Raw genomic sequence first — 57671 nt, 5'->3', positions numbered from 1 at the left:
GTTTTATATTACATATATTTATTCAAATATATGTAATATAAAACTAATTGTGTATTTTGCATTGCACAAGCAATAGTGTATAATAATGTTATATTTAAGAGAAATGGCGAGGTGGTATCCCGTGGGTTATACAGCACTATATAGAGAGTGGAGACCAAAGAATTTTGAAGACGTTGTTGGACAGGAACATATAACTACAACGTTAAAAAATGAAATTTTAAACGATAGAATTGCACATGCTTATCTTTTTTGTGGAACTAGAGGAACAGGAAAAACATCAACTGCAAAAGTAATGGCAAAGGCATTAAATTGTCTAGATTTACAAAATGGAGAACCATGTAACGAGTGTGAGATGTGTAGAAAAATAAATGAGGGATTAGCAATTGATGTAACAGAACTTGATGCCGCTTCTAATAATGGTATAGATAAAATTAGGGACATTATAGATGATACAAAATATCCGCCCCAGGAAGCTAGGTATAAAATATATATAATGGATGAGGTTCATATGCTTTCAGTAGGAGCAGTTAATGCGTTCTTAAAAACTTTAGAAGAGCCTCCTAAGAGAGTAATATTTATATTAGCCACAACAGATCCGCAAAAGCTACCTATAACTATTCTATCTAGATGTCAAAGATTTGATTTTAAGAGAATAAGCCAAAAAGAAATATCTAGCAGACTTAAAAAGATAACAGATTCTCAGGGAATAACTTATGAGCAAAAAAGTTTGGATTTAATTTCAAGAGTCTGCGATGGTGCAATGAGAGATGCATTAAGTATATTAGATCAAGCGATTGCTATGGGTGAAGATAAAATTAACTACGAAGATTTAGTTAGTATATTGGGACTTGTGACAAATGAATATTTGTTTGACATAACTTATGCCATTATAGATAGAAGTATTGAAAAATCCATGATTATAATTGATAAGCTTGTTTATTCTGGTAAGGATATGCAATTGTTCATTAAAGATTTAATAGCACATTTTAGAAATTTACTTATGGTAAAGGTTACAAATAATCCAGAAGAAGTTTTAGACATGTCTCTTGAAAATATTCATTTAATTAAAGAACAGGGAAGAAAGATTAGAGTAGAAGAAATAATGAGAGCTATTAGAATACTTCAGGATGCGGAAACAAATTCAAAAGCTAGCAAGCAAAGTAGATTATATTTAGAGCTTGCTATTATAAAGATGTGTAAAATTGAGTATGATACTTCAAATGAGGTTATTTTATCAAGAATAAACAAGTTGGAGGAATCATTAAAAACTGGCAAGATCCGAATGGTTCAATCAGAAAATATTAATGAAGAATTAAAATCTGCACATAATAATATAGGAACTAATTCAAATAATAATCAAAGTAGAAATGCTATTAATAAGGGTAACATAAATAGTAACAGTGTTAATTTAGAAGCTAATCCAAATTCATCGTTAACAGTAGATGATGTTGGGAGAGTATGGACAGAAATATTAGAAAAGTTCAAGGCAAAGAGGGCAATGATTGTTTATGCTTCAATCGTTACAGCAAAGCCATATAGCTTAAAAAATGGTATAGTTACACTTGAATATGATTCAATGTATGCATTTAATAAAGATAGGTTACAGAAGGCAGAATACAGAGAAATTGTGAATACCGTATTTTCAGAAGTTCTAAAGGAAAAAGTAATTGTAGATTATGTAGTAAAAAATGATAATGAAGTAAAAGATCAAGAAGAGTTATTAAAAGAAACAATAGAAGGAATACCATTTGAAATATATGATGAATAAGAAGTTACTTATTCATTAAACTTGAGTATTAATAAAAGATGTTTTATAATTAATGAATGAGATTCAAGAAAGAGGAGGATTTTTTATGGCAAAAGGTGGATTTCCAGGAGGCTTTGGTGGCGGAAATATGAATAACCTTATGAAGCAAGCACAAAAGCTTCAAAAGCAAATGGAAGATATGCAAAAGGAACTTGAGACAAAGGAATTTGAAGCATCAGTAGGTGGTGGTGCTGTAGTTGTAAAAGTAACTGGTAAAAAAGAAGTATCATCAATTAACATAAAACCAGAAGTTGTAGATGCAGATGACGTTGAAATGCTTGAAGACCTAGTAATGAGTGCTGTTAATGAAGCACTAAGAAAAGCAGAAGAGGAAACTTCAAGTAAAATGGGTAAACTAACAGGTGGAATGCCAGGCGGGTTATTCTAAGAATTTCAATAGTCATTAATAAGTTAGCATACAGGAGTGTAGAAGAAACTTCAGCCTGTATGCTTTTTATAATAGGCTAAAAATATAGATAAAGGAGAATTATAAATTATGATGGAGTTTTATCCAGTAGCCATAGAAAAGTTGATAGAAGAATTTGCCAAGCTACCAAGTATTGGACAAAAGACGGCTCAAAGATTAACATTACATATATTAAATCTTCCGGATGATGAAGTTAAGGAATTTGCGGATGCATTAGTTAAGGCAAAAGGAACGGTTAAGTATTGCTCGGTATGTGGAAACTTTACAGATAAAGATCCTTGTGCATTATGTGGGAATCCTAATAGAGATAAGGGTACAATATGTGTTGTAGAGCAGCCAAAGGATATTATGACAATGGAAAAGGTTAAAGAATACAATGGAGTATATCATGTATTACATGGAAATATATCTCCAATGCAAGGAAGAGGTCCTCAAGATATAAGAATTAGAGAGCTTGTTTCTAGAATGAACGAAGATGTAAAGGAAGTAATATTAGCAACGAATCCTAATATAGAAGGAGAGGCAACTGCAATGTACATATCTAAGATACTTAAACCTCTTGATGTTAAAGTTACTAGGATTGCTTCAGGTATACCTGTTGGTGGTGATTTAGATTATGCAGATGAAGTTACATTATCTAAGGCACTAGAGGGAAGAAAAGAACTATAAAATACAATTAAATAATAGTTTACGCAAAAAACATATGTCATGGCAAAAAGATTTTCTTAGAGAAATTAGAGTTATGTTATTTAATTTGGGCTAAAAGTCAGAAATACTGATAAGAGAAGAATAAAAGGGAGAAAGGAAGGGTTTAATGACCAGTCTTTTTTCCCTTATTTTTATGACACAACCTTCATTCTACAATAGGAAATTATTTATTTTTTATATACCAATTTAGGAATAAAGTAAAGATTATCATTAGAAAAAATAAAATTTAGATTGTTTATTGTTTATAGAAAATCGATAAATAATAACAGACAAGCAATTTCCAAGTTTACAGATAACTTTCCTCTTGTTGCATAAAAATAAAATTGTGTTGTAGAGTTGTGGTGAGTGGTAATGCAATGCTAATATTTAATCATGATTTTTGAGAAAATCTATTTGGTATTGTATCCAATCGATAATTTCATTCTTATCTTTATTCATAGGAGCAATCTGTGTCAAAATTTCATTAAAATATACTTCAAATGCTTTAACAAGTATAGGTTCTTCAATTGATAATCGAACTTCTGGTGTAGTTTTTAAGTATTTATATGTTTCTACCATTACAGCACTTCTTTCTTTAAGCATGCAATACAATATAGGATCCTGTGTCGTATTATTAAAATCTTGAGAGATGAATGCAATATTATAGTTTTCATATTTATTAAGCAAAGTTACTATGTTTTTTAAAAGTTTAATAACATCTTCGACCTTCAAATTGATTTCCTCAACCTTATTGTACAAATAAAGAGAAATTTTTCTATATTTAATTAGAGTGTTAATGCAATCTATATGATAAATGTCTGTGTATTTATAGTTAGATATATTTGATAAAAATGCTTTAGATCGTTTCTTGTAAAATTCCAAAGATGTATTTATCTCATCACTTTTAAGTTTTTCGCTCTGCAAAAGTTTGTTGTATAAATTTTCTGGAAGCATCAAAATACTAAAATCTCTTTTGTATAGAATTCGATTACCGATGACATCTTCGTTTTTAGTTAGATAATTAGAATAATCAATGGCGTTATCAGATTTATAATACTTAACAAGAGGAGTGGTATCTTTAGTAATCATTGTGTTAAATTTATTCTTGAATATATTAACAGCGACTTTATTCCTAAAATAAAAGGCTGTATCAATTTCTGAATGTGGATTATTCGACAAGCCCAATAATGTTCCTATTTCTGGAACAACAATAAATTCTTCATATGTAGAAAAAAGATCATATTTTTTAAAATAATACGGGTGAAATTTGCCAGTACCTATAAGTGGCTGTGCAAAATCAATAAAATCAATTATATCATTGATGTTGTTATTTAATTTTAATAAAAATAATATACTCCAACCATTATTTATAGCCTTTAGTATGGCCGATCTAAAACAAATCAAGTCATAGAAATGGCTGGATAAACGTGTATTACTATTAAATGAAAGATAAATTACATCATTATTACACTCATGCCTTGAACTATCTTCTAATAAGGAAATACTTGCAGCTAATATATTTTTATATCCTGCAATTATTTTATCTTCACTTGATAAATTTATTGAAGAATTAGTGTTGTGCGAGTTCAATGAAGTAGTATTAATCTTACTTTCCTTTAGTATCTTCTGGCCACACTCTATAGAATAGCCTTGTGATTGCAATAAAATTTTCTTGATTTTTTCTTTTTGATTAATTTCAATTTTATTATCCCCACATACCTTCAAGAAAAGTCCATCTAAATGCTGTATCTGAAAAGAATTTAAAATACAACTTGAAAGGTATTCAGAGATTTTTTCAATATAATCTGTATTATATGAAGGAGTCCTTTTTTCATTAACCCATCGGTTGGTAAGAGATGCATCAATATTTATGGCTTTTGATAGTTTGACATTACTTATATCTAGAATTGAAAGTAGATAGCGAAGACATTCTCCAAATTTCATGTTTGTTGTCATAGTGTTTATTCCCCCAAAGTTAATATAATAATTATAATAGTTTATTTAATCTACAATATATGCGCACATAAAATGTCATAGCCACAGCTATGACATTTTATACAAAAAAATTCAGAAAATAAATTTTGTAATATAATAACTATATATTATTATATAATAATTATTTAATTTAATACATATGATAACTATTGTTCGCAAAAGAATAAAAATACAACTAAGAATAGGAGTGAAGCAGGTGAAAAAAGATCCATATAAAATATGTAAAAATATGGATGAAATTGAAAGATTAAGAGTGGATTTGTACAAGCATTGGAATTCAATAATCAAACATAATATTACCGAAGAAATTTTATTGATGAGTGAGGAGCTGGATAGAGCTATCGTTAATTATTATCAAAAGGACATAAGTGATACAGAAATTGGATAACTGTAAATATTTATTACATATTTTATATGAAAGTTTGCTATTAAACAAGGAGGATGTATATGCAATTTAAGAGTATCAAAATTAAATTAGCTGTAATTTTTGGGATATTGATATTATTTATCTGTTCTGGACTTGGGGTTATTGGTTATTTGGCTTCAGAAAATGCCTTAAAGGACAGTGTAAATGAATCACTTCCGAATTTGGCTAAAGAAACTTCAAAGGTTGTACAAGAAAGAGTTAATAGCCAGCTAAATGCACTCGAGGTGTTAGCTGAAAGTGATTTTATTAAAAGTGATAAACTCAGTATAAATGAAAAGCTAGAAATATTGAAAAGTGAAGCACAAAGAGCTGATCATATAAATATGGGTATTGTTGATATAGATGGAAATGCAATTACAACAGATGGTGAGACATCCAATATTGCAGATTTAGACTATTTTAAAACAGCAAAATCAGGGAATAGAGCAATTTCAGATCCATTCAAAAGTAAGATTATTAATAAACTTGTAGTTGCTTATGCAGTTCCAATTAAAGATGGCGATAGAGTAAAGGGTGTTATGGTTTCAGTACGGGATGGAGATAAATTAAATGCACTTATAAGTGATATCGAATTTGGAAGCAATGGTGAAGCCGCTATGATTAACAGGAGTGGTACCATTATTGCACATAAAGATAAAAGCCTTGTTATAAATAGATACAATGCTTTCGAGGAAGTAAAAAAAGACTCTGGACTTATGCAGCTAGTTGAATTGCAAAGGCAAATGATTGAAGGAAAAGAAGGAGTGGGTGAATATACTTTCAATGGTATAACTAAATATATGGGTTATGCCCCTGTAGAAGGGACTAATTGGTCATTGAGTATAACCGCTCCGAAGTCAGAAGTAATGGCAAAAATAGATAACCTTTTTAAAACAGTTCTAATTGTATCAACCATTATTTTAGGAGTTGGTATAGTAATTACTTACTTTATAGCATCAAGTATATCTAAGCCAATAAAAACAGCTTCAGAATATCTTAAAGTTGTAGCCGCAGGGGATTTTACAAGGGAGGTACCTGCAAAGCTTCTTAAAGCAAAGGACGAAACAGGAACACTTGTAAATGCAATTGATACTATGCAAACATCAATAAGAAATATTATAAAAGAAGTGGTTGATGAATCGTCAATTGTAAGTGAGATGCTTAATAATGTCAATAACAATATGGAGCAACTTAACAAAGGAATAGAGGAAATTTCAGCTACAACAGAAGAAATGTCAGCAGGAACAGAGCAAACAGCATCTTCAGCTGAAGAAATGAGCGCAACATCTACAGAGATTGAAAAAGCGGTAGAATCTATCGCAACTAAAGCACAAGAGGGTGCTGTAGTTGTGAATAATGTAAGTAATATGGCCAGAGAAATGAAGCAAAATGCAATAAAGTCAAAAGATAATGCTATTGAGATTTATGGAAGTACAAAAAACAGCTTGCAGGCAGCTATAGAGCAATCAAAAACAGTAAACCAAATCAATGAATTAGCAGAGGGAATACTTACGATAACTGCACAAACTAATCTGCTTGCTTTAAATGCAGCTATTGAAGCAGCTAGAGCAGGTGAAGCGGGTAAAGGGTTTGCAGTTGTTGCTGATGAAATTAGAAAGTTAGCAGAGGATTCTAAAAATATGGTCATAAGAATACAGGAAGTCACCAATATAATAATGGAGGCTGTGAATAACCTTTCACGCAGTTCAGGTGAAATATTAGAGTTTATTGATAAAAAAGTATTGAGTGACTATGACATACTTGTGGAATCAAGTGAGAAATATAGTGAAAGCTCATTTAGCATAGACATCATGGTTGCAGACTTTAGTGCAACTTCAGAAGAACTTTTGGCTTCAGTACAAAATATGGTCAGAGCAATAGAAGAGATAGCAAGTTCTGCTAATGAAGAAGCTCAAGGTGCTGTCAGCATAGCACAGGAATCAGAAGCAATAATGAATGGGTCAAATGAGGTTATTAATTTATCTGAATTAGCAAAAGAAAAATCTAAGATGCTCATAAAAATAGTTTCACAGTTTAAGGTTTAAAGATAAGTAGAAGGCTTGGTTTGGATTTAGTTACATACATATATTTAAATTTCGAAGAAGGTGGGGAGAATTGTCAGCTATGAATAAGGGGCTTATGATACAAGAAGAATTAAAGAACAATATAAAGAAGTTAAAGAAGCAAAAAGATGCATTAAAAAAGAGCGAAGAAAGATATAGACTTATTAGTGAAGGTTCGAGTGATGGTTTATGGGATTGGGATTTAAGTAATGATACTGTATACATATCAAAAGAATGGAGTGAGATGCTGGGCTTTGAGGAGCAGGAAATTCCTAAATATCATAAAAAATGGATAGAACGTATTCACCCGATAGATATTAAAAAAGTTACTTCAAACTTGCATAGATGCTTCAAAGAAAAAAGTCAGTTTTATATATGTGAGTATAGAATAAAATTAAAAGAGGGCAAGTATATATGGGTATCTAGTAAAGGTAAATTATTGTTTAATGATAAGGGAGAACCGGTCAGGGTAGCAGGTTCTCATACTGATATTACAGAGAAAAAAAGGATGAAAGAAAAACTAGAACGCCTTGTACATTATGATCAGTTAACTGGAACAATTCTTCGTACAGCATTCATGGACAGGCTGAAAGTTTCTATAGAAGAAGCCAAAAAAGAGGGATTAAAGCTTTCGGTGATGTTTCTTGATATTGATAATTTTAAGATTGTTAATGATATGTATGGACATCATATAGGCGACTTATTTTTAAAAAAGATTGCAGCAAGGCTTAAAGCTTGTATCAGAAATGCAGATACATTATGTAGGGTTGGCGGAGACGAATTTGCAATTTTGCTACCCAATTTAAATAGTATAGATGAGGCAGACGAGATTGCACGAGGAATCATAGATTCGTTTAACTGCACTTTAATTGTTAATAAATACAAACTTTCCAGTTCAATAAGTATTGGCATTGCTGTTTATCCAGATAATGGAAAAAGCGGAAAAATGCTTCTAGAAAAAGCGGACATAGCTATGTATAAAGCAAAAGAAGAAGGTAAAAATAATTCGCGGCATTTTAATAATTGCATGATAGGAGAAATAAACCTTCGTAACAATATAAGAAGCGATTTGAAAGATGCAATAGGTAATGGAGAACTATTTTTGTGTTATCAGCCTCTTATAGATGCGAGAACTAAAAGAGTAGTAAGATTGGAAGCATTAATAAGATGGAAACACTTAAAAAGAGGAATAATAAGTCCTGCTGATTTTATTCCAGTCGCGGAAGGAACAAAACTTATTATACCCATTGGGGAATGGGTACTAAATAATGCTTTTAAACAGCTTAAGGAGTGGTATGAATTAGGATTTAAAGGTTTTAGATTATCAGTAAATGCTTCTGTAGTTCAATTGCAAAAACCAGAATTTGCTGAAGTTGTAAGCAAAATACTTGCAGAAAAAGGTATTTTTGCTAAATGTATTGAATTAGAAATCACTGAAAGTGTACTCATGGATTCGGTTTATAATTTATCAAATAACTTAAATCTTTTAAGAGAGCAGGGGGTGAAAATATCTATTGATGATTTTGGTACGGGGTATAATTCATTGAAGTATATACAGAAATTTGGAGTGGATTGCATAAAAATAGATAGAACATTTGTTAGTAATGTAAATGATGATATAAATAAAAAAATAATTAACCATATAATTTCTTTAGGACATAGTATTAATGCCGAAATAATTGCAGAAGGTGTAGAAACAAAAGAACAGTATGAATATCTAAAAGAACAAGGTTGCGATATAATTCAAGGATATTATTTCAGCAAGCCTCTTTTACCAGAAGAAGTAACTAAATTTTTAAGAGCAAATGCATAAAGCGGTTAGAGTATAATTTTAGTAGGCAAATGTAATAAAAAAGAGAGGCTAAAGCATCTCTGCAATTTTTTGATATAGTATTTTGGGAAAAATAAAAAATGTATTTAAAAAATGAACTTTTGATTGTTTACAGAAAATTAACAGATAAAGACAAATGATTAGTTTTAAGGTTTTAGACAGCATTTATAGCATAATTTTTTTGATAAAATTTTTTTGATTAGCATAAAAATAAGGAACCTAAAGAAATTTAGGTTCCTAAAAAGTGTTACATAGATGGGAGTTAGAAGTTTCTATCTGCATGAGTGAAAAGCTTCTTAAGTATAATATATATAAATTTGAAAAAGTGTTACAGTATTAAAATAAATTATGAAATCAAATTATGTATATTTTTACCATTGAATGGATAAAATGGTAGTAAGAAGTTTTTTGGAGGGATTTACATGAATAAAAAAAATATTGTAGAGTACCTGATGAACAAGACTAATGACTCAACTATGTATGCTAAGTTATTACATGATATGGAAATTGCAAAAATGGAAATAAATGTGGCTCGTAGCATGTTTAATAATGTTAACGATGACAAATTAATAGAAGTAGCTATTTATTCAGAAAATGTTGCAAGAAAAAGATATGATTACTTATTATCAATAGCAAGAGAAAAGGGGATAAGAGTAGAACATAATTATGTAGTAGAAAATAATGTACGAATTGTTGAATAAATAAAGTGGGGGAGCTAAATATGGAGGGACAATATTTAATATATGGATTAGCAGGGATAATATTATTATTTTTAATGATAAGATTATTAAAATGGCCGATAAAAATACTTATAAATGGTATCATAGGCGTTGTAATATTATATTTAGCTAATTTTATAATTGCAAATCTCGGATTAATAGGCATAAATTTTAATTTTTCGCTGGCGATTAATCCAATTACCGCTTTGATAGCAGGTTTTTTTGGAGTTCCTGGTGTTATTGTTTTGATTATAATAAGGTTATTTCTTTAATTGAGTTTTAGAATTTTCATTTAGAGAATTTTGACATTGCAAAATTTAATAATTGTTTAAAGATTGTCTGTATTTAGAAATATAAAAAGTTTATTATGTTTCTAAATACAGATTTTGTTATTTTTAATTATAATTATGTTTGTTAATTAAGTGATTTTGAGTTAATATTTAATGTATAAGGATTAAAATTCCTAGAGTATTATTTATTTTCCAAGGGGGGACTCTTTTAACTTATTGAGATTAGTTTTATATTGAAATTAATGTAGTAATTTTTTATGTATAAACAATAAAAGAGTATATTATGAGTTACGTATAAGAAATAATTTATGAAGGGGAAAAGAAAGTGAACAAAGAATTTCTTAAAAAGATTATAATAACGGGAATGACAACTCTAATGGTAACAAACATGTGTTATATCTCAGCATCAGCTAAATGGATTAATGATAAGAACAATGGTTGGAGTTGGTTAGATGGAGATATTAAAACTACTGGTTGGAAAGAAATTGATGAAAAGTGGTATTATTTTAATACAGATGGAATAATGAAAACAGGATGGCTTAGTGATAATGGAAAATGGTACAACCTATCTAATAGTGGAGAGATGACTATAGGTTGGAAAAAGGTTGGTGAAAAGTGGTATCACTTTAATAATGATGGGGTAATGAGCATAGGATGGGTAAATGACAATGGCACTTGGTATTATACTAATTTTAGTGGAGAAATGGAAACTGGAACATTAGGCATAAGTGGCAAAGTTTATACTTTCTCTGATAGCGGAGAAATGCTAAATGGTAATACTGAGCAAATAGAAAGTGGATCAGAGAATGTAAATGGTGTAAAGGATGACACAAATTCTCGTATTGCATATGTTGCGACAAATAATGATTCATTAAACGTTCGATCAGATGCATCAACTTCGTCAGATATAATTGATAATATATACAGAGGTGCACAGGTTAAAATTGTTGATGATGAAAAAAATGGATTCTATCCCATAATAATAAATGGAAAAAGGGGATGGGTAAGCTCTAAATGGGTCACGTTTAATAAACCGGAAGATGATACAACAAAGAGTCCAAGCTCTTCTAATATACCTAATTCTAGTGTAGGTACTCCATCAGTAGATAATAAAAATTCTAATGCGATCAGTAGTTCGCTTAGTGATATAAGGAATACACAGCCAAGTACAGATAATAAGTATTACTATTCTGATGATAATCTTTTTTATAAAGTTAAACTTTCGCCACCATTTTATAGTGGAGGAAAACCGATTAAAGGAAATTGTACATGGTATGCTTGGGGACGCGCTTGGGAAATTACAGGAGTAAAGCCAAGTGATGCAGGATTTATAGGAAATGCCTATGAATGGTGGGACGCAAATCAAAAAAGCGGTAAATACCAGTATGGTTCTCAACCTAGAGTAGGAGCTATTGCAGTTTGGAAATCTAACATGCCTAATTCTGGAGGCGATGGACATGTAGCAATAGTTGAAAAAATAGATGGTGGTAAAATTTATATATCAGAATCAACTTGGAATGGTGTAACTTTTAGGTATAGAGAAATATATGATACCAATTATTTATATGGATATATTTATCTGGACAAGGCAAATCACTAAGAATTTCATAAGCTAAAGGGGCTAGGGAGTAGATTTTATTAGTGAAACATAATAAATATTATTGCACATGTAATATAAACAGAGGTTAATATTAAGTTATAAAAGCTAATTATAAAAAGCTATCCTGAAAGAGAGGTGTAGTAATGAAAAAAATTAAAAAGTTAAGTATAGTAGCAAGTATAGTAGCATTTATGCTGGTTGTATCTAATGGATCACATAATGTTGCAATGGCAGAGGAATCATCAGTAACAAACAATAGTCAAGGAGTAAGATTAAATGATGATTTTTATGATGCAGTAAATAGTGATTGGATTAAAAATGCTAAAATTGAAGATGGAAAATCTACTGCGTCTACTTTTGATGATGTTGAGAATAAAGTAACAGAACAAATCAAAGATATAATTAACAATTTGTTGATTAATAAGGATGCGTATAAAGAAAATAGTGATGAGAAGAAAATAATAAATATTTACAATAATACTTTAAATATAGAAGCAAGAAATAGAGAAGGGATAAAACCAGTAAAGGAAAATTTAGATGAAATTAAATCAATTGGAACAATAGATGATATTACTAAGCTCTGGAAGGATAAGAGGATATTAAACTCAACAATAAAGTTTTCTGTAGAAAAAGATATAAAAGATGTGAAAACAAATATACTTTATATAAGTCCTACTGCGCTTAGTTTAGGGGATTCAGATGAATATACTAATCCAACAGAGAATAGCAAAAAAGAGCGTAAGTTAACGGAAGATTATTATAATAAAATATTGATGTTAAGTGGATATACTCAACAAGAATCTCAGAAAAAAGTTGATGATATGTTTAAATTTGAAGAAATGGTAGCTCCGTATATTAAAGGAAAAAAGGAAAAGGCTACAACTAAGAATTTGATTGATGAACAATATAATGTATATACAGTAGCAGAATTAAATAATTTAGCTCCTAATTTAAATCTACCAGAAATTATGAATTATATGGGAATAGACAAAGCTAATAAGATTATTTTAGAAGACCCAGAATGGTTGAAAGCATTTAATAAATTATATAATAAAGAAAATTTACCTCTCATTAAAAATTATATTGAAATAGTTAATTTACTATATGCATCAAATTATTTAAGTGAGGATTTTGAAAATGCCAATAAAGAATACGCAAGTAATATGCTAGGCATAACTGGTAATGTATCAAAAGAGGAAGAGGCCGTTGATAATGTAAATTCTATGATGGGAATGGCTATTGGAAGACTTTATTCTGAAAAATATGTTCCTGAAAAGACTAAAAAAGATGTAGAATCCATAACAAAGGATATTATAGCAGTTTACAAAAAGAGAATTGATAATCTTGATTGGATGAGTAGTCAAACTAAAAAAAATGCTATTGATAAGCTAGATAAGTTAAAGATAAAGATAGCGTATCCTGACAGTTGGAATGATTATTCAAAGTTAGATATTAAATCATACGAAGAAGGTGGATCACTTTTCCAAAATGCAATGACACTTAGAATATTTGAGCGTGATAAGATGTTTAATAAAATAAACAAACTAGTGGATAAAGATGAAGATCAGTTTAAACCTCAAACAGTCAATGCTTTTTATAGTGCAACAGAAAATTCGATTATTATACCAGGCGGAATAATTCAAGGCCATTTTTATGATGTAAATGCACCTAAGGAAGTTAATTTAGGTGGAATTGGAGTTATTATTGGTCATGAAATTAGCCACGCCTTTGATAATACTGGGGCCCAATATGATTCTGATGGTAACCTTAATAATTGGTGGACCGAAGAGGATTATAAAGAATTTATGCAAAAGACTCAAAAGGTTGCAAATTTTTATAGTCAGATTGAAGCAATGCCTGGTGAAAAGTTAGATGGCAATCTTACTGTGGGAGAAAATATTGCAGATATAGGTGGAGTATCCTGTCTTTTAGATATACTAGGCGAAATGAATAATGCAAATTATAAAGCGTTTTTTGAAAGTTATGCAGTTACTTGGAGGCAAATAACAACAAAAGAATATGCAACATATGCATTAATCATAGATGTTCACTCTCCTAATAAGGTTAGAGTAAATGCAGTCCTACCACAATTTCAAAAGTTCTATGACACATATGGAATTACTGAAAAAGATGGTATGTATGTTAAGCCGGGGGATAGAATAGGAATTTGGTAAATGATATCTTATATGTTTTAAGTGAAAAATAGGTAGCTTTTCAAAAAAGCTATCTATTTATTTATTAATGGCTTATAATTTGACATTCATTAATTTTGAGTTAATAATAATGTAAGTATAAAATTAAAGGAGTAGTGATACTATTATGCCAGCAGGAAATGGAGTAAATTGCGGAGATTGTGGAGAACTAAAGCAAGGAAGATGTAATGGAAAGGATCTGACTTGTTTATGTTATAAATGTCCAAGAAAATTGGCACAGTGTATGTGCGTTAAATATTGTAGAGAAACTGAATCAGTATTATATTTTGATGAAGACAATTAAAATATAACTTTATAATTACTTTAAATGTACTCCTAAAGGAGTATGTTTAGTATAAAAAATAATCAAATGATAATGTTGAAAGGCGAATAGTGAAAGAGTAAAATAATGTATAAGTAAATTGATATGTGCAAAGAGGCATATGTAAATATCTCATTAAGAGAATTACATATGCCTCTTATTTTATATTATTCAATACTTTAGGAAAGGAAGTTTTAGCAAATGCGTAGTTTAGAAACAAATGATTGGATGGTTATTAACAATATAGTATATCAGATTAATTCTATTGAGAATTCTACTACTATGCGAAAAAATTTCCTTACTCAGATGGCTTTAGTTTTAGATTTTGATAGTGCTGATTTTTATATTGCATCAGAATTAAATAGTCATACATTGGTTAAACCAGTATTTTACAATTACAAGCCTAGAGCAGATGAAAATTACATGGACAAGTATGACAGTATAGATTATAGCAGGGGATTAATGTTTGGTGGTAAAAGTAAAGTATATAGAGAAAGTGATATTATTTCAGAGAAAAAGAGAGTAGAGACGGAATACTATAAAAAGTACTTTGAACCTAACAATTGGCATCATACACTAAATATGATATTGGCACACAAAAATCAGTTTGTTGGTGTAGTATGTTTCTTTAGAATAAAAGGAAAAGAAGATTTTATATATGAGGATTCTTTTGTACTTGATATTATTAAAGAACATTTAGCCTTTAGGCTATATCAGGATCTAAATAATAATTCCATGGGTGGAGAAAAAATATCTATTTCCCAGTGTGTAGATACTTACGGATTAACCAAAAGGGAAGAAGCTGTGTTATGTGAACTAATGAATGGATTAGAGAACAGTGAGATTAGCAATAAATTATGCATTACAAATAATACATTAAAGAAACATGTACTTAATATATATAGAAAGCTAGGTATTAAGAATAGAGTTCAGCTATTTAAGATGGTTAAAGAAAGAGGATGAGAATACTACTTTAGGGGTATCTATATATTAAAAAGGATAATTAAAATGGTGTTTTTGGTGAATTGTTATAAAAAGATTTTGATAGTATATTATTCACAAGAAGTAGTGAAATAGTTGTTTAGATGGAAGTTTGTATATAATTTTGCAATTAGGGAGGAGAGAGGCTATGAAAGAAATAGTATTAATTATAAGACCGGAAAAATTAGAAATTATTAAAAGTATTTTGGATGAATACCACTGTGGTGGAATGACAATATCAACCGCAATGGGATGTGGAACTCAAAGAGGCTCGCTAGAAGGTGTAAATGAGATTAAGGGTTTAAAAACAAATATAAATTTATTACCCAAAATTAAAGTCGAGGCAGTAGTAGAGGACAATATAATAGAAGATATTATTTTATCAGTAATAGACAAGGTAGGAACTGGCAATGTTGGAGATGGAAAAATTTTTGTTAGAAATATAGAACAAGTTGTTCGTATTAGGACAGGTGAAAGAGGAAGTAAGGCTTTATAATTATAAATATTTAGATGCAAGGGTGCATAAAGGTATGAATATCTTTATGCACTTTTTTGTTTTAGCTCATGATAGAAGAGTTAGGAAATTATAAGCATAAAAGCTATTTTTATTTAGAGGAGTGATTTAGATGATAAAAGGTATATTAAAGAAACTTATATTAAGTATAACAATAGGATGCATGGTAACAATGAGTTTATCTGGCTGTGGTTCAAATACTCAATCAACTTCTAATGGAAGTACAGGTGAAAATTCTGGTGAAAGTAAGGAATTAAATGTTATCTGCTGGTCCGAATATCTGCCAGATGACGTCCTAAAAGGCTTTGAAGAAAAGTATGGGGTTACAGTTAATATGACTACATTTACTGATCCAGATGAAATGCTTGCAAAAGTTAAATCAGGAAGTAAAGGGACATATGATATGATTATTGGCCCGGCTCAAGATATTAATATACTAAAATCTCAAGATTTGATTCAAAAATTAGATACAAGTAAAATAGAGAACTTCAAAAATATTGATGAGCAATATTTACATGAAGCAAATGATCCTAAAAATGAATACAGTATTCCTTATTTGGGTACAAGCATATTAATCGCAGTTAATACAGATAAAATTAAGGATAATATAAAATCATATAAAGATTTATTGAATCCTAAGTATAAAGATACTATGGTTGTTGTTGAGGATGCTAGGCCAATAGTCGGGATTGGATTAATGACAAATGGATATAAGATAAATGATACAAGCGATGAAGGATTAAAGAAAGCAGAGGACTTTTTAACACAATTGAAACCAAATATTCATGCATTTAACGGTGATAGTCCAAAAACATTATTATTAAATGGTGAGTGTTCATTAGGCCTTGTTTATGGAGGTGAATGCGCTTTAGCAGCTAAGGAGAATCCAGCAATTAAAGTAGTTTATCCAGAAGAAGGCATTTACTTCACATTTGATATGATGATGAAAGTGAACGGAGCTAAGAATTCTGAGAATGCAGACTTACTAATGAACTATATATTAGATCCAGAAGTAAGTGCTACTATTTCAAAGACTTTCCCATATGTAAATCCAAACAAAGCAGCCAAAGATATTCTAGGAGACGACTTTAAAAATAACAATATTATGAATATTCCGGAGGCTGAAATGAAGAAAAGTCAAGGTTTACAAGACATTGGAGAAAATGTATCAAAAATAACTGACTTATGGACTAAGTTTAAAGGATAAGGGTGAAAAATAAGACTTTGGAGGGGATTAAATGTCTGAGGTTATCGTGAAAATAGATAATATAAATAAAAAATACGGAGATAATCATGTAGTTAGAGATCTATTTATTGACATAAAAAAAGGTGAATTTTTAACTATGCTTGGCCCCTCGGGTTGTGGTAAAACTACAACCTTGAGAATGATAGCAGGCTTCGAAACACCTACTAGTGGAAGCATTTATATTGAGGGGGAAGAGGTTCAAAACTCTGAACCTTATGAGAGAGAAGTAAATACAGTTTTCCAAAACTATGCACTATTTCCTCATATGACTATTTATGATAATTTAGCTTTTGGATTATCAGTCAAGAAAGTTAATAAAGCAGAAATTAAACAGCGTGTTACAGAAATTCTCGAGCTAGTGCAGCTAGTGGGATTTGAAAATAGAAAACCAGATCAATTATCAGGTGGACAAAAACAAAGGGTTGCAATAGGAAGAGCCCTTATAAATAGACCAAAGGTTTTGCTTCTAGATGAACCTTTAGGAGCTTTGGATTTAAAATTAAGAAAGCAAATGCAATTTGAATTGAAGCGTCTTCAAAAAAAGTTGGGAATTACATTTGTTTATGTCACTCATGATCAAGAGGAAGCACTTACAATGAGTGATAGAATTGCAATTATGTATGGAGGAGATTTAGAGCAAATAGGAACACCAAAGGAAATATATGAAAGGCCAAAATCTAAATTTGTGGCAGATTTTATTGGAGAATCAAATATTTTTTATGGAGTTGCTAATAAGTTAGAGAATGATTTATCAAGAGTAAAATTAGAAAATGGAGATGCTATAGTATTGGATTCTCAGGTTATGGATAATGAAATAATTTATGTTCTAGTAAGGCCTGAAAATATAAGATTATCTAAGGAAGCGATAGAAGGATTTACTCTTGTAGGAAAAGTAAAAGAGCATGTCTATATTGGGAATGTTAATAAAACAATAATTATGCTTCCAACAGGAATGGAGATAAAGATGAATACTACTCCAAAAGTGGAATTACTACCAATAGGTTCAGAAGTATATGTGTATTGGGAAAAGGAAGATGCAGTTGTTATTAAATCACAAAGCCAAGAAGTCTTCAATGTTGTAGATAATCCCGTATTTACAGTAGAGAACCAAACAAAATAAGGAGGTGCTTAAATGAAAAGTAAAAAGAAAATAAACATGCCTCTTATAACCACAGTTGGTCCAGTTTCAGCATGGATGATTTTGCTAGTGGCTATTCCATTTATTTATGTCTTCGTTATGAGTTTTATGAATAAGGGGACTTATGGTGGAGTTGTTATTGGATTTACATTAAATAATTTTGTACAAGTATTTGATCCGTTATATTTAAAGGTTTTTGGTGAATCATTTTTGATTTCGACCTTTACGACTGTAATCTGCATAGTAATTGCATATCCATTTACTTACTTTATAGCCCAAAAAACAACTATAAAGAAGATAGTTTTTATGGCTATGGTAATAGTTCCTTTCTTGGTAAGTTCGTTAATTAGACTTTTTGGATGGATCAATTTACTTCGCAAGGACGGTATTATCAATTCACTATTGTTGAAATTAGGATTAATTAATGAACCACTTCAACTAGTATATAATACAACCGGGGTAATGATAGGTCTAGTATATATGTTATTACCATTCATGATTTTACCTTTATATAGCTCAATTGAAAAATTGGATAAATCGCTTTTGGAAGCCTGTAGTGATTTAGGAGCAAAACCTATTACTTCTTTTATGAAAGTTACCTTACCACTTACGATGCCGGGAATATTTGCAGGCAGTATTCTAGTATTTATTCCTTCATTAGGATATTTCTTTGTTACTGACTTACTTGGAGGAAGTAAAACTCAAGTAATTGGTAATGTTATTAGAACTCAATTTATAACCGCCAGGAATTGGCCACTCGGATCAGCAATTTCAATATTTTTAATTGTAATTACTTTGGTACTTGTATGGTTATACCAAAAATCAGGTGGTAATATGGACGACTTAGGAGGTATGTAAAATGACAAAGATGCAGAAAAAGAATATATCTAGAATATTTAAGAATATTTATATTTATCTTGTTTTCTTATTTTTATATCTTCCTATCTTTTATGTAATTATTTTTTCATTTAATACTTCAAAGTTAAATATTACTTTCGAAAATTTCACTTTTCAATGGTATGGGACCTTCTTCAAAAATAGAACTTTAATGGAGGCGCTTTCAAATACTTTGATTATTGGGATTATAAGTACTATTATTTCAACTATTATAGGAACTATTGGTGCTATAGGGCTAAGTAAATACAGATTTAGAGGAAGAGATGTAATAGATAAATTATTATACATCCCTATAGTAATTCCAGAAGTAGTACTTGGTATTGCTCTACTTTCAATATATTCAGTTCTTAGTATTCCTTTAGGATTAATTAGTATTACTTTATCTCACATTACTTTCAGTATTCCTTTTGTTGTAATAACAGTGAGAGCAAGACTTGCTGGATTTGATAAATATCTTGAAGAAGCAGCTATGGATTTAGGTGCAAATAGGATTGTGACTTTCTGGAGAGTAACGTTACCGCTCATAATGCCAGGAGTTTTGTCTGGTGCTATGCTGGCATTTTCATTATCTATTGATGATGTTGTAATTAGCTTCTTTACAGCTGGACCAGGAAGTACAACACTTCCACTTAAAATTTTCTCCATGGTAAAGACTGGAGTAACACCAGAAGTAAATGCTTTATCCACAGTAATAATGGTTATAACCATTATAATTATAGCTTTAAATACTGCATTTCAAGTTAGGAAGCTTAAGTCACAATAAGAGAATAGTGGAACAGAATGTTTGCCTGTTATTTATTTTCATGTTCATAAAGATAATAAGGCATAAAGGTTTACTAACTTGAATAAGAGGGTGAGTTAATGATTAAATACAATGTTGTTATTAAGAATGGAACCATAATAGATCCAAAGCGAAAAAAGAGCACTATTGCTAATATTGGAATCCTGAATGGAAAAATAAAAACTATAACAAGAGAAGATATGGAAGGTAACATTGAATTAGATGTAAGAGGCAAGACAGTATGTCCAGGTATTATAGATATTCATGCTCATGTAGAGGGGGACTTAGATTGTGCTAGAGTGCTAGCAGCCATGGGAGTTACTACAGTATACAATGGTAATTGTGGAATGTCTCCAGAAAATATTAAGGAATTCTACAATAAATATGATAGTTTTTTAATCAATCAAATAGAACAAATTGGACATACTACTCTGAGAGAACAAGTTGGGGTTACTGATAGATATAAATCATCCAGCGATGAAGAAATTGAAAAGATGAAGGGTATCCTTGAAGAAGCATTTGAATTTGGAGTCAGCGGATTATCATTCGGACTTGAATATGTTCCTGGAAGCTCAAGGAAGGAAGTATTAGAACTAGCAAAAGTTGCAGCCCAATATGGAAAGTTAGTATCAATTCATACAAGGTCAGACTCCTATGGTGGCCTTTCTAGCTTAAGAGAAGCTATTGATATAACTAGAAAAACAGGTGCAGCTGTAAATATATCTCATCTAACTTACCAGTTTGGAATGGGAATGGCAACAGAAGCTCTTCATATGATAGAAGAAGCTTTAGCCGAAGGGCTAGACATATCCGTAGATAGCGGATTGTATAGTGGATTTGCGACTTCCATTGGAAGTGCTGTTTTTGATGAAGGCTGCATAGAAAAGTGGGGATGCGATTATAGCAGCTTAATAGCTGGGACTGGTAAATATAAAGGTAAGAGATTAACCAAAGAAATTTATGAAGAACTTAGACGAAATTATCCGGATGATACGGTCATAGGCATGGTAGGAGAGGAATATGAAGTATTTGAAATCCTAGAAAAACCTTATGTAATGGTCTCTACAGATGCGGGAACATTATACGATGCTGGAGTCCCAGGTCATCCCCAAGATGCAGGGACATATCCTAAATTTTTTAAAACTATGGTAAGAGAGCAGCATAGAATCACTTTAATAGATGCTATAAGACGATGCACATACATGCCGGCAAAACGCTTAGGATTAATAAATAAAGGATTTATTGGAGTTGGAGCTGATGCAGATATTTTAATATTTGATGCGAAAATAATAGAAGATAGAGCAGATTATCCATGCTTTGGAGCCACAGACACAAGGCCAGAAAGCATTGAATATGTTTTTGTAAATGGAGTTATTACAGTAAAAGGGAAAGAAGTATTGGATATAAGTGCAGGGAAAACTATTAAAGATAAGTGTCTTATGTGGAATTGGGAGCAATGAGAAGTATGGAATAAACTAATAAGGTCTACCACAAATATTCTTGAGAATATTAGAATATATATTCTTCGGAATATTACCATAAATATTCTTAAGAATAAGTATTCTTTACCATATATATTCTTCAGAATATGCTTAAGAAATCAGGCCTTACAGATATTTATTAGACTTTGAAATTAATTGTTAATAGAAATTAATGTGTGAAATTCACAGCAAAATAAATTGTTAGCAAAAATAAGTTGAGAGATCTTATATTAATTAAATGAGAGGAAGAGATATTATGGAAATTAAAAAGATGTACATCAATGGCGAATGGGTAGAAGCTACTTCTAAAAAAACGAGAGAAGTAATAAATCCAGCTAATGGACAAGTAGTTGCAAAGACAACAGAAGGTGGGAGTGAGGATACTAAGCTAGCAATTGCAGCTGCAAAAGAATCTTTTTATGGAAAAGGTGAATGGAGGAGAATGAATGCACAAGCTCGTGCTGATATTCTTTTACAAATTGCAGATAAGATAGCAGAAAAAAGAGATAAATTTGCAATGCTCGATACAATAGATAATGGAAAGCCTCTTCGTGAGGCTGAGGGGGACGTTGATGATGGAATTCACTGCTTTAGATATTATGCAGGATTAATTACTAAACCATATGGTGGAGTTTATGATGTAAATGATGGCTTTGGACAAATGCATTCATATACAGTGCATGAACCAGTAGGGGTATGTGGACAAATCACTCCATGGAACTACCCATTTTTAATGGCAGTTTGGAAGTTAGCGCCAGCTATTGCGGCAGGAAACAGTGTCGTATTTAAACCTAGCTCAAATACTCCTTTATCAACAATTGCATTATTTGAAATATTTGATGAAATAGGGCTTCCAAAGGGATCTGTTAATTTGGTATTAGGTTCAGGTGGAACTGTAGGGCAGGAAATAGCTGAAAGTAATGATATAGACATGGTTACTTTCACAGGAAGCACAGAAGTAGGACAAAGTATTGCAAGAGCTGCTGTAGGAAACCTTAAAAAAGTTGGCCTAGAACTTGGGGGGAAATCACCAAATATTATTTTTGCAGATGCGGACTTTGAAGGAGCAGTTGAATGGGCCATGGTCGGTATATTCTTTAATCAAGGAGAAGTTTGTTCAGCAGGTTCACGTATTATTATTGAAGAATCAATTAAAGATAAATTTATTGCACGTCTTTCAGAAAAGGCTAATGCAATGACTATAGGAAATCCAGTAAATAATCCAGATATGGGTCCGTTAGTTTCAAAAGAACATATGGAAATAGTATTAAAATATATTGAGATAGGTAAGAATGAAGGTGCAACCCTAGTTTGTGGTGGAGAAAGATACACAGAAGGAGAATGTGCAGAAGGCTATTATGTGAGACCAACTATATTTGACAACTGTACTTCAGATATGACAATTGTAAAAGAAGAAATCTTTGGACCAGTTGTGACAATACAAACATTTAAAACAGAAGAGGAAGCTATAGCCTTAGCTAATGATACAATCTACGGTTTAGCAGGAGCAGTATTTACATCAGATGGAACCAGAGCATTAAAAGTAATAAAGGAAATTAGAGCAGGTATCACGTGGATTAATTGTTATAATCCAACTTTCAACGAAGCACCATGGGGAGGATATAAAATGAGTGGATATGGTAGAGAACTAGGTGTCCACGGTTTAGAAGAATACCAAGAAATAAAACAAATAAACATCAATTTAACCCCAGGACCAATTGGCTGGTACGAACATTAAAATTGGTTTTGTGAAGAATATAAAGTGAAGCGAGAACAACCGAAAGAGAATACATATATGTTCCTCAGGACTGTGAAAAATTTCGCTGAGAATATCTAAATGGAAAGTTGCACCACTTCTGCATGCTCCTGTGACAAGCGCAGGACAAGCAAAAGCGGAACAACTTCCCATTAAGATATTACGGCAGCTTATTTTTCAATGCCTGCTCCACATATATGTATTCTCTTTCTTTGTGCTGCTATCACTTTACATACTTCTTTACATAGAGACATCTAATTTGGTGAAAATATGATAGTATAGTATGAAATATTATTATAAGTATTCTTAAAATTATGGATGTATTTCATTAGAGACGAAATATTCAGCAAATAATTATTAATGAGCTAAACATGACAATGTGTAATGCTAAATTATAATAAATGATAGAAAATAAGACTTATTAAGAGGTTACTAATTACAGAAATATAAAAATACTTGCTAAATATGATTTAATTTAAACTTACACTAAACACATATATTCTATTTCGGCTTTTTGTAGTAAATTTAAAATATTTCCGAACTGCAAGTATTTTTACATTTCGGGTACTTTGTAGCGTCCTTAAAGTAAGGTTATTCTCTAAATTTTAACAAGTTCCATTTAGTAGACACATTGAATTTGCGGTATAAATTCTGAATGTGTTTTTTTAGTGTATATCCACTTATATAAAGTTTGTTAGCAATTTCATCATTATTCATATCCTGAAAAATTAATTGTAAAACTTCTACTTCACGATTTGTTAAATTATACTTCGAGGCTAGATTTGCCATAGAGAACGATATATTGGAAGAATTTTTTGAATCCTTTGTATAATATTCATAAAAGCGAAGATTGAGATGATCGCTAAAGGCCTTTACAATGAACATCTCATCGGAGGTAAAATCTCCTTCTTCTCGTCTACGATAAATTGTGAGAACTCCTAAAAATAAATCATTATATACGAGATTTAATTGTAATGAGTAATGAAGCCTAAATGGCTCGTAGCATTTCTTATATAGTACTGTTTTAACTCTCTCTTCTTCAGGCATTAAATCGCTTTCACGAATAAGTAGGCATTGTCCACTCAACATTACCCAACGAGTATAATCTTCATCTTCATTTAAAAGGTAATTTTTTTCAGTATCTGAGTAAACCTCAGGGACACAGATGGGATCACATACCAAGTTCTTCGAATTAGTATGGTCAGCCATTAGAATACTGGAGGCTGTATTAGGAATTAACATTTTTAGTAGGTTCAAAAATGTTATTTTCATTGTATCAAAATCCGGAATGCTATATATCTGATAAATTATATTATTTATTAATAGAAATTCATTATTTTGCATATAGATACCTTCCATAACTATATATTACTAATATTTATATCTGCACAAATATTCTATAAATATGCGAGATTATTAAAGGTATTTTACCATAAATTACATAAATTGTACATGCGGTTATAATACTTAAATATTATTGTAAGTATATACTAAAAAGTAAAGAAGATACTTATAAAGTAGTATACGTACTTCTAAAATAATGCAATAACCATACATTGAGAGAATTGTTTTAACTAGGGCATCTGATTTATAATAATATCAATAAAGAAAATAGATTAAATACAACGACGTATTACTGATTTAAAATCATTGTAATGCGTCGTTTTAATTTTAGAAAGGGAGTAATTATTATGGCACAAAGAGAACAAATTATTGAAGATTTAAACAGAGTTATAGGATATATAAAAAGCGATGGATTAACAAACGAGGAAAAAGAATCAATTACAAAGGATACAATAAATTATTTCGATAACTATGTAAGTCCAGGATGGCTTAAATACAGAAAATCAGTATCAACAAATGCAGCAGTTGTAGAATGGACAGATCAGGGAGCATATTGCACAGGATTATATGGAGAAGAATTTATAGATTGTCTAGGTGGATTTGGAATTTATACATGTGGGCATAGAAATGAGGAAATACTTGATGTTGTAAAAGCACAGCTCGATCATCAAGCATTACATTCGCAAGAATTATTAGATCCATTAAGAGGATATCTTGCAAAAGCAGTTGCTGAAATTACGCCGGGAGATTTAGAATATTGCTTTTTCACTAATGGAGGAGCAGAAGCAGTAGAAATGGCATTAAAGCTTGCAAGAATCGCAACAGGTGGAAGATGGTACATTTCAACAGTAGGAGCGTTTCATGGTAAATCAATGGGGGCTATTTCAATGGGGGGGAAGAGCACATACAGAGTGCCGTATACACCAATGGTACAGCAAGTTCAACACGTTGAATATGGAAATGCAGAAGATATAAGGAAAGCTATAAGTAATCTATATGCAGTAGGCGAGAAAGTTGCAGCTGTTATATTAGAGCCAATACAAGGTGAAGCAGGGATTATCATTCCACCAGAAGGTTATTTACAAGAAGTTCGTGAAATATGCGATGAATATGGAGTTGCTCTAATATTTGATGAAATTCAAACTGGAATGGGTAGGACTGGAACAATGTGGAGGTGTGAAGCAGAAGGTGTAACTCCTGATATCATGACTTTTGGTAAGGCGTTTGGTGGAGGGATAATGCCAATAACAGGTATTATATGCAGGCCTAAAATGTGGACAGAAGAATTAGTGGACAATCCATGGCTTTTAGGATCACCAACTTTTGGAGGAAATCCAGTTTGCTGTTCAGCAGCGCTTGCTACAATAAAATATATGCTAGAAAATGATGTTCCAGGACAATGTAAAGAAAAAGGCGAATATTTAAAGTCAGGGTTAGAAATGTTATGGAAGAAGTATCCTACAGTTATAAATGAGGTAAGAGGTACTGGACTTATGTTAGCTGTAGAGTTTCGTGAAAGTGATATAGGATACTCTGTTGCTAAGGGGTTATTTAAAAGAGGCGTTATGACTGCAGGAACTTTAGTAAATGCTAAATGCATCCGTTTTGAACCAGCAGCTGTTATTTCAAAAAAAGATATGGATAATGTTATTGAGAGAATGGATGCAGCATTGGAAGATACAAAAAAGGAATTTAATATTTAGAAGTAAAGATGCTATATATCAATGTATATAGCATTTTTTTCATGATAAGGAGATATGTGCTTATGAGACAATTAATGCTAGGTCCTGTGATATATAAATATAATGATTGTAAAACTTTTTGTAAGGAATTTCACATAGGCAAAGATGATCTGATAATTACAGGAAAAGAAATATATAATAATTGCTTGAAATTTAATGTAAATGAGGCAGCAGTTCTGTTTAAAGAGAACTATGGAATTGGAAATATGTCTGATGATATAGTTGAGAGTATGTATGAACATATTAGAAGAATATCTCATGAAAGGATTATTGCTATTGGCGATAAATGTATTTTAGAGATCGGAAAATTATTTTCCTTAACAAATATTTCTCCGGTTGTAGATTTATACAATAATAAGTTAGAAATAATTAAAGAAAAAGAATTAGTATTAGTTCCAACTAAACTTGGTATCGGAAGTGAAGTAAATAATGTTTCTGAATTACAATTAAAAGAAAATAATATGAAAGTAAGTCTTGTTGCAGATGAATTATATGCTGATAGTACAGTTATGATAACAGAATTACTAAGCAAATTACCACTAGACCTGCTTATAAGTAGCTCTATAAATGCATTAATTCATGCCATTGAATCATATTTATCTCCCAGAGCAACTGAATATACTAGGCTTTTTTCTTTAAAAGCTGTTGAAATAATATTTAGAAGCTATAAAAATATTATAAACAAGGAAATGGTTATGAGTAGTCAGACAGTAGATGATTTTCTTTTAGCAGGCAATTATTCAGAAATTGCTTTTGCAAATACAGGCGGGGATGATTTAGATGTAATTAAGCAGGAATTAAGAAAAAAAGACAATACAGTTACGTATGGAGAAGCTAATTATATTAAGTTTATGGAAATGCTCAAATCTTATCAGCGGATATATCCTGATAGTGACATCATAATATTGAATGGATTTTTTGCAAATTTGTTAGAGTGCGATACTAGCGAAGTGTTTGAACAAGTAGAAAATCTATTATGCAAACTAATTGTAAAAAGTTCATCAAGTAAGAGGCGATAGATTAAATATAGAAGAAACAAATAAATACTATTTTACATCAGATTATGATATCAAAAAAAGTATGGAGTTTAATAAGAATGATCTATATTTTTTTGATATAAAAGAAATTGTAATTGGAATAATAAGTTATAGCTTTGTACTGGAAAGAATATAATATTGATCATTAGAAACTAGTTAAAATCACGAATATTTAGATTTATAATGCATATATTTAGTTCATCATAATGGTAATATTTTATGAAATTTACATAGAGTTGATATTATCTATTTCAAATATAATGTTGACATTTTTAGAGAATGAGATTATTATTATAGTATTATATTGAGAATAAATTAAATTTTATGGAGTAAAAATTAAATATTGATAAATAGATAACAACGGAGTTATTAGACATTTAAGTTTTGTTTAATGACTCCATTGCCATAATATATTGAAATTTTTAAGCGAATGTGGAAGCGCTTCCAAGAAAACAGAAAATATTTAAAATTTTATTAAAAATTTTAAATATTCATACAGAATTTCCAAATATTAAAAAATAAATTATATAAAATAAAAAAAGAAGGAGAGAAATACATGTTAAAATATATTGGAAAAAGATTTCTTATAAGCCTTGTAACGATATGGGCTATAATCACAATAGTATTTTTTCTAATGAGACTTATGCCAGGGGGACCATTTGATGGTGAAAAGTTAACGCCACAAATTAAGGCAAATATGGAAGCTAAATATGGAATGGATAAGCCAGTATTAGAGCAATATGGGATGTACATGAAGAATTTAGTTCAAGGAGATTTTGGCGAATCAATGACTTTTAAGGGAAGAAGCGTTACAGATACTATAGCTAAATCTTTTCCAGCATCTGCAAAAATTGGAGGCGTAGCAGTAGGAATGGCCGTGATAACAGGTATAATTCTTGGAGTGCTTGCAGCTCTTAAAAATGGAAAATGGCCGGATAAATTAATAGTGTTCATTTCTACACTATGCATAACTATACCAAGTTTTGTAATAGGTGCGGTTTTAATATATGTACTAGCAGTTCAGTTAGGGTTATTACCAGCGACTGGATTTGGAGAATGGGAGAATTATGTAATGCCATGTATGGCACTAGCAGCAGCACCATTATCATTTATCACAAGACTTACAAGAAGTAAATTAATAGATGTATTGAAAGCTGATTATATAAGAACTGCGAAAGCAAAAGGCTTAAGCAAAACTACAATTATATTCAAACATGCATTGAGAAATTCTTTGATACCAATAGTTACATATATTGGACCATTAATAGCAAGCATATTAACAGGAAGTTTTGTAACAGAAAAGATTTTTGCGATTCCAGGGCTTGGAAATGAATTCGTACAGTCAGTTACAAATAGAGATTACAGTATGCTGCTTGGAGTAACTATATTCTATGGAACAATGTTAGTATTTTTTGCTTTCTTTGTAGATGTAATATACGTATTAATTGATCCAAGAATAAAACTACAAGATGCAGAAGTTTAGGGAGGAAGAGAAGATGGAAAATGGATTAAAAGTTAAAAAGGATTTATTTACTCCTCTAAGCGAAGAAGAAAAGAAAATTGAGGTATCAGTAAGACCAAGTATTAGTTATTGGAAAGATGCTTGGATGAGATTGAAAAAAGATAAGTTTGCTATAATATCACTTGTTGTAATAGTAGCTGTAATCCTTGGAGCTATATTTGTTCCATGGTTATCTAAATACAATTATGCAGCAAATGATTTATCATCAACATATTTGAAACCTTCGGCAGAGCATTGGTTTGGAACAGACAATCTTGGAAGAGATTTGTTCGTTAGAAACTTTTATGGAGCAAGATATTCACTTCTTATTGCGGTTTTAGCGGCAGTTATTAATTTAGTAATAGGAGTATTTTATGGTGGAATAGCTGGTTTCTTTGGTGGAAAAGTAGATGCTATATTAATGAGAATAGTTGATATCATATATGCAATTCCGTTAACTATATATGTAATAATATTTATGGCTATTTTAAACAAGCCAGGTTCAGGCGGAAGTGGGCTTCTTACAATAGTAATAGCACTTTCTATATCGTATTGGATTGGAATGGCTAGAATAGTTAGAGGAGATATACTTCAATTAAAGCAACAAGAATTTGTTCTTGCAGCAAAATCATTAGGTGCATCAAATGCAAGAATATTAATAAGGCATTTAATACCTAACTGTATAGGGTCAATAATGGTTACATTAACACTATTAATTCCTGAAGCAGTATTTACTGAAGCATTTTTGAGTTTTATCGGTCTTGGAATAGCTGCTCCAAGAGCATCTCTTGGAACTTTAGCAAATGAAGCAATGGTTGGTATTTATACATATCCGTATCAATTAATATTTCCAGCAGCGATGATTTGTATAATTATATTAGCGTTTAACCTTTTTGGTGATGGATTGAGCCAAGCATTAGATCCTAAGAACAAGAGATAGGAGGAAGAAAGAGTATATGGAAAGATTATTGGATGTAAAAGACCTACAAACTTCCTTTAAAACTAGTGCTGGTGAAGTACACTCAGTAAGAGGAGTATCCTTCTACTTAGAAAAAGGAGAGGCATTAGGAATAGTTGGGGAATCAGGTTGTGGTAAAAGTGTTACTATGATGTCTATCATGAGACTTCTAGCTGACAATGGAAAAATTGTTGGTGGAGAAATACATTTTAATGGAAAAGATATCTCTAATATTAGAGAATCTGAAATGGAAACTATAAGAGGTAATGATATAGGAATGATTTTTCAGGATCCTATGACATCATTAAATCCAGTATATACAATAGGTGAGCAATTAATGGAGCCTCTTTTAAAACATAGAAAAATTAGTAGAGCAGAAGCAAAAAAGGAAGCTATAAAGATGCTTGGATTAGTTGGAATTCCAAGTCCTGAAAAGAGAATGAAACAATACCCTCATGAATTTTCAGGTGGTATGAGACAGAGAGCAATGATTGCTATGAGTTTAATTTGTGAGCCAAAGCTTATTATTGCAGATGAACCAACAACAGCATTAGATGTTACTATTCAAGCTCAAATTTTAGATTTAATGAAAGATTTAAGAGAAAAACTTAATACTGCAATTATATTAATAACTCATGACTTAGGAGTTGTTGCAGATGTTTGTTCAAGGATAAATGTAATGTATGGCGGGGTAATAGTAGAGACTGGAACAACAGAAGACATATTTTATAGAGGGAAACATCCGTATACATGGGGACTTCTAAGAAGTGTGCCAAATCCTAAGGAAGATATAAAGGAAAAGCTTATTCCAATTGAAGGGCAACCACCAGATTTATTAAATCCACCAGTTGGATGTCCGTTTGCAGCTAGATGTGACTATGCAATGAAGATATGTATTCAAAAGCAGCCTCCATTATTTGAAGTAGGAGCAAAACATCAAGCAGCATGTTGGTTATGCCATGAGGATGCACCGGAAGTTGAATCACCTATAAGGAGGATAAAGTAGTGGAAGCTAATAAAGATATAATTTTAGAAGTTAAAGACTTATGTAAATACTTCCCTGCAAAAAAGGGCTTATTTAAAGGCAATAGCTATGTTAAAGCTGTAGATAGAGTTTCATTTACAATTAAAAAGGGAGAGACTTTAGGACTTGTAGGTGAATCTGGTTGTGGTAAGACAACTACAGGAAGAACAATACTGAAGCTTTATGAGCCAACATCAGGACAAATAATATTTAATGGAAAAGATATAACAAAGAATTCAGTAAAAGAAATGGTTCCGTTAAGAAAAGAAATGCAGATGATATTTCAAGATCCATATGCATCTTTAAATCCAAGAATGACTGTTGGGGACATAATTGGAGAAGCTATAGATATTCATAAATTGCTAACAGGTGAAGCAAGAACAGAAAGAATAAGAAGTTTATTATCAAAAGTTGGGCTTGCTAGTGATCATATAAATAGATATCCACATGAATTTTCAGGTGGGCAAAGACAAAGAATTGGTATTGCAAGGGCATTAGCTGTTGAACCATCACTAATAGTTTGTGATGAACCTATATCAGCTCTTGATGTTTCTATTCAAGCTCAAGTTATAAATATGCTTGAAGAGCTTCAAGAGGAACTCGGGTTAACTTATCTATTCATAGCGCATGATCTTTCAATGGTTAAGCATATATCAACTCATATTGGAGTTATGTATCTTGGAAGAATGGTTGAAAAGGGAGAAAGTAATAAAGTTTACTCTGAAGGATTACATCCATATACACAAGCATTGCTTTCAGCAGTACCAATACCAGATCCAGATGTGGCTAAGAATAGCAAAAGAATAGTACTTGAAGGAGATATTCCATCGCCAATAGATCCACCGCCAGGATGTAGATTTAAAGGTAGATGTAAATATGCAAAGCCAATTTGCTCAGAAGTTGATCCGGAGTTAAAGGAAGTAAAACCAGGTCATTTCGTGGCATGCCACTTGTATGATAACTAATGTTTATCAAGAAAAGTAATTAGTTAAAGTTCAATAATGATTAAGAAATAAAAAAATAATTAGATATTTAGCATACTGTTAAAGAATTTTGGGAAAAATGATTTAAACAGATATAAATAATAAATAATAAATTAAGGGGGAATATAAATGAAAACAAGCAAAGTAAAACAACTTTGTGCAGTAGCTTTAGCAGCAACACTTGGAATGTCAATCTTAGTTGGTTGTGGTTCAAATAAAGGTGGAGATAAAGCAGCTGCAAGTAAACAAGAAATAACTTATAATTTAGGAGCAGATCCAAGAACTTTAGATCCAGCATTGTGTACGGACACTACTGGAACTACTGTATTAGCAAATGCTTTTTCAGGTTTAGCTGAATTAGACGAGAATGAAAAGGCGATTCCAGGTCAAGCTGAAAAATGGGATGTATCTGATGATAAACTAACATATACTTTCCATTTAAAAAAGGATCTTAAATGGTCAAATGGAGATCCAGTTAAAGCAAGCGATTATGAATATGAGTGGAAGAGATTATTAAATCCTGAAACTGCTTCAGAATACGCTTATGCATTATACTATCTTAAAGGCGGAGAAGCTTATAACAAAGGAAAAGGAAATGCGGATGCTGTTGGGGTAAAGGCAACTGATGATAATACACTAGTTGTTACTTTAGAAGCTCCATGTCCATATTTCTTAGAGTTAACAGCACAATCATACTACTTCCCAGTAGATCAAAAGGTTGTTGAAAGTAATAAAGATTGGGCAAATGATGCAAAGACATTAGTTTCTAATGGTCCATTCAAAATCACAAATTATACAATAAAAGACTCAGTAGTTTTAGAAAAGAACGAAAATTACTATGATAAAGATAAAGTTAAACTTGATAAGTTAAACCTAAAATTTGTTGCAGAAGAAACATCAGCATGGGCAAGTTATAAATCAGGTCAATTTGATGTAGTTGATACAGTTCCAAAATCTGATGTACAAGGTGCTTTAAAAGATGGAAGTGCTAAGTCATTCCCTAATTTAGCAACATATTTCTTATCAATAAATGTTTCAGATAAGGCAAAAGCTGTAGATCCAAATGCTGCTAAGGTTTTAAGTGATCCAAAGGTAAGAAAGGCTTTAAATCTTGCAATTGATAGACAATCAATTGTTGATAATGTTACTAAGGCTGGCCAAATTCCTGCTCATGGTATTGTAGGAAAAGGAATTATAGGTCCAGATGGAAAAGACTATACAGAAAAAACTACTTATTTTGATCCAAAGGGAAATGTAGAAGAAGCTAAAAAATTATTAGCTGAAGCTGGATATCCAGATGGTCAAGGATTACCAACACTTCAACTACTTTATAACCCAGAGTCCGGTCACGGTGATACAATGCAAGCAATTCAAGATATGTGGAAAAAGATAGGCGTGAATGCTGAACTTCAAAGCCAAGAATGGAAAGTATTCTTAACAACAAGAGTTCAAAAGCAATTTGAGCTTGCAAGAGATGGTTGGAATGCTGATTATGTCGATCCTATGACTTTCTTAGATATGTTCCAATCAACATCAGATCAAAATAATTGCGGATATAACAATCCATCATATGATGCTTTAATTGATGCTGCAAAGAAAGAATTAGATCCACAAAAGAGATTTGATATAATGCATCAAGCGGAAGATATGTTAATGAATGATATGCCAGTTATTCCTTTATACTATTACACTAGAACAATAGGTATAAAAGATTATGTTAAAGGCGCTAGAGTATCTGTAATGAACACTATCTACTTTAAAAATGCTTATGTAGAAGGTAAAAAATAATAAACTTTAGTTAAATAAATTGAAAGAACTACTTTAAAATATGCTTATATTTTAAAGTAGTTCTTTCAATTTTTAGGAAGATATAATTAAGTTAAATCCGAAGATAGCTCTTAAAAATAATAGAAATACGCAATCTCAAAAGTGGAGCATGTCCATATAAAGAAAACTATTTAATATATTCTGCTGCAAGCGAGTTTTTAAGTTTCCAGCTGAATTAAGTATAAGTACTCGATTACTAGGATTTTGAAAATATATACTTTAAAATTTATATTAAGCAATTTTTAAGACATATTTACATAGATTTAACAGTATAAAAGCATCAATATTAAAATCATAATTTGGCCCATAAAGTATTGAATTAAAGCCAAATAAGTAGTAAAATAAAAAAGATAGGATTTAAGAAGTGAAATAAATATTCAAAGTCCAAGGATAAAATTTAAAGTTTATTATAGAGTAATTTATATGGTGCAGAAGCTTAGAATTATATAGAAATATAAAGAATTTAAGTCTATGCAATTTTTTTAGCTCTACAATTCAGATAAGTTTAATAGGATATGGAAATTGGATATTGTTTATGGAACTTTAGTAGTGGAATTATAATTAATTGTGTGAATTTATGTTAGCTATTATGAAAAGGCGGATAATTTATCTGACTAATAATATTAGTAGTTAATAACTATGATATAGCAATTAGTTATTGTTTGAAGCTTATAAATTTTATTAGAAATATTAGCAATAAGCGTATTTAAATTAAGGGGGATTTTAAACATGATCAAAGTATTAACAAACGACGGATTAGAAAATGCGTCAATTGAGGCATTGAATGGATTGGGAGTAGAAGTTGTCAATGAACACTTTAACCAAGATATATTGGGGGCGAAATTAAAGGAATTTGATGCAGTTGTTATTAGATCAGCTACTAAGCTTACAGCTGATGTATTTGAAGCAGAAGCAGGCGGAAATTTAAAATTGGCTATTAGAGCTGGTGTTGGAATAGATAACATAGATATTCCTGCTGCACAAGGAAAAGGAGTAACAGTAAGAAATACTCCATCAGCAAGCTCAGATTCAGTTGCAGAACTTGCAATTGGTCATATGTTTGCACTTGCAAGATTTATTGCGATATCTAACTACACTATGAGAAATGGTGAATGGAATAAAAAGAAATATGAAGGAACTGAAATTGCGGGTAAAACACTTGGAATCGTTGGAATGGGAAGAATAGGTCAATCTTTAGCTAAAAAGGCAACTGCTTTGGGTATGAAGGTTGTATATTATACAATTGAAGGAAAACATGATGATTTAGATTATGATTTTGTATCTTTAGAAGAAGTATTAAAGGTTTCAGATTTTATTTCACTTCATGTACCTTATGATAAAGCGGCTGGTTCACTAATAGGAAAAAAAGAATTGGAATTAATGAAGAATACAGCATATCTTATTAATTGTGCTAGAGGTAAGGTTGTTGATGAAGCAGCATTAATAGAAGCACTTAATAAAGGTGAAATTGCTGGAGCTGGTATTGATGTATTTGAAGAGGAGCCAACTAAGAATGAAGAATTAATTAACCATCCAAAAGTTAGTGCTACCCCACACATTGGAGCTGCAACTAAAGAAGCTCAAACAAGAATAGGTGAAGAAGTAGTTTCAGTAATAAAGGAATTCTTTAATCTATAATTTAGGAGGAATTTTTGATGGCGATAGTTAAAGCTTTTAGAGGAATTAGACCAGTTAAGGAATTAGCTTCAAAAATAGCAGCTTTACCATATGATGTAATGAGTAGTGATGAAGCAAGAGAAATGGTGGTTGGAAACCAACACTCATTTCTCCATGTTGATAGACCAGAAATAGATTTAGATCCAGAAATAGATGTACATGATCCTAAAGTATATGCAAAGGCTAAAGAAAATCTTGATAGAATGATAAGAGATGGTGAGTTTGTTCAAGATGAAGAACCTTGTTTATACATATATAGGCAAATAATGAATGGAAGATCTCAAACAGGAATTGTATTCTGTGCATCTATAGATGATTATATGAATAATATAATTAAAAAACACGAGTTTACAAGGGCGGATAAGGAACAGGATAGAATTAATCATGTTGATTATTGTGATGCAAATACTGGGCCAATTTTCTTAACATACAAGGAAGATCAAATTGCATCAGAAATAATAGATGCTTGGATTCAGAATGAAAGTAAAAGAAAACCTATATATAATTTCGTAGCCGAAGATGGTATAACGCACATTGTATGGGTTGTAGATAATGAAATTATTATAGACGAAATAGTTGACCTATTTAAGGAAATAGATTATTTATATATTGCAGATGGTCATCATAGATCGGCTTCTGCTGTAAAGGTTGGGCTTAAAAGAAGAGCTGAAAATCCAAATTATACTGGTGAGGAAGAGTTTAACTATTTCTTAGCGGTTGCATTCCCTGATAATGATCTAATGGTTATGGATTATAACAGAGTTGTTAAAGATTTAAATGGAATGACTAAAGAAGAATTGATTACGAAGTTAGAGGAAAACTTTATTGTAACTAAATCTGAAAATAATGTGCCTGTAAAGCCTGCTAAGAAGCATACATTTGGGATGGATGTTGAAGGAGAATGGTATTTATTAGAGGCAAAAGATGGGACGTTTGATGAAAATAATCCTATAGCGCAACTTGATGTCGCAATTCTTCAAAGCAATGTGTTAACACCAATCTTAGGAATTGAAGATGTAAGAACATCAGATAGAATTGACTTTATAGGCGGTATTAGAGGAATCAAAGAGCTTGAAAAGAGAGTAAATTCAGATATGAAGATTGCTTTTTCTATGTATCCAACAGAGGTTCATGACATTATGGATGTTGCTGATATTGGAGAGGTAATGCCACCAAAATCAACATGGTTTGAGCCTAAATTAAGAAGTGGATTATTTATTCATGAATTAAAATAGTTGTCCCCGTCAAAAAAAGATCGACTAAGAAATAAAAAAGATTGACTAAGAGGCGGAGCAGTAAAAAACAGAACTAAAAATAGAAAAGAATAGAGAGCATAAAAGCGAGTAGAACACAGCCTTCGGGTCGGTTTTCTTAATTCGAATTTATGCTCTTTTTTTCGTTCATTTTATAGGCTCTTTTTAGTTTTTATTCAATTTTCCTTCATTATATATAGTCATACTTTTTTTAACGGCTCCTTCCTGGCTACTGCCTTTGTAGTAGTAAAGGTGAGCCTTCAGAGTCATATTACCAGTTTCTTGCTTTATGCAATCTTTTTTTACAGGAACAATAATTGCCCACGTCAAATAATCTTTGACGACATCATAAAAAGTTTGATTACTTAACAATAAGGATTGGCGAAGTCAGGATTAAGAGATAAGAAAAAAGAATCAATAATATTGATTTTTATATTGAAATTTAAATAGAAAAAAATTAGAGGGATAAGATTAAAGTATTGATTTCCAAGGCTTGAGAGAGTATTGAAATAAGATATTGATAAATCTTATCCCTCTTCTTATATCCTTTTCTGTTCAGTTTTCTGCAAACTTTATTATAAAAAAAACTGTGATTAGTGTGGATATATTAAAAGCAAAAAGGAAGGTTTTGTGGACAATTTTTCTCCAGACTTTATTATAAAGTGTGTATGATTTGAAGATTTGATGGCAGAGAGAATGGTAGGGATAGATGGTACTGGAAAATTTCAGGTGTAGTAAATCATTTTTATAAAGCCCTACTAAGAGTGATGTTTCCAGTTTACTAATTTATTCAATCTTTTTTATGGGAATATAGTTAGGATTTGATTTATGAATTTAAAAATTATTAGAAATAATAAAAATTAATTTATAGTATTACTAAAGGAATTTAAGTGGAAAAGATCAGTAAAACAAATATAATTTTTTATAAATCAAAAGTAAGCATAAGCAATATATAGATAATCATACCATGTTAAGATATAATTTAGATAAGGATATTCATAGCTAATTAGATTATATATATTTATAATTCATGATACAGCTCTGTGCACAAAAGCTATTGGGATATATGGAAGAGCGGATAAAATATATAAATTAGGTACAAGACATAAAATATGGATAGCATACTTATTCGTTATTTGGGGATCTGCATAAAAAATAATAGGAGTGGAGTTATGTACGTTGCAATAATCACTAGTTTTATATTATTTATAGATTTTGCATACATCGATTTATTGCTTAATAGGAAAAGGAGCATTAAATATTCTATATTTATATTTGTAATTAATTATTTGATAATAATATTTGGATGTTTTATTTTATCTACTTTTTTTGAAGATAGTATTTATTATAAATATGCTTCGGTATTTTTGGGGGCTACTATGTTTATAACCATTTATTTGGTTTTTGAAGAATCTATTTTAAAAAAAATATTTACTATGTTTACTGTATGGATACTATCACATATCATATTAATAATATCATCTTATATAATAAGTTTAGTTTATATTGAGGATTATAATTTATACACATCTTATTTAATGTCATTAAGAATTTTTATTCAATCAGCATTTCTTCCATTGATATATTTGTATATTCGGCATCCATATAAAAAAATGTTGGAATCAGCATCTAATGACATAATAAAGATAATATCTTTTTACAGTATAATAATTTTTTTGTTTCTAAATAATTATTACGATTTTTATAATGATCGTGTAGATTTATATTCGGGGGTTAATAGTTTATTAAATGTAATCATCATTATATTATCATATATAGTAGTGTTTATTGCTATTAGGTCAATAAACAAAAATATGGAGTTGGAATATAAATTTAAAATTATAGATACTCAAGTAGAACTACAGAAACAAAATTACAAAAGTTTAAATAAAGCTATTGAAAGTTATTATGAACTGAAACATGAAATAAGGCATCATATGTTAGTGGTAAAATCAATGATAGATGCAAAAAATTATATAGCAGCTTCAGAATATATGGAAAAACTTACTGAAAGTGAAATAAGTAAAAATGTAGGTATATTATGCAAAAATTTTACCGTGGATTCAATTTTGAAATATTATATGAGTATTGCAAGGAAGAACGATATTGATTTTAAGGTGAATTTAAATATACCTGAAGATATTAACATAGATAAGCTTGACTTGTCTATTGTTATAGGTAATTGTGTGAAGAATGCAATTGAAGCTTGTGATAATATTAAAGATAAAGGAAAGAAGTATATTAATATAAGAGCTGAAATTAAGGGTTTTCAATTAATAGTTAAGATCAAGAATAGCTTTAATGGACAGATCATAAAAGAGGGAAATATCATAAAGACAAGTAAAACTGAAGATGGACATGGTATTGGGTTGATTAATATTAGAAATATAGTCGAAAAATATAATGGTTATTTAAATATTAAATATGATTATAATGAATTTGAAGTAGATATTATTATGAATTATAACTAATGCAAATGGGTGATGATAGATATGATAAATATAGCAATTTGTGATGATATTATAGAAGAACTTGAGATGGTATCTTCCTATGTATCAAAAAATATTAAAGACTTAGATATACCTTTTAAAATAAGTTCCTTTAGGGAGGGACAAGATCTTATTGAAAATATAAATTCATCGAAGCAGAACTTTGATATAATATTTTTAGATATTTATATGAAATTTTCTAATGGAATTGATATTGCAAGGAGAATAAGAGACTCTGATAAAGAATGTAAGATTATATTTATAACATCATCAAAAGAGCATGCTATAGATAGCTATGATGTATGTGCTTTGTATTATATTTTAAAGCCTATAAATGAAGAAAAACTTACCAATGCAATTAAAATAGCTGTGGAAAGCTTAAATAAAGAGAATAAACAAGTTATTATAATGAATAAAAAGGGGAACTATAGAATTCCATATAAAGATATTATATATGCAGAAAGTAAAGCAAGAGTTGTAAATATATATATGAAATCAAGTGAGGTCATTAGTTTCTATTCAAAACTTGAGGATTTTTTTCAAAGCCTTAAAGATGAAAGGTTTCTCAGATGTCATAAGAGCTTTGTTGTAAATATGGATTTTATTTTAAAGATAGAAAATAGTTGTGCTTTTATGCTCAATAACATAATTATACCTATAACCAATTCTAAGATAGCCTTAATAAGGGAGAAGTACTATGATTATTTACTAAAATAATCATAAGGCACAGTCAAGATAATAATAAGTCAATTTGCCAATAGATTTTCTATTATTTCTATGTCGGCAAGTAGACATATATATGTTATAAAAATAATTCTTCGTCATTATTACTCAAATATCGCAAGAATTTTAGGCGTAATTATGAATTGTTATTTTTTTCAGAAGCGTGAAAAGATAAGCATACATGAATGGTAAAAAATCATGTATGCTTTTTTGCAAGTTTTTACATTTTAAGCCTTAATTTTTACATTAATGATTTATATGATGAAATGTGTGATATATATATTAATAAATGATGTACATAGTTTTTTTAATGAGTAGGGGGGATTTGCTTGGAAAAAGATTAGATTTTGGCCATAAATTTCAAATAAAGATTTAATAATATTATGTTTATTAAATCTTTATTTGAAATTGAATCAATTGATTTAATTAAATTTTATATGAAGGAGATGTATTTTTATGGTTAGTAAGATTGTTTGTAGATTATCAATTCGTCAAGCTAATATAATTTACAAGTTTTTTAAAGTTGGCTTTATATTTCATAATGGACAAGGTTCTCCATTTATAGATGTTTAGATTCAAAGTTTTTGGATTTTTTTGGAGGTTATTCTTTTTAATCTTCTTATTTTCTTCTGAGTTTTTTGCAAACTTTATTATAAAAAAATGTGATAAATGTGGATATATTGAAGGAAAAAAAGAAGGTTTTGTGGATAGATTTATACAGACTTTAAATGAGATAAAAGGATTCAGAATTTAATAGATAGAAAATTAGAATTGATAAAGGAACTGAAGGATGTTAGCAAAGTGGAATTCCACTAATGCAACAACCCTTTAATTTAGGAAAGTTTCTCTTCTATAATTTCTGGTTCTTCAGAATTATCTATAAAAACATAATAGGAGTATATCAATAAAAGCAAAATTATAAAAATAGCAGAAAATCTATACATAATTGCATAACTTTTATGCTCAGCAATGAAACTTAGAAGAATTGATCCAAGTGTATAGGATAAATCCATGGAAGATAAGAAAGTTCCGTTAGCAGCTCCTTGCCTATTAGAAGGAGATCGGTTTACAGCCCAAGCTTGAAGAGAAGGCTGAACGGCACCATACCCAAGTCCGTAGAATAAGGAGGAGAGTATAAGCATTAAAATAGAGTTTGCATAGGAGAGAGTTATAAGACCTATTATTAAGCAAATTGAGCCGGGTAATATTACTACAGCATGTCCTTTTTCATCAAATATTTTTCCAACAAGAGGCCGTGTTATTAAAATCATTGCAACAAATCCAATAAAATAAATCCAAATAGAGGATATTTTTAGCTCCTGCCCGTATAACATTATATAACTCATAATTCCACATAATGTGATTACAAGAAAAAAGCATAATAAAGAAGGCAAGGCTGCTTTTTTTTCAAAGGAATCTTTTAATGAGCATTTGGAAATCGTATTAGATGTTGAAGAGATTTTTATAGTTGATTTAACTTGACTGAGAAATATAATACCAATACCTACTAAAGTTATTGAAATAAGAACAATATTTTTAAAACTGTATAAATTCATTATTACTATTGCAACCATAGGGGATAATGCCATGGATATTATCATTGAAAGAGAATAGTAGCCCATGCCCTCACCGCGTTTCTCTTTTGGCACAATATTAGAAAAAATTGCAGCAGCACCAGTAGAAGCAAGTCCCCAACCTATGCCTTGAATGACGCGAACCAATATTATTGCATCTATTGGAAGCCAGATATATGATAGTGTGCTTCCAGCAAGTATTAGAGCGCCTAAAAGCAGTAGAGGTTTGATTTCGATCCTATCCATAATATTGCCTATGAATAATCTAACAAGTAAAGAAGTTATTGAAAATGTACTTACAACTAGGCTGGCTTCTAAATTATTACCGCCACATAGCTTGGCATATGCAGGAAGAGTTGGAGTTAACATATAAAAAGCTAAGTATATAAATAAATTTGAAAGTAGCATAAATATATAATTTTTGGTCCAAAGTTTTGATGCATTAAAATGATTTTTTATTTCCATATTGAATTCTCCTTTTGTATTATAAGCTATTTATATTTTTATCAATTTTTAAAAGAACTGCATTATATACTTCAAGTTTTTCAAGAGATATGTCTTTAAGTAATTTATTAAATAAATCTTCTAAAAAAGGAGAAATATCTCCAACAAGATTCAAACCACTATCTGTTATATGGATTTCAAAGGAACGTCTATCCTCTTTGCTTGGATGTCTTTCAATGAAAGCCTTTCTTTCAAGTATATCAAGTATTCTAGCTAAAGTGGATTGGTCTTTGCCTGAAACTTTAGCTAAAAGTTTCTGACTTATCTTATTTTGTTTAGAGAGTTTTAATAGTACTGTCCATTGCTCGGTTGTAATATTAAATTTTTCTAACTTATTATTTAGATAAGATGTTAATTTTTTAGAAACTTTATTTGTTAACATTCCAATATCTTGATCATAGGATTCAAACATATAATTACCTCCAGTAAATAAAGTTGTTGTAAATATAATTGTTTTACAAATAATTGCTACAACAACTAATTATAAGTATATTTGAAAAAAAAATCAAGACTAATTTGATTATAGAATAAAAACTATAATGAAAAAAATTTATTAATAATAAAAAGATCCACATTATAAACAAAGTTATCAACAGATTCTGTTGATAACTTTGTTTATAATGTGTGAACAATAGCATAAATATTTAATACTTATGTCACTTTTATATTTGATTGATAAAGATATGTTCTACTAATCAATCGAGAGATATATTTAGACGGAATTAATTTAACTGTCTTGTCTATTTTGAGTTATAAATTACTTCAAATTAAATGAATTTAAATGTTGCTGAAGGATTTTAATAAGTTTATATAGTGATTTGATTCTCTAAGAACATGATCAGCAAAAAGTGGTAGAATTATTGATTTAATTTTGCAAGTTAAAAGGCCTTCAGTACTCTGGGCTTTGAAATTTCTGAGATTAGTGGCTGCACTTAAGGTAGTCTCGGTAAGTTCGGACAAATCTTCTGCGGATTTATCCATATCAGAAGCCTCATCTCTCAATGCCTCGAATTCTTTTCCGAAATTATTAGCTATATTGAATAATTCTACTTCGGTAGGATCTAGCATTCCTCTAATAGTAAATGAATGTTCTGCTAATTTATCATCCCAAAAGTTTTCAAGTATTAGTATATCTCTCTTAGTACCAATTCCGACACCACTTTGCAATCGTGTTAGAAGCTCTGTAAATATTATTGCTTCACTAAGCACATGGTTTAGAACTGCAGGATATAAAGTCGTAAATACCTTACAAGATAGGACATCATTTCTAAGTTTTGTTTTAAATTTAATAATCATATTAGTTGCAGCTATAGACTGGTGGTTAAGCATATATACATTATCGGTTAAAATAGATGTATCACTATTTCTCATGCCAGATATTAATGACTTTTCCATAGAAGTTATATTAGAGTCTATAAAGATTCCAGTAGCAAATTGAGTAGCTTTTTCAGCATCCATTGTATATTTTGTGATTATTTCATTGGAATCTAATGTTTCGAAAGGGATAACTCCATCTGATAGTAATATGGCACGAGAGAGTAACGTTGTAAATTCATTTTTAAAGGCATCAGCTTGACTTATAAGATCTTTGTTCTTTGGCGGTAGGGCTGCTTCAATAAATATCGAGTGTTCCCGCATAATTCTTAGAAAGAATAAGTTTAATTCTAAAGATTGGTTAATAAACTCTTGTTTTGATAGCATTTTCCACTCCTGAATATATTCTTTATATCTTTATTAATATATTCAAAAATAAAAATTAAGTGATATATTAATTTTTATCAATTCGCATTATTATGGAAGCTGGGTGGTAAATAATATATAATAAAATAAAAGTTATATATACTTTAGGATGAGGTAGATAATGAATAAAGAAATATTAACTAAAGGCTTTGATGAATTAGAGCTAGGAAAAGATATTAAAGAAACAGATGATTTTATATTGATTGATAAAGATGGAGTTATATTGGAATATAGAGTCATTTTTACAGAGAAAGAGCTATTGGAATATATTGATGACCATAAAGGTCATACAGAAAATAGAAGTGGCTTATTAGTGACATTTGAATGTAATAATATTTTAGGAGAATTTTATAATACCATATTTTTAAGGAAATTTAGATTTGATAGCTATTCTAATCTCAAAATGGATAGTCAGTTACGACTGATACTTAATAATTGTGAATTTGTTGAGGATATAGAATTATTAGGGGGAGATTATAAAAGAATAAAAATCAATAACTGCATAATAAGAAATAACATGTTTGTAAGGTTCATAAACTGTGATAAGTTAAGAATAAGCGAAACTGTGGTTAAAGAAAGCATAATAGTGGAGAATTCTGAGTTTGGAAAATTCTATGGAAATGCATCTATATTTAAAGAAAATTTACTTTTTCAAGAAGTTAACATACTGAATGATTTTATCCTTGACAAAATTAAAGGAGAAAAGGAATTATGCTTTGTTGATTGTAGATTTGAAGGATTAAGTAAGTTGGAGTTAGATATAAATGGAGAATTAAGTTTTTTGCAGTGTTCTTTCTATAAAAAATCAGAAATTAATTTTGACGATATTAAAGGTAAGTTTAGTCTGTATAAAACTAATTTTTCAGATAAATGTTATCTGGAATATGAACTATTGGAAAATAAAAAGTACAAGCCTCTGATTTTTGACAATGACTTTAAGAAAACAAAATGGAACTTTTTGATTGTATCAGATATATATAAATCTAGTGGAAGGATAGATCAATACCTTGAAACGCTTTATTATTTTAAGAAGTATGAGAGATTAGAGAGAAAAAGTAAAAATAAAGGTAATTTTAATTTGCTGTATTATTTAATTGGCATAACTACAAAGTACTATACAAGTTGGGAGAGAACATTATTGTCTATGGTAGTCGTGATTGTTTCATTTTTTCTACTATACTGTTTCTTTCCTAATTTGCTGATGTGCAAGGATGTTCAATTAAATTCAAAAAATCTATTCATAACAATATTTGAAATGCTTAAGAATTCAAATTTTGATGCTAATTTTTTAATTAGTAAGCTTGGTAATACATTATATTTTACAATAATAACATTTACAACCGTTGGATATGGTGATATAATTCCGCTAAACTGGATGAAGATGGCTGTTGGTTTAGAGTCATTCTTGGGAGTGTTTTTTACATCAAGCTTTGTAGTATCTCTATCAAGAAGATTCATGTAATGAAAGTAAATATATTAATTTCAAAGTTAAAGTCTTAAAATTAACTCTTGAGAACTTATGAATATCAATAAAAAAATCACTGCATTTTTGCGGTGATTTTTATTTATCAAAGTTCATTAGCTTGACAAATAGTTATTGAATAGTATACTGTATGTTATACAGTATGATGTTCAATATGCAGAGTCTATAATAATAGGAGGTGAAAACATGGGAGAAAATGATGCTAAAGAAAAGTTGATAGATGTTACTATACATATGATATGTGAAGGCAAAAAGCCTAGTGAAATTACCGTAAAAGATATTACCGAGAAGGCAGGACTTGGCAATGGAATGGTAAACTATCATTTCCAGAGTAAAGATAATTTAATTCGTCTAGCAGTAAAAAAGGTTATGAGTTGTGCAACGAGATCTTTAAGTGAGAAAATGAAATCAAAGAGTAATGAATCATCAATTTATAGACTCACCTTCATATTAAAAGAAGTTGCAAACTTTATTGCAGATAATTCTGAAATTTCTAAAATTGCGATTTTAGATGATTTAGAGAATAATCAGATGACAGCACATTTACTAGGGTCAGAAGAGGAATACAATAAGTGCCTTAGGGAACTTTATGGAGATGACACGCATAAATTTTGGGTTAAGAACTACTTAATTGCAGGATATTTAAATTACATATTCTTAAAGGCAGAAAATATAAAGAATGAAATGGGATTTGATTTCTATAAAAAAGAGGATAGAGAAAAAGCAATTGAGAATTTAGTTAATGAATTAGTCAATTGTAATATGTCTAAGATGAAATAGGCAGGCAAATTTATATAAATATATTGTGAATACTTAAAAATAATAATAGATAAATTTAATATAAAAGGAGTAATTATACTATGATGATTGTAGATAAAGAAAAGTGTGTGGGATGTGGACTTTGTGTTAAAGATTGTTTTCCTAATGATATTGAAATAAATGGGAACAAGGCAGAAATTAAAAATGTTAGATGTATGAAGTGTGGACACTGTATTGCAGTTTGCCCTAAAGGAGCAGTATCTACAGATGAATATAATATGGAAGATGTAAAAGATTATAATGAGTCTGAGTTTAAGATAGAATCGGAGAAACTTCTTAATTTTATTAAATTTAGAAGAACTACAAGACAATTTAAAGATAAAGAAGTAGAAAAAGAAAAGATATTAAAAATTATTGAGGCTGGTAGATTTACTCAAACTGGAACTAATAGTCAAAATGTTTCATATGTAGTTGTGGAAGATAATATTGAATTATTGAAGGAAATGGCTTTAAAAAACTTAAAAACTAGAGGGGAGGAAATACTTAAAAATCTAAATCCACAAACTTTACCTTTCAAGAGATACGCACAAATGTGGATTAAAATGTATAATGATTATAAAGAGGATTCTAAGAAGAATGATAAATTATTTTTTAATGCACCTGCATTAATTCTTGCAGTTTCAGATTCGACTGTAAATGCTTCTTTAGCGTCATCTAATATGGAACTTATGACTAATGCTTTAGGCCTTGGAACATTTTTTAGTGGATTCTTTACAATGGCAGCACAGGGAAATGATGAAATAAGAGACTTACTTGGTTTAAAAGGTAAAGAAGAAATTGTAACATGTATGGTTGTTGGATATCCTAATGTGAAATATGTTAGAACTGTTCCAAGAAGAGATGCAAATATCTCTTGGAAATAGGAATTAATATTATATAGTAAAAATAGAGTTATCTTAGATTGGGTTTCCGGTATAAGATGACTCTATTTTATTTATAAAAAATTAAAGATCTTTGTAATCCAGCCTAATTATTTATGATAATAAAATAATTAGGCTAGATTAAATATTAAATTAGCTTAACATTTATCTTTGCAAGTAAAAGTGAATATTAAAATCAAGGATATTCAATTAGCTTATTTTCGACTACTTGAATATAGTAAAATACAATGTTATCATGAAAATATTATATTTAGCCTATTAAGTTATATTATTACAGATAAGTTGTGTTTATATTTGCTATTTGTAGTATTATGTATATTAATGTAGTTAATTCTAGAGAAAGATAAAGTTTATAGGAGTGTTAATGAAATGAATAGGAATAGTAAACTGTTTAGAAAGATAGTGATTGGAATTATCATTATGCTTCTACTCCCAACTGTAACTGTTGGATTAGTAGCAATTTTTAAGTCTGATGTTGTTTTGGAGAATAATTTGAAGACTACAAGTGTTCAAACTATTAAAGAAGTTGATAAAGGTTTTTCGCAATATCTAGAAATTTTGAATACTCAATTGAGAGTAATATCGAAAAATGCCGATATCAAAGATTTATCAAATCCGCAAGTAGATCATGCACTAATATCTAAATATGTACAAGGTATGTTTAAAGATACTAAGGATTCAATAAATGGAATTATTAATGCAGGATATGCAACTGAATATGGAGAGCTTGTATTAGATAGTGGAACGATGAATATTAATGATTTCAATTATAAAGAAAGGGAATGGTATAAGAAAGCTAAGGAAGCTGATGGAAAGGTTGTATACATAAAACCATATAAAGATAGCGTAACAGGAAAGCAAGTAATGACAGTTGCTCAAGCTGTTAAAGATAATAATGGACAAATCACCGGGGTAATAGTAATAGATATGTCTTTAGATTCTATGCAAGAATATATTAGTAACATAAAACTACTGAATACGGGATTCATAGTACTAGTCGATAACGATGGAGATGTTGTAGCAAATAACAATAATAATAAAGAGATAGATGATAATATTAGTAAATTACCATTTTGGGAATCAGCTAAGGATGAAGAAAGAGGAGTATATAATTGGAAAAATAATGGGAAAGAATTTTATGCCTGTCAAGAAACAGATGCTTTAACAGGGTGGAAAATGGTAGGTATAATTGATGGCAAAGAAGTAACAAATAATGTTTTAACAATGAAGGTAACAGTTATTACTGCTAATTTATTATGTGTAATTATAGGAATAATTATATCAATGATTTCAGCATCGTATATTGTGAAAGAAATACATAAATTAAAAGAAGCGTTTAGTACAGTAGCTGAAGGAGACTTCAGTAAAAGAATAATTGTAACGGCTAAAGATGAATTCGCTGAACTTGGAGATAACTTTAATTTTATGGTAGAGAATATCTCGAAATTATTGAAAGGAATTCAAAATACATCATCTGATTTATTGGAGGCATCAGGAAATATATCTAGTATGTCTGAGGAAACAACTGCATCAGTATCAGAAGTTTCAAATGCAATACAAGAAGTTGCAAATGGAGCTACAAATCAAGCGCAATCAGCAACAGAGGTCGCAACGAGTACTGAAGAATTATCAAATAGGATAGATGAAGTTGATGGAGAGACTAATCATATTAATGAGTTAGCTGGTGAAGCTGAGAAATTAGGTACTCAAGGATTATCTATACTTAATGACTTGATATTTAAAGCTGAAAAGTCTAAAGAAAATGCAATTAAGTCTGGCGGCATGGTTCATGAAATGGGAGAAAGTATAAATAAAATAAATTATATATCGGATGTAATAGCAGGAATAACTGAACAAACTAATCTTTTAGCCTTAAATGCAAGTATAGAAGCTGCAAGAGCTGGAGATGCGGGAAAAGGCTTTGCGGTGGTTGCAGAAGAAATCAGAAAACTAGCAGAAGAATCAAAAAAATCTACAGATGAAATAAAAGCAATTGTTTCAGAAATAAATAATAAGAGCGATTCTACCAAAATAGCCATGAAAGAAAGTAGAGAAATGTCACAAAAACAAGGAGAGGCAATAAAGAAAACAGAAGGTATATTTAATGAAATAGTTGATTCTATAATTCCTTTAACAGGCGCAATAGAAAATATTAAGGTCTTAAATGAAAAAATGAAATTAAATAAAGAAGAAGTTAAGACACAAATTGAAAATATAGCAGCGGTTTCAGAGGAATCGGCATCAATATCTGAAGAGGTTACAGCATCAGCTCAAGAAGTAAATGCAACAATGGCAGAATTAACAGAGTATGCTGGCAATTTGCAACAAATATCATATAAATTGCAAGAGGAATTAAAGATGTTTACTGTAGAATAGTATTTTAAATAGGAAGACATTAATATAAAGAAAGCCATCTTTTGTAAGTGTATATAAATATGTTTAGACACTTTCAAGAGATGACTTTTATATATAAGATATTATTTTTACTACATCATTTCTAACATTTGTTTTATTATTCTAGTAGAATTTTTAACTGCGATTGGTACAAATTTCTCATAATCCATATGAGCACCATTATTTGCGTTATCAGAAATAGATCTTATAACTACAAAAGGAATTGCGTTTAGATAGCAAACTTGAGCTATACTAGCGCCTTCCATTTCACAAGATATTGCTCCAAACTCCTGATCAAGCCAATGAATTTTTTCTATATTTGCTATGAATTGGTCACCAGAAGCGATTCTTCCTGTAAAACTATTTAATTCTGCAATTTTCTCGCATGCATTCTTAGCTATAGAAACCATTTCTTTATCACATTTAAAGTCAAATGTATCGAGTCTTGGAATCTGCCCAACCTTATCTCCGAAAGCTGTAGTATCCATGTCATGTTGAACTAAATTTTCAGCAACAACAATATCACCAGGATAAATTTCTTTTCCTATTCCACCAGCAACTCCTACATTGATAATTTTATCTACTTTGTATTCAGATGCTAATATTTGAGTGCAAATAGCTGAATTAACTTTACCGATACCGCAAACTACAGCTACAACATCTTTTCCATATAATTTTCCTTTGTGGAAAGTCATATTAGCCTTATCTTTTTTTTCTTCAATAGTTAAATCATTTAGTAATAGTTCTAATTCTTCTGCCATAGCAGCAATTATTCCAATAATCATATATAAAGTGAGCCTCCTAAAATAATTAATTGATAAATATCATATAACCTATGTATATATTTAATTATTATGTAAATTTATTGAGTAATATATAGAAATTAAAAATGAACAAGTTCTTAATATGAACAAAAGCAGTAAATTTCATCATATCCCTATCAAATTCAATAAATTGCAGTAAAATAAATATTTTGGTTAAACATAGATGATACTTAATATATATTATAATCATTAGTTTGACAATTTAATAGATAAATTTGTAAAATTATTTGTGCACTCCGTGTGAGGGTAAAAGAAAGGCTTTGGTATTAATTAACATATATATGTAAATAATCATTATTAAGGCTATAATATATAATAATTATACTGCCAATTTTCGATTGTTTTTGTGTTATAATATCAATTAAAAGTATAAGATAATTAAGGAGAGAAAATTTATGACAGCACAACATTCTTTATCAAGAACTGAACTTTTGATAGGTAAAGATGGATTAGATAAATTAAAACATAGCAAAGTTATTGTTTTTGGAGTAGGTGGAGTTGGAAGCTACACTATAGAGGCTCTTGCAAGAGCAGGAGTAGGTGAGTTAATCATAGTTGATGATGATACTGTTTGCTTAACAAATTTAAATAGACAAGTGCATGCTACATATAAGACAATAAGTCAACCTAAAGTAGAAGTGATGAAAGAAAGAATATTATCTATAAATAGAACATGCAATGTTATAACACATCAAATTTTTGTTACACAAGAAAATATAGAGTCTATAATTCCTGATGATGTAGATTATGTAGTTGATGCAATAGATACAGTGTCAGCTAAATTAGGTTTAGTAGAATATTGTTATAAAAAGGGCATAAGAATAATGAGTTCTATGGGAACTGGTAATAAATTAGATCCTACACAATTTAAAGTTACAGATATATTTAAGACAAAAATCTGTCCTTTGGCTAAGGTTATGAGATCTGAGTTACGTAAAAGAGGAATAGAAAAATTAAAGGTAGTATATTCAGAAGAAGTTCCGATAAAACCTAACTATGATGATGTTGTTACATGTAAAACGGGATGTGTTTGTACTGGTGGTACTAAGAAGTGCGCTATTAAAAGACAAATACCGGGAAGTATATCATTTGTTCCTCCGGTTGCAGGAATGATAATTGGTGGAGAGGTTATAAAAGATATATTAGAAATAAAGTAATACTAGATTCAGGTATTGGTCTAAAAGCTTCAAGTATATAGTAAATTTATAGTGATTGATTTTAACTGACTCTTTTGGTGAAGTATATTGTATTTTTTTTGGTAAAAGGATACTATATATTTACTTGAAAGAGTTAGTTTTTTTATTAATTATAGACAAATCTAAAAGAAGGTGAGCATCATGAAGCGTATTGATAGAATTTACAATTATATCGAAAATAACTCGAAAAAATTTACAAAGAATAAGCTCTTAGAAGTTAAAGGATTTAGCGCGCAAGAAATAGGAGAATATCTTGAAATATTAAGAAGTAACGTATCAAGGGAACTTAATACACTATGTAGATATTCCAAAATTATCAAGATTAAAAATAGACCCGTTCTTTATTTCGATAGAAAAAGCTTTGAGGAAATATTATCTATAAAGTTACCAGACGATTTGGAAGAGATATTAGATATTATGGAATTTGCCTCAAGTGAAGATGTGGTAAGAGATGAAGAACAATCTCCTTTTAACTATTTAATTGGAGCTAATACCAGCCTAAAAAATCAAATCGAACAAGCAAAGGCTGCGCTCTTATATCCTCCTAATGGACTTCACACATTGATAATTGGAAGTACAGGAGTTGGGAAAAGCTTATTTGTTAATATAATGTACCAGTATTCAAAATATATAAAAAAGTTACCTGAAGATGCGCCTTTTGTTGTTTTCAATTGTGCGGATTACGCTAATAATCCACAATTACTTTTATCGTATATTTTTGGACATATTAAGGGGGCTTTTACAGGGGCTGATAAGGAAAAAGAGGGAATTGTTGAAAAGGCTGATGGAGGAATACTATTCTTAGATGAGATACATAGATTACCACCAGAAGGGCAAGAAATGATTTTTTATTTCATGGATACAGGAACCTATAATAAGCTTGGAGAAACAGATAGGCAGCGCAAAGCTAATGTATTGTTAATAGGCGCTACAACAGAAGATCCTAATTCTACATTACTAAATACTTTTATTAGAAGAATTCCTATAACCATAGTTATTCCTAACTTTGAAGAGAGATCCGTACAAGATAAATTAGAACTTATACACTATTTACTTTCTAAGGAAGCTCAACGGGTAAATAAGACTATTAAAATTTCATCGGAATCGATAAAAGCATTAATTGGAAGTACAACATATGGAAATGTGGGTCAATTAAAGTCAAATATACAGCTAGTTTGTGCCACAGGATTTCTGAATTGCATGAATACAGATAAATGTATTGAGATAAATTTAGATTTACTACCAGAAAGCATGAGAAATGGGATACTTAATTTTGAAGGTAAAATAAAAGATGATTCCAATTTTTGGGGAAGGGTTCCTAGTACATTAGTGGTTAAACCTGATGGTAACAAAACTTTTCTAGAGACTGACGCTTATGAGCCACCATTTAATATTTACAATATTATAGAGGACAAGGCATTTGTTTTACAAGAAGAAGGTATGAGTGACCAGGATATTAAAAATTATATAACAACAGATATAAATGTTCATTTAAAGCAATTTTATGCTAGATTCAAGAATGATGCGTATCGTAGAGAAGGTTTATTGAAAATTGTTGATAAAGATATTGTTGATTTTGCTGAAGAAATAAAAATGTTAGCTGAAAATAGATTGAGCAGAAAGTTAAGTGATAGATTTATATATGCTATAAGCCTACATTTCAGCGCGTTATTTAATCGTATAAAGAAAAACACAGTATCATTTTCAACAAATATTGAGTTAACATTATCATCTAATAGTAAAGAATATGGAGTAGCTAAAGAGATTCATAAGTTAATAGAGGATAGATATAACTTAATAATTCCAGAAGTTGAAATAGAATATTTAGCTTTACTTCTAAGCTCAATACAAGAATTATCACATCAAGAAAGAGTTGGAATAGTAGTTGCATCTCATGGTACAAGCACTGCTACAAGCATGGTGGCGGTGGCTAAAAAACTTTTTGATGCAGATAATATTGCAGCAGTTGATATGCCGCTTGAAAGAAAACCTTCTGATATTATAGATAGTGTTATTGAAAAAGTTAAGCAAGTAGATGAAGGGAAAGGTGTATTACTTTTAGTAGATATGGGATCTTTAAATAGTTTTGGTGAAACTATAACGAAAAAGACCAAGATAAATATTAAGAGTATTGATATGGTATCAACGGCTCTAGTACTAGAAGCAGTCAGAAAATGCTCAATTTTTGATGCTGATCTAAATTCAGTATATTCATATTTAATTACTGATTTTAGAGGATATACTAATAATATGATGACAGAAGGTAAAATGGGAGAAGAGAATGCTATAATTACAATTTGCTCCACAGGTAAGGGCGCTGCGATTAAACTCAAAGAGTTAGTTGAAGCTGTAGCAAAGAATATCTCAATTAACGATAATGTTAGAATAATCCCAGTAGGATTAAATAATCTAAATGAGTCAATAAAACAGATTTCGCGGAAAAATAAAATTTTAGCACTTGTGGGAATAGCAAATCCTAATATGGGAATTCCCTTTATATCGATTGAAGAACTAATTGATGGATCTGGAGAAAATATTTTAAGAAATATAATTGAAGGAAAGGATATTAATCCGGTTATAAAAGGAGAAAATCAGATTGTTTTAAAAAATCTTTGTAAGCAAACTTTAACAGAGATTTTAACCTTTCTTAATCCTGAAAAGATATATTCGTTATTAGATGATTTTATAAAATCTATCGAAAAATCTTTGAATGTACATTATGAGAATCCAACTAAACTAAGAATTATGTTTCATGTTGCATGTGCATTAGAAAGGATGCTTTTAAATAATGGACTGGTATATGATTCATCTGATTCAGAATTAAATCCAAGATATCTGGAAGTGTTAAGAAGAGCAAATTTAATATTTAAAGAAGCTTTATCAATAGAGCTGACGGATGATGAGCTATACTATATGATTGATGTTATAGATGTGTGTTAAATTTAGTTTATATAAGAAAAATAATGTGTCAAAATACAATTAAAAGTGTGTCAAATAATACTTTAGAGTGTCAAGGTGAAAACTTATCCGCATTGTATGCGTTTAGAATTCATGTTTGGAGAAAGGTATTTGTTGACACACTTTTTTGGCATGGGAATTGCTAGGTATATTGGTATAGAAATAATATATGTAGCAGGAAAGGATGATGAAATAATGATAGCAGTAATCATAGGTACTCATGGTATATTCTCGGAAGAAATCCTTAAATCAGCTGAAATGATTTTTGGAGTCCAAGAAAATGTGGGAAGTGTTACTTTTCAGCCAGGCGAGGGTATAGATGCTCTAGTTGAAAAATACAATTCACTTATAGAAAAAATGAATTCAACAGATGGCGTATTGTTCATGGTAGACCTTTTTGGAGGAAGTCCATTTAATGCAGCGAGCATAATTGCAATGAAGCATGAGAATATGGAAATTGTGACAGGTGTTAATCTCCCAATGATATTAGAGGTTCTAGGAAGTAGAGATTTTTCAAGTGTGTCAGAACTTTTATCAATTGCAGAAAATTCGGGAAAGGAGGCTATAAGAACTTTATCTAAAAATATTGCAGAGGATTTAGATGATGAGATAATATAGCAACCTATGATTAGTTAGTATAAGAATTACATGAATTTAATTATAATATGAAATTTGAAAGGTGAGATATAAAGATGGAAATTAGTTTTGTAAGAATAGATGACAGATTAATACATGGACAAGTTGCAACAGTTTGGACAAAGTATAGTGGATGCAATAGAATATTTGCCTGCAGTGATGAAGTTGCAGCAGATGACTTAAGAAAACAATTAGTAATTCAAGTAGCTCCTCCAGGGATAAAAGCATATGTGCTTCCAATAGCAAAGGCAATTGAAGCATATAATAATCCTAAATTTGACAGTTTTAAAACTTTATTCTTATTTACAAACCCTACAGATGTATTAAGAATGGTTGAAGGTGGAGTACCTATTAAATCTGTAAACGTTGGAGGGATGTGCTATAAAGCTGGAGATAAACAGATCACAAATGCATTGTGCATGAATGATGTTGATATTGAGGCGTTTAAAAAGCTTAATGAAAAAGGCATCGAATTAGAAGTAAGGAAACTAGCAAAAGATCCTAAAGTAAATTTGATGGATAAATTTAAAGAATTACAACTTATATAGATATAAATTTTATCTAACAACCAAAGATAAGGTCCTTTAAAAACTCTTAGATTTTGATAGAAGGAATAATAAATCCTGTTAAAAGATTAGATATATAAAATTTAAAAAAGTTTTTATATATAAATTAAAAGAAAGAGGGGAATTTACAAATGAGCACTTTACAATTAATTTTATTAGTAATAGTTGCAGCAATTACTGGTATGGCAAGTGTACTTGATGAGGCACAATTTCATAGACCAATAATTGCGTGTACATTGGTTGGACTTGTACTAGGGGATATTAAAACAGGAATTATACTAGGTGGAACACTTGAAATGCTAGCATTAGGATGGATGAATGTTGGTGCAGCTATGGCACCAGATGCGGCGCTTGCAAGTGTAATTTCAGCAATACTTGTTATAATCGGTAAACAATCAATTGGAGCAGGTATAGCAGTAGCAGTACCAATTGCAGCTGCAGGACAAGTTCTTACTATATTTGTGAGAACAATAACTGTATTTTTCCAACACTTAGCTGATAAATATGCTGAAAAGGGTAACACAAGAGGAATAGAAATGTGTCATATACTAGGGCTATCACTTCAAGCAATACGTGTAGCGATACCAGCAGCCATAGTAGGAGTACTTGCAGGAACAGATGCAGTAAATGCAGCACTTGCAGCTATACCACAAGTTATTACAAGAGGACTTCAAGTGTCAGGTGGATTTATAGTAGTTGTTGGTTATGCAATGGTAATGAATATGATGAATAGTAAATCATTACTACCATTCTTCTTCATTGGATTTCTACTAGCAGCATTTACAAACTTCAATTTAATTGGTTTTGGTGCTGTAGGTGTTATTGCAGCAATATTCCATATAAAATCAATAGCTAATGAAGGTAAAGTAGCAGTAGCTGGAACTAGAAGTATTGATGATATTGATGATTCAGAGTTAATGTAAGTACAGAAAGGAGATAAAATAATGAGTGAAAAGAAATTAAATAAAAGTGATATAGTAAAAATGTTTATCCGTTCAAATTTCTTATTGGGATCATTTAATTTTGAAAGAATGCAAGCAATAGGTTTTTGTGTTACATTAATTCCAGCTTTGAAGAAATTATATAAAGGTGACGAATTAAGTGCAGCACTTAAAAGACATTTAGAATTCTTTAATACACAACCATTTATGGCAACGCCAATTATGGGAATAACAGCTGCCATGGAAGAACAAAAGGCAAATGGGGCAGATATAGATGAGGCATCAATAAGTGGTGTTAAGATTGGTCTTATGGGACCACTTGCCGGAGTTGGAGACCCAATATTCTGGGGAACACTAAGACCTGTGCTTGCAGCATTAGGGGCAGGACTTGCACTTACAGGAAGTATAATTGGACCGCTAATTTTCTTCATAGGATTCAATGCAATAAGACTTGCAACAAACTGGTATGGAATGTTCTATGGATATGAAAAAGGAACTCAATTAGTTGCTGATATGGGAGGAAATAAACTTAGATATCTTACAGAAGGTGCTTCAGTACTTGGATTACTTGTTATAGGTGGTCTTGTTTCAAAATGGACAACTGTTAATATACCTTTTGTTCTCTCTAAATATACACAAGCTGATGGAAAAGAAGTAGTTACAACTATTCAAAGTGTACTAGACAGCTTAATGCCAGGATTAGTTCCGCTTTTACTAACATTTTTATGTATGTATCTATTAAAGAAGAACGTGAATCCATTAATAATAATCTTTGGATTATTTGCAGTAGGTATTTTGGGCGTAGCTTGTGGAATATTACAGTAGATATATAAATATCAAATAAATAAACGGTTAAATTAGATAATATAGTAAACTTCCTTAAAAATAGAACCCGCAATATATTAGCATGGTATGTAGAAATATCAACAATATATTGTGGGTTTTGTGTATAAGTATGTACTAAATCCGACTTTTGTGGATAAAATTTATGCATTAGGTCTAAGTATATAGCTACAATAGTAAATTTGCATTTGATATCTGAATAATGTAAGTTCACAATCAAGATTAAATCTAGAAAACCAATATTAGTATATATGGTACTATAAAAATATGAAATATATAATCTCTTATATATTTTAAAAAGAGAGGGTTATTTATGAAACTAGAGTATAATTATATTGCTTTTCTAATTATCAATTTTTAGTTAGTGTAAGAAGGGCGTATAGGGTTATGAGGTGGCACTTATGTAACCAGTAATAATCTTCTATATAGAATTTAGGGAAATATAATTGATAAGAGTAACTAAGATTACAGCAAAAAGGAAAATTAAAATAAGTGTTGAATGATTATATAGGAATGTTGAATAGTGAAATTGAAAATAATAAATAATGGATTAAGAATCGAGAAGACAGATTTTCATAATTGTAGAGGGGAATTATATGGAATCAAACATGAAAGTAAAGA

At 30.3% G+C, this 57671-nt stretch carries 47 protein-coding genes (1 of these 47 cut by a window edge); 41 read left to right on the top strand and 6 right to left on the bottom strand.

Features of this window, described 5'->3' with window-relative positions; translation table 11 throughout:
* Window positions 1-121: 121 nt before the first annotated feature.
* The 3 genes from dnaX (at window position 122) to recR (ending at window position 2903) form a co-directional block, all read left to right on the top strand.
* Window positions 122-1768: a DNA polymerase III subunit gamma/tau gene (gene dnaX / locus F3K33_RS25450; RefSeq protein WP_039773973.1), complete on the top strand. Its 1647-nt coding sequence runs from the start codon at window positions 122-124 to the stop codon at window positions 1766-1768.
* A gap of 85 nt (window positions 1769-1853) precedes the next feature.
* Entirely contained in the window at window positions 1854-2195 is a 342-nt protein-coding gene (locus F3K33_RS25445; protein WP_023974902.1) for a YbaB/EbfC family nucleoid-associated protein, read from the top strand.
* Between the two features lie 111 nt (window positions 2196-2306).
* Window positions 2307-2903: a recombination mediator RecR gene (gene recR, locus F3K33_RS25440; RefSeq protein WP_039773976.1), complete on the top strand. Its 597-nt coding sequence runs from the start codon at window positions 2307-2309 to the stop codon at window positions 2901-2903.
* A 405-nt stretch (window positions 2904-3308) separates the two neighbouring features.
* Here recR and F3K33_RS25435 read toward each other — a convergent pair whose 3' ends face one another.
* Entirely contained in the window at window positions 3309-4877 is a 1569-nt protein-coding gene (locus F3K33_RS25435) for a helix-turn-helix domain-containing protein (RefSeq protein WP_039773974.1), read from the bottom strand.
* 235 nt (window positions 4878-5112) lie between these two features.
* On the opposite strand from F3K33_RS25435, the gene F3K33_RS25430 reads away from it, so the two are divergent.
* The 16 genes from F3K33_RS25430 (at window position 5113) to F3K33_RS25360 (ending at window position 23115) form a co-directional block, all read left to right on the top strand.
* A complete protein-coding gene (locus tag F3K33_RS25430; protein ID WP_039772947.1) occupies window positions 5113-5304 on the top strand; it encodes a Spo0E family sporulation regulatory protein-aspartic acid phosphatase in 192 nt (63 codons plus the stop codon).
* 59 nt (window positions 5305-5363) lie between these two features.
* Window positions 5364-7367 (top strand): methyl-accepting chemotaxis protein, encoded by a 2004-nt coding sequence (locus F3K33_RS25425; RefSeq protein ID WP_039772948.1) that lies wholly within the window; start codon window positions 5364-5366, stop codon window positions 7365-7367.
* A 79-nt stretch (window positions 7368-7446) separates the two neighbouring features.
* Window positions 7447-9198, top strand: coding sequence for a sensor domain-containing protein (locus F3K33_RS25420; protein ID WP_154861699.1), 1752 nt, complete (start codon window positions 7447-7449; stop codon window positions 9196-9198).
* Between the two features lie 440 nt (window positions 9199-9638).
* On the top strand, window positions 9639-9917 hold the full coding sequence (locus F3K33_RS25415; RefSeq protein ID WP_012061098.1) for a YaaL family protein: 279 nt from the start codon (window positions 9639-9641) through the stop codon (window positions 9915-9917).
* Between the two features lie 20 nt (window positions 9918-9937).
* Window positions 9938-10207, top strand: a complete 270-nt coding sequence (locus tag F3K33_RS25410; protein ID WP_039772950.1) for a pro-sigmaK processing inhibitor BofA family protein — start codon at window positions 9938-9940, stop codon at window positions 10205-10207.
* Window positions 10208-10550: 343 nt separating this feature from the next.
* The gene (locus F3K33_RS25405; protein ID WP_039772952.1) at window positions 10551-11825 is read left to right on the top strand and encodes a CHAP domain-containing protein; all 1275 of its coding nucleotides are present in this window, start codon (window positions 10551-10553) and stop codon (window positions 11823-11825) included.
* Between the two features lie 143 nt (window positions 11826-11968).
* Window positions 11969-13999, top strand: a complete 2031-nt coding sequence (locus F3K33_RS25400) for a M13-type metalloendopeptidase (protein WP_039772954.1) — start codon at window positions 11969-11971, stop codon at window positions 13997-13999.
* Window positions 14000-14144: 145 nt separating this feature from the next.
* Window positions 14145-14321, top strand: coding sequence for a hypothetical protein (locus F3K33_RS26580; RefSeq protein ID WP_017212276.1), 177 nt, complete (start codon window positions 14145-14147; stop codon window positions 14319-14321).
* A gap of 219 nt (window positions 14322-14540) precedes the next feature.
* Entirely contained in the window at window positions 14541-15302 is a 762-nt protein-coding gene (locus tag F3K33_RS25395; RefSeq protein ID WP_012061093.1) for a helix-turn-helix domain-containing protein, read from the top strand.
* A 166-nt stretch (window positions 15303-15468) separates the two neighbouring features.
* The gene (locus F3K33_RS25390) at window positions 15469-15816 is read left to right on the top strand and encodes a P-II family nitrogen regulator (RefSeq protein ID WP_012061092.1); all 348 of its coding nucleotides are present in this window, start codon (window positions 15469-15471) and stop codon (window positions 15814-15816) included.
* A gap of 130 nt (window positions 15817-15946) precedes the next feature.
* Entirely contained in the window at window positions 15947-17041 is a 1095-nt protein-coding gene (locus F3K33_RS25385; protein ID WP_017212274.1) for a polyamine ABC transporter substrate-binding protein, read from the top strand.
* 31 nt (window positions 17042-17072) lie between these two features.
* Window positions 17073-18200 (top strand): ABC transporter ATP-binding protein, encoded by a 1128-nt coding sequence (locus F3K33_RS25380; RefSeq protein WP_023974897.1) that lies wholly within the window; start codon window positions 17073-17075, stop codon window positions 18198-18200.
* A gap of 12 nt (window positions 18201-18212) precedes the next feature.
* Complete coding sequence (locus F3K33_RS25375; RefSeq protein WP_023974896.1) at window positions 18213-19076, top strand: ABC transporter permease; 864 nt, start codon at window positions 18213-18215, stop codon at window positions 19074-19076.
* Between the two features lies 1 nt (window position 19077).
* A complete protein-coding gene (locus tag F3K33_RS25370) occupies window positions 19078-19878 on the top strand; it encodes an ABC transporter permease (protein ID WP_039772956.1) in 801 nt (266 codons plus the stop codon).
* Between the two features lie 101 nt (window positions 19879-19979).
* Window positions 19980-21356: an amidohydrolase family protein gene (locus tag F3K33_RS25365; protein ID WP_174775807.1), complete on the top strand. Its 1377-nt coding sequence runs from the start codon at window positions 19980-19982 to the stop codon at window positions 21354-21356.
* A 277-nt stretch (window positions 21357-21633) separates the two neighbouring features.
* Window positions 21634-23115: an aldehyde dehydrogenase family protein gene (locus tag F3K33_RS25360; protein ID WP_039772959.1), complete on the top strand. Its 1482-nt coding sequence runs from the start codon at window positions 21634-21636 to the stop codon at window positions 23113-23115.
* 609 nt (window positions 23116-23724) lie between these two features.
* Here the strand turns inward: F3K33_RS25360 and F3K33_RS25355 are convergent.
* Entirely contained in the window at window positions 23725-24477 is a 753-nt protein-coding gene (locus F3K33_RS25355; RefSeq protein WP_039772960.1) for a helix-turn-helix domain-containing protein, read from the bottom strand.
* A 347-nt stretch (window positions 24478-24824) separates the two neighbouring features.
* Between F3K33_RS25355 and F3K33_RS25350 the strand changes: the two genes are divergently transcribed.
* The 11 genes from F3K33_RS25350 (at window position 24825) to F3K33_RS25300 (ending at window position 39685) form a co-directional block, all read left to right on the top strand.
* The gene (locus tag F3K33_RS25350; RefSeq protein WP_039772962.1) at window positions 24825-26180 is read left to right on the top strand and encodes a putrescine aminotransferase; all 1356 of its coding nucleotides are present in this window, start codon (window positions 24825-24827) and stop codon (window positions 26178-26180) included.
* Between the two features lie 62 nt (window positions 26181-26242).
* Complete coding sequence (locus tag F3K33_RS25345) at window positions 26243-27238, top strand: iron-containing alcohol dehydrogenase (protein WP_023974891.1); 996 nt, start codon at window positions 26243-26245, stop codon at window positions 27236-27238.
* A gap of 574 nt (window positions 27239-27812) precedes the next feature.
* Window positions 27813-28739, top strand: coding sequence for an ABC transporter permease (locus F3K33_RS25340; protein WP_023974890.1), 927 nt, complete (start codon window positions 27813-27815; stop codon window positions 28737-28739).
* A 13-nt stretch (window positions 28740-28752) separates the two neighbouring features.
* Complete coding sequence (locus F3K33_RS25335; RefSeq protein WP_012061081.1) at window positions 28753-29697, top strand: ABC transporter permease; 945 nt, start codon at window positions 28753-28755, stop codon at window positions 29695-29697.
* 16 nt (window positions 29698-29713) lie between these two features.
* Entirely contained in the window at window positions 29714-30721 is a 1008-nt protein-coding gene (locus F3K33_RS25330) for an ABC transporter ATP-binding protein (RefSeq protein WP_023974889.1), read from the top strand.
* Complete coding sequence (locus F3K33_RS25325) at window positions 30721-31704, top strand: ABC transporter ATP-binding protein (protein WP_012061079.1); 984 nt, start codon at window positions 30721-30723, stop codon at window positions 31702-31704. The genes F3K33_RS25330 and F3K33_RS25325 overlap by 1 nt, the downstream gene beginning before the upstream one ends.
* Window positions 31705-31851: 147 nt before the next feature.
* A complete protein-coding gene (locus F3K33_RS25320; RefSeq protein WP_017212263.1) occupies window positions 31852-33510 on the top strand; it encodes a peptide ABC transporter substrate-binding protein in 1659 nt (552 codons plus the stop codon).
* A 768-nt stretch (window positions 33511-34278) separates the two neighbouring features.
* Entirely contained in the window at window positions 34279-35187 is a 909-nt protein-coding gene (locus F3K33_RS25315; protein ID WP_012061077.1) for a D-2-hydroxyacid dehydrogenase, read from the top strand.
* 17 nt (window positions 35188-35204) lie between these two features.
* On the top strand, window positions 35205-36461 hold the full coding sequence (locus tag F3K33_RS25310) for a DUF1015 domain-containing protein (RefSeq protein WP_012061076.1): 1257 nt from the start codon (window positions 35205-35207) through the stop codon (window positions 36459-36461).
* A 1190-nt stretch (window positions 36462-37651) separates the two neighbouring features.
* Window positions 37652-38950: a sensor histidine kinase gene (locus F3K33_RS25305; RefSeq protein ID WP_069187758.1), complete on the top strand. Its 1299-nt coding sequence runs from the start codon at window positions 37652-37654 to the stop codon at window positions 38948-38950.
* Between the two features lie 21 nt (window positions 38951-38971).
* Window positions 38972-39685 (top strand): LytR/AlgR family response regulator transcription factor, encoded by a 714-nt coding sequence (locus F3K33_RS25300; RefSeq protein WP_039770954.1) that lies wholly within the window; start codon window positions 38972-38974, stop codon window positions 39683-39685.
* Between the two features lie 839 nt (window positions 39686-40524).
* On the opposite strand, the gene F3K33_RS25295 is transcribed toward F3K33_RS25300, so the two are convergent.
* From F3K33_RS25295 to F3K33_RS25285, 3 genes are all read right to left on the bottom strand, one after another.
* Window positions 40525-41730 carry an MFS transporter gene (locus F3K33_RS25295; RefSeq protein ID WP_039770956.1) on the bottom strand — a complete coding sequence of 402 codons (1206 nt, stop codon included), beginning with the start codon at window positions 41728-41730 and terminating at the stop codon, window positions 40525-40527.
* Between the two features lie 19 nt (window positions 41731-41749).
* The gene (locus F3K33_RS25290) at window positions 41750-42181 is read right to left on the bottom strand and encodes a MarR family winged helix-turn-helix transcriptional regulator (protein ID WP_039770958.1); all 432 of its coding nucleotides are present in this window, start codon (window positions 42179-42181) and stop codon (window positions 41750-41752) included.
* Between the two features lie 365 nt (window positions 42182-42546).
* The gene (locus F3K33_RS25285) at window positions 42547-43470 is read right to left on the bottom strand and encodes a DUF2935 domain-containing protein (protein ID WP_039770961.1); all 924 of its coding nucleotides are present in this window, start codon (window positions 43468-43470) and stop codon (window positions 42547-42549) included.
* Between the two features lie 160 nt (window positions 43471-43630).
* Here F3K33_RS25285 and F3K33_RS25280 point away from each other — a divergent pair, with 160 nt between their 5' ends.
* From F3K33_RS25280 to F3K33_RS25265, 4 genes are all read left to right on the top strand, one after another.
* Entirely contained in the window at window positions 43631-44971 is a 1341-nt protein-coding gene (locus tag F3K33_RS25280; protein ID WP_023976855.1) for a potassium channel family protein, read from the top strand.
* A gap of 207 nt (window positions 44972-45178) precedes the next feature.
* Window positions 45179-45772 carry a TetR/AcrR family transcriptional regulator gene (locus F3K33_RS25275; RefSeq protein WP_035790090.1) on the top strand — a complete coding sequence of 198 codons (594 nt, stop codon included), beginning with the start codon at window positions 45179-45181 and terminating at the stop codon, window positions 45770-45772.
* A gap of 80 nt (window positions 45773-45852) precedes the next feature.
* Window positions 45853-46674, top strand: a complete 822-nt coding sequence (locus F3K33_RS25270) for a nitroreductase family protein (RefSeq protein ID WP_017212257.1) — start codon at window positions 45853-45855, stop codon at window positions 46672-46674.
* A gap of 387 nt (window positions 46675-47061) precedes the next feature.
* Window positions 47062-49068: a methyl-accepting chemotaxis protein gene (locus tag F3K33_RS25265; protein WP_039770966.1), complete on the top strand. Its 2007-nt coding sequence runs from the start codon at window positions 47062-47064 to the stop codon at window positions 49066-49068.
* 110 nt (window positions 49069-49178) lie between these two features.
* On the opposite strand, the gene F3K33_RS25260 is transcribed toward F3K33_RS25265, so the two are convergent.
* Entirely contained in the window at window positions 49179-49871 is a 693-nt protein-coding gene (locus F3K33_RS25260) for a 5'-methylthioadenosine/adenosylhomocysteine nucleosidase (protein WP_012061067.1), read from the bottom strand.
* A gap of 434 nt (window positions 49872-50305) precedes the next feature.
* Between F3K33_RS25260 and F3K33_RS25255 the strand changes: the two genes are divergently transcribed.
* From F3K33_RS25255 to F3K33_RS25225, 7 genes are all read left to right on the top strand, one after another.
* The gene (locus F3K33_RS25255; RefSeq protein WP_017212254.1) at window positions 50306-51067 is read left to right on the top strand and encodes a tRNA threonylcarbamoyladenosine dehydratase; all 762 of its coding nucleotides are present in this window, start codon (window positions 50306-50308) and stop codon (window positions 51065-51067) included.
* 180 nt (window positions 51068-51247) lie between these two features.
* A complete protein-coding gene (locus tag F3K33_RS25250; protein ID WP_039770969.1) occupies window positions 51248-54046 on the top strand; it encodes a sigma-54-dependent transcriptional regulator in 2799 nt (932 codons plus the stop codon).
* 213 nt (window positions 54047-54259) lie between these two features.
* On the top strand, window positions 54260-54682 hold the full coding sequence (locus tag F3K33_RS25245; protein WP_031276367.1) for a mannose/fructose/sorbose PTS transporter subunit IIA: 423 nt from the start codon (window positions 54260-54262) through the stop codon (window positions 54680-54682).
* A 74-nt stretch (window positions 54683-54756) separates the two neighbouring features.
* Window positions 54757-55248 (top strand): mannose/fructose/sorbose PTS transporter subunit IIB, encoded by a 492-nt coding sequence (locus F3K33_RS25240; RefSeq protein ID WP_017212251.1) that lies wholly within the window; start codon window positions 54757-54759, stop codon window positions 55246-55248.
* A gap of 149 nt (window positions 55249-55397) precedes the next feature.
* Window positions 55398-56189, top strand: coding sequence for a PTS mannose/fructose/sorbose transporter subunit IIC (locus F3K33_RS25235; protein WP_154862468.1), 792 nt, complete (start codon window positions 55398-55400; stop codon window positions 56187-56189).
* A 21-nt stretch (window positions 56190-56210) separates the two neighbouring features.
* Window positions 56211-57032, top strand: a complete 822-nt coding sequence (locus F3K33_RS25230; protein ID WP_012061061.1) for a PTS system mannose/fructose/sorbose family transporter subunit IID — start codon at window positions 56211-56213, stop codon at window positions 57030-57032.
* Window positions 57033-57646: 614 nt separating this feature from the next.
* On the top strand, window positions 57647-57671 hold the beginning of the coding sequence (locus F3K33_RS25225) for a GNAT family N-acetyltransferase (protein WP_012061060.1). It continues 923 nt past the right edge of the window; 25 of the gene's 948 nt are visible here — the first part of the coding sequence; it begins with the start codon at window positions 57647-57649; the stop codon falls past the right edge of the window.

It is taken from the genome of Clostridium beijerinckii, assembly GCF_008705175.1.
GTDB classification, from domain to species: Bacteria; Bacillota; Clostridia; order Clostridiales; family Clostridiaceae; genus Clostridium; species Clostridium beijerinckii.
This window is presented reverse-complemented; position numbering and strand designations above follow the sequence as displayed.

Excerpts from the sequence above, each read along its gene's own strand:
- F3K33_RS25445 (WP_023974902.1), top strand. The coding sequence starts at position 1,854 with ATGGCAAAAGGTGGATTTCCAGGAGGCTTTGGTGGCGGAAATATGAAT.
- recR (WP_039773976.1), top strand. The coding sequence starts at position 2,307 with ATGGAGTTTTATCCAGTAGCCATAGAAAAGTTGATAGAAGAATTTGCC.
- F3K33_RS25435 (WP_039773974.1), bottom strand. The coding sequence starts at position 4,877 with ATGACAACAAACATGAAATTTGGAGAATGTCTTCGCTATCTACTTTCA.
- F3K33_RS25425 (WP_039772948.1), top strand. The coding sequence starts at position 5,364 with ATGCAATTTAAGAGTATCAAAATTAAATTAGCTGTAATTTTTGGGATA.
- F3K33_RS25420 (WP_154861699.1), top strand. The coding sequence starts at position 7,447 with ATGAATAAGGGGCTTATGATACAAGAAGAATTAAAGAACAATATAAAG.
- F3K33_RS25415 (WP_012061098.1), top strand. The coding sequence starts at position 9,639 with ATGAATAAAAAAAATATTGTAGAGTACCTGATGAACAAGACTAATGAC.
- F3K33_RS25410 (WP_039772950.1), top strand. The coding sequence starts at position 9,938 with ATGGAGGGACAATATTTAATATATGGATTAGCAGGGATAATATTATTA.
- F3K33_RS25400 (WP_039772954.1), top strand. The coding sequence starts at position 11,969 with ATGAAAAAAATTAAAAAGTTAAGTATAGTAGCAAGTATAGTAGCATTT.
- F3K33_RS26580 (WP_017212276.1), top strand. The coding sequence starts at position 14,145 with ATGCCAGCAGGAAATGGAGTAAATTGCGGAGATTGTGGAGAACTAAAG.
- F3K33_RS25395 (WP_012061093.1), top strand. The coding sequence starts at position 14,541 with ATGCGTAGTTTAGAAACAAATGATTGGATGGTTATTAACAATATAGTA.
- F3K33_RS25390 (WP_012061092.1), top strand. The coding sequence starts at position 15,469 with ATGAAAGAAATAGTATTAATTATAAGACCGGAAAAATTAGAAATTATT.
- F3K33_RS25385 (WP_017212274.1), top strand. The coding sequence starts at position 15,947 with ATGATAAAAGGTATATTAAAGAAACTTATATTAAGTATAACAATAGGA.
- F3K33_RS25380 (WP_023974897.1), top strand. The coding sequence starts at position 17,073 with ATGTCTGAGGTTATCGTGAAAATAGATAATATAAATAAAAAATACGGA.
- F3K33_RS25375 (WP_023974896.1), top strand. The coding sequence starts at position 18,213 with ATGAAAAGTAAAAAGAAAATAAACATGCCTCTTATAACCACAGTTGGT.
- F3K33_RS25370 (WP_039772956.1), top strand. The coding sequence starts at position 19,078 with ATGACAAAGATGCAGAAAAAGAATATATCTAGAATATTTAAGAATATT.
- F3K33_RS25360 (WP_039772959.1), top strand. The coding sequence starts at position 21,634 with ATGGAAATTAAAAAGATGTACATCAATGGCGAATGGGTAGAAGCTACT.
- F3K33_RS25355 (WP_039772960.1), bottom strand. The coding sequence starts at position 24,477 with ATGCAAAATAATGAATTTCTATTAATAAATAATATAATTTATCAGATA.
- F3K33_RS25350 (WP_039772962.1), top strand. The coding sequence starts at position 24,825 with ATGGCACAAAGAGAACAAATTATTGAAGATTTAAACAGAGTTATAGGA.
- F3K33_RS25345 (WP_023974891.1), top strand. The coding sequence starts at position 26,243 with ATGAGACAATTAATGCTAGGTCCTGTGATATATAAATATAATGATTGT.
- F3K33_RS25340 (WP_023974890.1), top strand. The coding sequence starts at position 27,813 with ATGTTAAAATATATTGGAAAAAGATTTCTTATAAGCCTTGTAACGATA.
- F3K33_RS25335 (WP_012061081.1), top strand. The coding sequence starts at position 28,753 with ATGGAAAATGGATTAAAAGTTAAAAAGGATTTATTTACTCCTCTAAGC.
- F3K33_RS25330 (WP_023974889.1), top strand. The coding sequence starts at position 29,714 with ATGGAAAGATTATTGGATGTAAAAGACCTACAAACTTCCTTTAAAACT.
- F3K33_RS25320 (WP_017212263.1), top strand. The coding sequence starts at position 31,852 with ATGAAAACAAGCAAAGTAAAACAACTTTGTGCAGTAGCTTTAGCAGCA.
- F3K33_RS25315 (WP_012061077.1), top strand. The coding sequence starts at position 34,279 with ATGATCAAAGTATTAACAAACGACGGATTAGAAAATGCGTCAATTGAG.
- F3K33_RS25310 (WP_012061076.1), top strand. The coding sequence starts at position 35,205 with ATGGCGATAGTTAAAGCTTTTAGAGGAATTAGACCAGTTAAGGAATTA.
- F3K33_RS25305 (WP_069187758.1), top strand. The coding sequence starts at position 37,652 with ATGTACGTTGCAATAATCACTAGTTTTATATTATTTATAGATTTTGCA.
- F3K33_RS25300 (WP_039770954.1), top strand. The coding sequence starts at position 38,972 with ATGATAAATATAGCAATTTGTGATGATATTATAGAAGAACTTGAGATG.
- F3K33_RS25295 (WP_039770956.1), bottom strand. The coding sequence starts at position 41,730 with ATGGAAATAAAAAATCATTTTAATGCATCAAAACTTTGGACCAAAAAT.
- F3K33_RS25290 (WP_039770958.1), bottom strand. The coding sequence starts at position 42,181 with ATGTTTGAATCCTATGATCAAGATATTGGAATGTTAACAAATAAAGTT.
- F3K33_RS25285 (WP_039770961.1), bottom strand. The coding sequence starts at position 43,470 with ATGCTATCAAAACAAGAGTTTATTAACCAATCTTTAGAATTAAACTTA.
- F3K33_RS25280 (WP_023976855.1), top strand. The coding sequence starts at position 43,631 with ATGAATAAAGAAATATTAACTAAAGGCTTTGATGAATTAGAGCTAGGA.
- F3K33_RS25275 (WP_035790090.1), top strand. The coding sequence starts at position 45,179 with ATGGGAGAAAATGATGCTAAAGAAAAGTTGATAGATGTTACTATACAT.
- F3K33_RS25270 (WP_017212257.1), top strand. The coding sequence starts at position 45,853 with ATGATGATTGTAGATAAAGAAAAGTGTGTGGGATGTGGACTTTGTGTT.
- F3K33_RS25265 (WP_039770966.1), top strand. The coding sequence starts at position 47,062 with ATGAATAGGAATAGTAAACTGTTTAGAAAGATAGTGATTGGAATTATC.
- F3K33_RS25260 (WP_012061067.1), bottom strand. The coding sequence starts at position 49,871 with ATGATTATTGGAATAATTGCTGCTATGGCAGAAGAATTAGAACTATTA.
- F3K33_RS25255 (WP_017212254.1), top strand. The coding sequence starts at position 50,306 with ATGACAGCACAACATTCTTTATCAAGAACTGAACTTTTGATAGGTAAA.
- F3K33_RS25250 (WP_039770969.1), top strand. The coding sequence starts at position 51,248 with ATGAAGCGTATTGATAGAATTTACAATTATATCGAAAATAACTCGAAA.
- F3K33_RS25245 (WP_031276367.1), top strand. The coding sequence starts at position 54,260 with ATGATAGCAGTAATCATAGGTACTCATGGTATATTCTCGGAAGAAATC.
- F3K33_RS25240 (WP_017212251.1), top strand. The coding sequence starts at position 54,757 with ATGGAAATTAGTTTTGTAAGAATAGATGACAGATTAATACATGGACAA.
- F3K33_RS25235 (WP_154862468.1), top strand. The coding sequence starts at position 55,398 with ATGAGCACTTTACAATTAATTTTATTAGTAATAGTTGCAGCAATTACT.
- F3K33_RS25230 (WP_012061061.1), top strand. The coding sequence starts at position 56,211 with ATGAGTGAAAAGAAATTAAATAAAAGTGATATAGTAAAAATGTTTATC.